This window comes from Paenibacillus oryziterrae, from assembly GCF_042610485.1.
Lineage (GTDB): Bacteria > Bacillota > Bacilli > Paenibacillales > Paenibacillaceae > Paenibacillus_AQ.
Window position 1 is genome coordinate 1 of the sequence record NZ_JBGJZO010000021.1, and the last position, 57,671, is coordinate 57,671.

Annotated in this window: 54 protein-coding genes (1 of these 54 running past the window's edge); 16 read left to right on the top strand and 38 right to left on the bottom strand. The window is 48.9% G+C overall.

The window, feature by feature from the left end:
• Positions 1–149: 149 nt before the first annotated feature.
• A complete protein-coding gene (locus ACAN55_RS18500) occupies positions 150–1,538 on the bottom strand; it encodes a polysaccharide deacetylase family protein (protein WP_379136122.1) in 1,389 nt (462 codons plus the stop codon).
• A gap of 214 nt (positions 1,539–1,752) precedes the next feature.
• Between ACAN55_RS18500 and ACAN55_RS18505 the strand changes: the two genes are divergently transcribed.
• Positions 1,753–2,907, top strand: a complete 1,155-nt coding sequence (locus ACAN55_RS18505; RefSeq protein ID WP_379136125.1) for an AI-2E family transporter — start codon at positions 1,753–1,755, stop codon at positions 2,905–2,907.
• On the opposite strand, the gene ACAN55_RS18510 is transcribed toward ACAN55_RS18505, so the two are convergent.
• From ACAN55_RS18510 to ACAN55_RS18525, 4 genes are all read right to left on the bottom strand, one after another.
• Complete coding sequence (locus ACAN55_RS18510; protein WP_379136128.1) at positions 2,904–4,703, bottom strand: peptidoglycan D,D-transpeptidase FtsI family protein; 1,800 nt, start codon at positions 4,701–4,703, stop codon at positions 2,904–2,906. The two genes, ACAN55_RS18505 and ACAN55_RS18510, sit on opposite strands and share 4 nt — an antisense overlap.
• A gap of 98 nt (positions 4,704–4,801) precedes the next feature.
• Positions 4,802–6,730 (bottom strand): methyl-accepting chemotaxis protein, encoded by a 1,929-nt coding sequence (locus ACAN55_RS18515; RefSeq protein ID WP_379136131.1) that lies wholly within the window; start codon positions 6,728–6,730, stop codon positions 4,802–4,804.
• 142 nt (positions 6,731–6,872) lie between these two features.
• Entirely contained in the window at positions 6,873–7,829 is a 957-nt protein-coding gene (locus tag ACAN55_RS18520; RefSeq protein ID WP_379136134.1) for an acetylxylan esterase, read from the bottom strand.
• 60 nt (positions 7,830–7,889) lie between these two features.
• The gene (locus ACAN55_RS18525; protein WP_379136136.1) at positions 7,890–8,912 is read right to left on the bottom strand and encodes a glycoside hydrolase family 130 protein; all 1,023 of its coding nucleotides are present in this window, start codon (positions 8,910–8,912) and stop codon (positions 7,890–7,892) included.
• 314 nt (positions 8,913–9,226) lie between these two features.
• On the opposite strand from ACAN55_RS18525, the gene ACAN55_RS18530 reads away from it, so the two are divergent.
• Genes ACAN55_RS18530 through ACAN55_RS18540 form a run of 3 tightly spaced genes read left to right on the top strand, consistent with a single transcriptional unit; the run spans position 9,227 to position 12,590 of the window.
• Positions 9,227–10,207 carry a glycoside hydrolase family 113 gene (locus tag ACAN55_RS18530; protein WP_379136139.1) on the top strand — a complete coding sequence of 327 codons (981 nt, stop codon included), beginning with the start codon at positions 9,227–9,229 and terminating at the stop codon, positions 10,205–10,207.
• On the top strand, positions 10,204–11,421 hold the full coding sequence (locus ACAN55_RS18535) for an AGE family epimerase/isomerase (RefSeq protein WP_379136142.1): 1,218 nt from the start codon (positions 10,204–10,206) through the stop codon (positions 11,419–11,421). The genes ACAN55_RS18530 and ACAN55_RS18535 overlap by 4 nt, the downstream gene beginning before the upstream one ends.
• Positions 11,418–12,590: a glycoside hydrolase family 130 protein gene (locus ACAN55_RS18540; RefSeq protein WP_379136145.1), complete on the top strand. Its 1,173-nt coding sequence runs from the start codon at positions 11,418–11,420 to the stop codon at positions 12,588–12,590. Before ACAN55_RS18535 ends, ACAN55_RS18540 begins: the two co-directional genes overlap by 4 nt.
• Positions 12,591–13,127: 537 nt before the next feature.
• On the opposite strand, the gene ACAN55_RS18545 is transcribed toward ACAN55_RS18540, so the two are convergent.
• The 12 genes from ACAN55_RS18545 to ACAN55_RS18600 all read right to left on the bottom strand — a co-directional run bounded on the left by ACAN55_RS18545 (position 13,128) and on the right by ACAN55_RS18600 (position 27,337).
• Positions 13,128–14,954 carry an APC family permease gene (locus ACAN55_RS18545; protein WP_379136148.1) on the bottom strand — a complete coding sequence of 609 codons (1,827 nt, stop codon included), beginning with the start codon at positions 14,952–14,954 and terminating at the stop codon, positions 13,128–13,130.
• Between the two features lie 90 nt (positions 14,955–15,044).
• Positions 15,045–16,109, bottom strand: a complete 1,065-nt coding sequence (locus ACAN55_RS18550; protein ID WP_379136150.1) for a LacI family DNA-binding transcriptional regulator — start codon at positions 16,107–16,109, stop codon at positions 15,045–15,047.
• 168 nt (positions 16,110–16,277) lie between these two features.
• Positions 16,278–18,500, bottom strand: a complete 2,223-nt coding sequence (locus ACAN55_RS18555; RefSeq protein ID WP_379136153.1) for a methyl-accepting chemotaxis protein — start codon at positions 18,498–18,500, stop codon at positions 16,278–16,280.
• A 208-nt stretch (positions 18,501–18,708) separates the two neighbouring features.
• The gene (locus ACAN55_RS18560) at positions 18,709–20,037 is read right to left on the bottom strand and encodes a peptidase U32 family protein (protein ID WP_379136157.1); all 1,329 of its coding nucleotides are present in this window, start codon (positions 20,035–20,037) and stop codon (positions 18,709–18,711) included.
• Between the two features lie 72 nt (positions 20,038–20,109).
• Positions 20,110–21,042, bottom strand: coding sequence for a peptidase U32 family protein (locus ACAN55_RS18565; RefSeq protein ID WP_379136160.1), 933 nt, complete (start codon positions 21,040–21,042; stop codon positions 20,110–20,112).
• Positions 21,043–21,066: 24 nt separating this feature from the next.
• A complete protein-coding gene (gene mltG / locus ACAN55_RS18570; protein ID WP_379136163.1) occupies positions 21,067–22,116 on the bottom strand; it encodes an endolytic transglycosylase MltG in 1,050 nt (349 codons plus the stop codon).
• Between the two features lie 224 nt (positions 22,117–22,340).
• On the bottom strand, positions 22,341–22,643 hold the full coding sequence (locus ACAN55_RS18575) for a DUF1292 domain-containing protein (protein ID WP_379136165.1): 303 nt from the start codon (positions 22,641–22,643) through the stop codon (positions 22,341–22,343).
• Positions 22,636–22,944, bottom strand: a complete 309-nt coding sequence (locus ACAN55_RS18580; RefSeq protein ID WP_379136168.1) for a DUF1292 domain-containing protein — start codon at positions 22,942–22,944, stop codon at positions 22,636–22,638. Before ACAN55_RS18580 ends, ACAN55_RS18575 begins: the two co-directional genes overlap by 8 nt.
• Positions 22,945–22,956: 12 nt before the next feature.
• On the bottom strand, positions 22,957–23,373 hold the full coding sequence (gene ruvX, locus ACAN55_RS18585) for a Holliday junction resolvase RuvX (RefSeq protein ID WP_379136171.1): 417 nt from the start codon (positions 23,371–23,373) through the stop codon (positions 22,957–22,959).
• Positions 23,370–23,645 carry an IreB family regulatory phosphoprotein gene (locus tag ACAN55_RS18590; RefSeq protein WP_379136173.1) on the bottom strand — a complete coding sequence of 92 codons (276 nt, stop codon included), beginning with the start codon at positions 23,643–23,645 and terminating at the stop codon, positions 23,370–23,372. Before ACAN55_RS18590 ends, ruvX begins: the two co-directional genes overlap by 4 nt.
• Before the next feature lie 226 nt (positions 23,646–23,871).
• Complete coding sequence (alaS, locus tag ACAN55_RS18595; protein WP_379136176.1) at positions 23,872–26,502, bottom strand: alanine--tRNA ligase; 2,631 nt, start codon at positions 26,500–26,502, stop codon at positions 23,872–23,874.
• A gap of 421 nt (positions 26,503–26,923) precedes the next feature.
• Entirely contained in the window at positions 26,924–27,337 is a 414-nt protein-coding gene (locus tag ACAN55_RS18600; RefSeq protein ID WP_379136179.1) for a MerR family transcriptional regulator, read from the bottom strand.
• A gap of 94 nt (positions 27,338–27,431) precedes the next feature.
• On the opposite strand from ACAN55_RS18600, the gene ACAN55_RS18605 reads away from it, so the two are divergent.
• Positions 27,432–28,277 (top strand): SDR family oxidoreductase, encoded by an 846-nt coding sequence (locus ACAN55_RS18605; RefSeq protein WP_379136182.1) that lies wholly within the window; start codon positions 27,432–27,434, stop codon positions 28,275–28,277.
• Positions 28,278–28,545: 268 nt separating this feature from the next.
• The gene (locus tag ACAN55_RS18610; protein WP_379136185.1) at positions 28,546–28,719 is read left to right on the top strand and encodes a hypothetical protein; all 174 of its coding nucleotides are present in this window, start codon (positions 28,546–28,548) and stop codon (positions 28,717–28,719) included.
• 68 nt (positions 28,720–28,787) lie between these two features.
• Here the strand turns inward: ACAN55_RS18610 and ACAN55_RS18615 are convergent, their stop codons facing one another.
• The 3 genes from ACAN55_RS18615 to ACAN55_RS18625 all read right to left on the bottom strand — a co-directional run bounded on the left by ACAN55_RS18615 (position 28,788) and on the right by ACAN55_RS18625 (position 32,118).
• On the bottom strand, positions 28,788–29,663 hold the full coding sequence (locus ACAN55_RS18615; RefSeq protein WP_379136188.1) for a serine/threonine protein kinase: 876 nt from the start codon (positions 29,661–29,663) through the stop codon (positions 28,788–28,790).
• Between the two features lie 203 nt (positions 29,664–29,866).
• Positions 29,867–31,114 (bottom strand): RICIN domain-containing protein, encoded by a 1,248-nt coding sequence (locus ACAN55_RS18620; protein WP_379136191.1) that lies wholly within the window; start codon positions 31,112–31,114, stop codon positions 29,867–29,869.
• 485 nt (positions 31,115–31,599) lie between these two features.
• The gene (locus ACAN55_RS18625) at positions 31,600–32,118 is read right to left on the bottom strand and encodes a MarR family winged helix-turn-helix transcriptional regulator (protein WP_379136194.1); all 519 of its coding nucleotides are present in this window, start codon (positions 32,116–32,118) and stop codon (positions 31,600–31,602) included.
• 211 nt (positions 32,119–32,329) lie between these two features.
• Between ACAN55_RS18625 and ACAN55_RS18630 the strand changes: the two genes are divergently transcribed.
• A complete protein-coding gene (locus tag ACAN55_RS18630) occupies positions 32,330–33,973 on the top strand; it encodes an MDR family MFS transporter (RefSeq protein ID WP_379136197.1) in 1,644 nt (547 codons plus the stop codon).
• 79 nt (positions 33,974–34,052) lie between these two features.
• Here the strand turns inward: ACAN55_RS18630 and ACAN55_RS18635 are convergent, their stop codons facing one another.
• Together ACAN55_RS18635 and ACAN55_RS18640 are read right to left on the bottom strand one after the other, a co-directional pair.
• Positions 34,053–34,520: a MarR family winged helix-turn-helix transcriptional regulator gene (locus ACAN55_RS18635; protein ID WP_379136200.1), complete on the bottom strand. Its 468-nt coding sequence runs from the start codon at positions 34,518–34,520 to the stop codon at positions 34,053–34,055.
• Between the two features lie 94 nt (positions 34,521–34,614).
• Positions 34,615–35,214 (bottom strand): TetR/AcrR family transcriptional regulator, encoded by a 600-nt coding sequence (locus ACAN55_RS18640; RefSeq protein WP_379136204.1) that lies wholly within the window; start codon positions 35,212–35,214, stop codon positions 34,615–34,617.
• A gap of 371 nt (positions 35,215–35,585) precedes the next feature.
• Between ACAN55_RS18640 and ACAN55_RS18645 the strand changes: the two genes are divergently transcribed.
• From ACAN55_RS18645 to ACAN55_RS18680, 8 genes are all read left to right on the top strand, one after another.
• Positions 35,586–36,473, top strand: coding sequence for an ABC transporter ATP-binding protein (locus tag ACAN55_RS18645; RefSeq protein WP_379136206.1), 888 nt, complete (start codon positions 35,586–35,588; stop codon positions 36,471–36,473).
• The gene (locus ACAN55_RS18650; RefSeq protein WP_379136210.1) at positions 36,470–37,282 is read left to right on the top strand and encodes an ABC transporter permease subunit; all 813 of its coding nucleotides are present in this window, start codon (positions 36,470–36,472) and stop codon (positions 37,280–37,282) included. The genes ACAN55_RS18645 and ACAN55_RS18650 overlap by 4 nt, the downstream gene beginning before the upstream one ends.
• A 233-nt stretch (positions 37,283–37,515) precedes the next feature.
• Positions 37,516–38,043, top strand: a complete 528-nt coding sequence (locus ACAN55_RS18655) for a hypothetical protein (protein WP_379136212.1) — start codon at positions 37,516–37,518, stop codon at positions 38,041–38,043.
• A 133-nt stretch (positions 38,044–38,176) separates the two neighbouring features.
• Positions 38,177–39,802 carry a spore germination protein gene (locus tag ACAN55_RS18660; RefSeq protein ID WP_379136215.1) on the top strand — a complete coding sequence of 542 codons (1,626 nt, stop codon included), beginning with the start codon at positions 38,177–38,179 and terminating at the stop codon, positions 39,800–39,802.
• A 12-nt stretch (positions 39,803–39,814) separates the two neighbouring features.
• Positions 39,815–41,047, top strand: a complete 1,233-nt coding sequence (locus tag ACAN55_RS18665) for a Ger(x)C family spore germination protein (RefSeq protein WP_379136218.1) — start codon at positions 39,815–39,817, stop codon at positions 41,045–41,047.
• Positions 41,048–41,093: 46 nt separating this feature from the next.
• On the top strand, positions 41,094–42,194 hold the full coding sequence (locus ACAN55_RS18670; protein WP_379136221.1) for a GerAB/ArcD/ProY family transporter: 1,101 nt from the start codon (positions 41,094–41,096) through the stop codon (positions 42,192–42,194).
• Between the two features lies 1 nt (position 42,195).
• Positions 42,196–42,423, top strand: a complete 228-nt coding sequence (locus tag ACAN55_RS18675; RefSeq protein WP_379136224.1) for a hypothetical protein — start codon at positions 42,196–42,198, stop codon at positions 42,421–42,423.
• A gap of 366 nt (positions 42,424–42,789) precedes the next feature.
• Positions 42,790–42,951: an asparagine synthase gene (locus ACAN55_RS18680; protein WP_379136226.1), complete on the top strand. Its 162-nt coding sequence runs from the start codon at positions 42,790–42,792 to the stop codon at positions 42,949–42,951.
• A 133-nt stretch (positions 42,952–43,084) separates the two neighbouring features.
• Here ACAN55_RS18680 and ACAN55_RS18685 read toward each other — a convergent pair whose 3' ends face one another.
• The 15 genes from ACAN55_RS18685 to spoVAC form a co-directional block, all read right to left on the bottom strand.
• On the bottom strand, positions 43,085–43,855 hold the full coding sequence (locus tag ACAN55_RS18685; protein WP_379136229.1) for a class I SAM-dependent DNA methyltransferase: 771 nt from the start codon (positions 43,853–43,855) through the stop codon (positions 43,085–43,087).
• A gap of 65 nt (positions 43,856–43,920) precedes the next feature.
• The gene (locus tag ACAN55_RS18690) at positions 43,921–44,838 is read right to left on the bottom strand and encodes a CvfB family protein (RefSeq protein ID WP_379136326.1); all 918 of its coding nucleotides are present in this window, start codon (positions 44,836–44,838) and stop codon (positions 43,921–43,923) included.
• On the bottom strand, positions 44,835–45,182 hold the full coding sequence (gene rsfS / locus ACAN55_RS18695; protein WP_379136233.1) for a ribosome silencing factor: 348 nt from the start codon (positions 45,180–45,182) through the stop codon (positions 44,835–44,837). The genes ACAN55_RS18690 and rsfS overlap by 4 nt, the downstream gene beginning before the upstream one ends.
• Positions 45,179–45,757, bottom strand: coding sequence for a bis(5'-nucleosyl)-tetraphosphatase (symmetrical) YqeK (gene yqeK / locus ACAN55_RS18700; protein WP_379136329.1), 579 nt, complete (start codon positions 45,755–45,757; stop codon positions 45,179–45,181). Before yqeK ends, rsfS begins: the two co-directional genes overlap by 4 nt.
• On the bottom strand, positions 45,729–46,331 hold the full coding sequence (locus tag ACAN55_RS18705) for a nicotinate-nucleotide adenylyltransferase (protein ID WP_379136236.1): 603 nt from the start codon (positions 46,329–46,331) through the stop codon (positions 45,729–45,731). Before ACAN55_RS18705 ends, yqeK begins: the two co-directional genes overlap by 29 nt.
• A gap of 12 nt (positions 46,332–46,343) precedes the next feature.
• Positions 46,344–46,637, bottom strand: coding sequence for a ribosome assembly RNA-binding protein YhbY (yhbY, locus tag ACAN55_RS18710; RefSeq protein ID WP_379136238.1), 294 nt, complete (start codon positions 46,635–46,637; stop codon positions 46,344–46,346).
• A 56-nt stretch (positions 46,638–46,693) separates the two neighbouring features.
• Complete coding sequence (aroE, locus tag ACAN55_RS18715) at positions 46,694–47,572, bottom strand: shikimate dehydrogenase (protein WP_379136241.1); 879 nt, start codon at positions 47,570–47,572, stop codon at positions 46,694–46,696.
• Positions 47,573–47,588: 16 nt separating this feature from the next.
• Positions 47,589–48,716 (bottom strand): ribosome biogenesis GTPase YqeH, encoded by a 1,128-nt coding sequence (gene yqeH / locus ACAN55_RS18720; RefSeq protein WP_379136244.1) that lies wholly within the window; start codon positions 48,714–48,716, stop codon positions 47,589–47,591.
• 2 nt (positions 48,717–48,718) lie between these two features.
• A complete protein-coding gene (locus tag ACAN55_RS18725; RefSeq protein WP_379136246.1) occupies positions 48,719–49,246 on the bottom strand; it encodes a YqeG family HAD IIIA-type phosphatase in 528 nt (175 codons plus the stop codon).
• A gap of 63 nt (positions 49,247–49,309) precedes the next feature.
• A complete protein-coding gene (locus ACAN55_RS18730; protein ID WP_379136248.1) occupies positions 49,310–51,547 on the bottom strand; it encodes a DUF4129 domain-containing transglutaminase family protein in 2,238 nt (745 codons plus the stop codon).
• Positions 51,544–52,791, bottom strand: a complete 1,248-nt coding sequence (locus ACAN55_RS18735) for a DUF58 domain-containing protein (protein ID WP_379136251.1) — start codon at positions 52,789–52,791, stop codon at positions 51,544–51,546. The genes ACAN55_RS18730 and ACAN55_RS18735 overlap by 4 nt, the downstream gene beginning before the upstream one ends.
• A gap of 2 nt (positions 52,792–52,793) precedes the next feature.
• Positions 52,794–53,750 carry an AAA family ATPase gene (locus ACAN55_RS18740; RefSeq protein WP_379136254.1) on the bottom strand — a complete coding sequence of 319 codons (957 nt, stop codon included), beginning with the start codon at positions 53,748–53,750 and terminating at the stop codon, positions 52,794–52,796.
• Between the two features lie 210 nt (positions 53,751–53,960).
• Positions 53,961–54,311, bottom strand: a complete 351-nt coding sequence (gene spoVAE, locus ACAN55_RS18745) for a stage V sporulation protein AE (protein ID WP_379136257.1) — start codon at positions 54,309–54,311, stop codon at positions 53,961–53,963.
• A complete protein-coding gene (gene spoVAD, locus ACAN55_RS18750) occupies positions 54,308–55,342 on the bottom strand; it encodes a stage V sporulation protein AD (RefSeq protein WP_379136260.1) in 1,035 nt (344 codons plus the stop codon). The genes spoVAE and spoVAD overlap by 4 nt, the downstream gene beginning before the upstream one ends.
• Before the next feature lie 3 nt (positions 55,343–55,345).
• Positions 55,346–55,843, bottom strand: a complete 498-nt coding sequence (gene spoVAC / locus ACAN55_RS18755; protein WP_379136263.1) for a stage V sporulation protein AC — start codon at positions 55,841–55,843, stop codon at positions 55,346–55,348.
• A 447-nt stretch (positions 55,844–56,290) separates the two neighbouring features.
• Here spoVAC and ACAN55_RS18760 point away from each other — a divergent pair, with 447 nt between their 5' ends.
• Positions 56,291–57,364 (top strand): M42 family metallopeptidase, encoded by a 1,074-nt coding sequence (locus ACAN55_RS18760; protein ID WP_379136266.1) that lies wholly within the window; start codon positions 56,291–56,293, stop codon positions 57,362–57,364.
• 174 nt (positions 57,365–57,538) lie between these two features.
• Here the strand turns inward: ACAN55_RS18760 and ACAN55_RS18765 are convergent, their stop codons facing one another.
• Positions 57,539–57,671, bottom strand: partial view of a mannitol-1-phosphate 5-dehydrogenase gene (locus ACAN55_RS18765; RefSeq protein WP_379136268.1) — the end only. It continues 1,016 nt past the right edge of the window; the window shows 133 of its 1,149 coding nt (coding positions 1,017–1,149); the start codon falls outside the window, past its right edge — the gene reads right to left on this strand; it ends in the stop codon at positions 57,539–57,541.

The window sequence follows — 57,671 nt, forward strand, 5'->3', positions numbered from 1 at the left end:
AAACTTCTTTTGTTCCATAAAAATGCTCCCCATACAGTAACAGGCTTTTATTATTTCACCTGTCTACTATATGGGGAGCATATCAGAACGATGATAGGGACAGCCCTTTTTAGTATAGATATGACAATAATAATTTCAGAATACAGAAGTTATTGCACAACCGTTGCCTTGGGCAACTCCGATTGTTCGGATGCTCCGTTTCTGGATAATTCCTCTTCACGGAGTTCGCGCTTCTTCAACTCCTGCGGCACTGTCTCTGCAGCTAGTTCAAGCAGCTGCGGCAGCGGCAGGACCATCATCTTCGGCACCAGCATTTCGCTTCTTACTTTCAGACGCGACCCGCCAGTAGGGTGGATTACACTCATTAATACGCTGAGATAGAACTTGGTTGACCGTGCGAACAATCCGTCCGGCAGATCCAGCACTGCGAAACCAAATTTCTCCGGTCCACGGTTCAGCATGCTGACACCATAGAGGGCTTTGGCCTCCATGAGCCTCTCATCGCCAGCCACCTTCTCCGCCAGGATCGGAAGATCCTGCTGCATCCGGCGTATCAAACGAATTGCCAGTTGCGCTGATGAACGGGAATGGAGACCGAACTCAAAGAGCTGACGGTTATCAAAATGCAGCTCGATTACTTGATCACCTTTGTTCAGCACAGTACCTCCATCCATTGGAACCGGCTGACCCTGATAACTTCGCAGGCGGTAATGGAGGAACGGATGTGATGGCGAGACGGTCTTCAAACGGAATATAAATTGGAAGACCTGCTCCCATGCCAGCCATAGTCCAACGATAAGCCGTTTAGTGAAAGAAAGCTTGCGCAGCGGTGAATTCTCCACCTGCTTGATCATTTCATCTACCCGGATGCTTCTCAGCCCTCTGCTCTCCGCTTCCTGAAGCGTTCGCTCAAGCGCAACCAGCATATGCCCCGGTGCATCAGGATCCGCGCCGAAGGTAGTTCCGCAATCATGGAGCAACATAACTTCTCCGGGATTTAAACGGGAGAGCATCTTCTCGGTGAGACGATCAGAGCCCAACTTCTCACGCCAGTCACCAAACATTGCCGACCAGAGAACAATCTTCACCTGACGCCGTTTGGAGAAATCAAACAGGTTGACGATCCCCCAAGGCGGCCGGTAATACGTGCTTCTCTCTCCGGTAATGTCGTAAATAATATCATCGGTACGCTGGATCTGCCTGCGCACAGTGGCCGGGCGCATCACCCAGTTACTCTTGTGAACATAATTATGAATACCGATCAGATGTCCTTCTTCATATATCCGGCGGATCAAGTCAGGGTGACGTTCGGCATTCGCCCCGACAACAAAAAAGGTTGCTTTAGCATTGTATTGCTTCAATAGGTCAAGCAGGCGCGGCGTATACCGCGGGTCTGGTCCATCATCAAACGTTAGGGCAAATTCCCCGGTTCCGATTCCTTTGCGGAAAACACGGTAACCAAAAATCCGGCTGATGATGCCAGGAATAAAAGCATAGAAGGATGAGATGTAGAACAGCCAGAGCAGCAAAGTCTCCATGTGTATTCCCCGCTTTTCCAGAAGTGACTTTGGCTCGCCTTTCGTCTGCAAGCAGATCTTGTATTACGGCCAAGTAAGGTAAAGTCCCAAAAAACATACCCTCCTATTTTAGCACAATCCACAAAGAAAAAGACGATTTTCAATTAAAATCGTGTACAATGTACACAAGTGATAGAAGTCTTTCCACTAACCCGAAAAGGAGTCGTTCCATTCTATGCTGCCTTTGTATAAGAAATATTGGCGTACCTTTTTTGACATTGGACTCATCGTCCTGACCGTGTATTTAGTTATGCTGGTATTCAGCAAACTTTATAGCCTCGCTGCCCCGGTATTTCTATCCTTTTTCGTATTTATGCTGATCGAGCCGCTGGCCCGCTTTTTGAACCGTAAAGGACTAGCCAAACCGTTCGCTTCAGCGATTTCGGTGCTGCTGTTCTTGGTGCTACTGCTTGGAATTTTATTCGGTGCCGGTCTCTTGATTGTTTCTCAGATTATCCGCTTCCAAAACGATCTCCCTTATTATACAAGTATCGCCCAGCAGAGCTTTGCAGATTTCACTTCGTTTTTGCAAAATAAATTGGATACTCTCCCACCGGATCTGGCCGTCAAGATCAATGAATATTTCAGAACCGCTACCGATATCCTATCGCGCTGGCTGGTCGTCTTCTTTAATTATATGGTTGTTCTTCTGGGCTCTTTCTCTTCCTTTATGGCAAATTTCGGGATCGCCATTATTCTGGCATTCTTTCTCAGTATGGAGATTAAGGACTGGCGGAAAATTGCCCATGACAAAATGCCAAAGACCCTAAAGACCGCCTTCAGCTTCTTGCAGGGCAATGTCTTTAAGGCCATCGGTTCTTATTTAAAAGCTCAGCTTATTCTAATCTCCATCACCTTTGTCATTGTACTTGTCGGTCTCTTTATCCTGGGAAGCGGCAACGAGATTACAATGGCCCTGATATGCGCCGTCTTCGATATCCTGCCGCTGCTCGGGGTCACAACTATCTTGATTCCATGGATCATTTATCTTTTCATTGTCGGCAATACTACACTTGCCATCGGACTGATCGTTCTGCTCGCTGTCGTTCTTGTCGTACGCCAGCTGCTGGAGCCGAAGATCACAGGAAATTCGATTGGTGTGTCTTCCGCTTTCCTGATGCTTTCCTTCGTGATCTTGTCCACTTCAGCTTTTGGGGTTGCCGGACTTATCCTCTCGCCGATTCTGCTCATCCTGATTAAGGAGCTCATCCAGCAGGGGTATCTACAGCGCTGGATTTTCCTGCCGAAGGAAGAGTTTATCGTCTCCCCGTTTGCGGCAAGCCCGTCTACTCCGCCGGAAGAGAGTGAAGAACCGGAAGCCGAGATCTAACCAGCTTCAGATGTAGCTAGATAATTCATAACCTGACCGAACAGCTTCGTTGCGGTGTGACTGCTTCCAGGTGCAGCATTCTTCACAAGAACCGCCGCTGCATACTGAGGTTGTTCTACAGGCCCATAACCAATAAACCATTGATTGTTGCGCGGCGCACCCTTAAACAAGGTCTGCGCGGTGCCCGATTTGCCAGCAAGGTTCCAGACTGCTTTCTGCAGTTGATTACCTGTTCCTTCAGTTACAACTTGACGCATCCATGACAACAGTATTTCCGAGGTAGCCGGTGAAATTCGCCCGCCCACCGCAGGAGCTACGTGTCGGGGAAGCTTCAGCAGTTTCTGTCCATTGGCAAAGTTAACCTGCTGCAAAATTCTCGGTGCGGTGACTTCACCGCCATGCAGCAGCGTCACCACCAGGTTGGCGGCCTGAAGCGGAGAGATCCGCACATCACGTTGCCCGATCGCTGTCTGAACCCTGGTCCCGCTATCATCCGTAAGCAGCGTGGCAAAGATCGTCCCTGCTTGTTCTCCGGAAAGCGGTTGGAGCACATCCATACCCAAGGTATGGTCTGCTTGCCAGCCTATCTCATGGCCTAGCCCAAGCTCATACGCTGCAGACTGGAGCTGCGCACCCGTCAAACGTTCCGCTAAAGAAGCAAATACGGTATTACAGGACACGGCAAACCCTTCAGCAAGATTCAGGGAACCGTGTCCTTTTTCTTGATGGCAGGTAAGACCGTATTTATCAACCTTGCCCTTACAGTAGAACAATTCATTTGGAGCGGTTACTCCTCCTTCCAACGCAGCCGCAGCCGTAACAATTTTGAAGATCGAACCCGGCTCGGTCGCCTTCAGTGCCCGGTTGTTCCACTCCCCTCCCTGGGGTGAGATCTCCTCAGCGTTATAAAAAGGGAGCGACACCATAGCTACAATATCACCGGAGTGTGCATCCAGTACCACAACAGCCCCTTCTTTAACCCCCGCTTTAATGGCCAGATTCTCAATTCCATCCTGCTTTTTTTTATCTATCGTGGTGTATAATGCAAGCGGATAATAGGGGTTAGCCGGCGTCCGCACCCTAATTTCGCTTCCCGGAAGACGTATACCCTGTGCATCGACATGTGCATAGGCTTCAGTATGACCTACACCGTGCAGCAGCGGCTCCAGTGTCTTCTCCAGTCCTGCTGTTCCGCTTAGCGGAATCCGTACATCTGAGTTTGACTGGGCCGTTGACTCCGATAAATAGCCCAGCCACTGCTTACCGGACAGCGAGTTCTCGTATCTTCTGGCAAATGGTAGTACCTTTAGACCGTCAATATCCAAAGAACTAACTAAATGGGCCTGAGACGGTGTAAGAGCAAGCGGACCTTTGTGATCAGGAGAAGGCCATAGTAGCGGCTCTTTCAGCGAACCCAGCTTGTCCCGAAGTTCCCCGTAGTCGGTTTCGAGTATCCCAGCAAGACGCCGAAGTGCGGATTCCGCTTGTTCTGTTATTCCCTTCACCTCAGGCCCAACCCGTCTCCTTTCTTCTTGCGGAAAAAAAACGGCTATCCAAATCGTCTCTCCAGCGAGCGCCCTGCCGCTCCGGTCATATAAACGCCCGCGTCCGCTGTCAAGGATCGTTTCACGTTCACTTTGCACCTCAGACATCTGAGCTAAAGTATACTTACGGCCCGGGACAGGCTGATCCTTCATCAGTAGCTGAATCCAACCTAAACGCAAGATAAGTACTCCAAGTGCTGCTAACATAAGAATTAGGCTGATCGTTAGGCGTTTACTGACTTTGTGACTCAAGGCGCTTCCTCCTGATCGGTTCAAAGATATTCTTTATTCCTATTATGCCCAAAAAAAGGAGCCACCCTCCAGGGCGGCTCCGATCTATATCTATATCGTTAAACAGTGAACTTGGATAATCTCTCTTTCAGGTTCAAGGAGGCGCTCTCCAGTTTAGCAGACAACGCGACAAGATGCTCACTTACATTCTGCTGCTCACCACTGAGTGAAGCAACTTCTTGCGAAGCCGCCGAGGATTCTTCAGCAACGGCACTTACATTGCCCATGGTTTCAGAAAGTACGCTCTGTGTCTGGCTCAGACTGTTTATGGAAGCTGTAACCGACTCGATCCGGTTAATGAATTGATCCATCTGCTCTTGTACAGTTACAAAGATCTCACCGGTATTCCGAACGGATGATACCTGTTCCTTGAACAAAGGTGTGACCTGGGACAAGGCCGCAACGGTCTCATTCATATCCGCCATAATCCTATCCGTAATTTCCGCGACAACAGCTATGGAGTTTTTGGACTGCTCAGCGAGTCCTCGAATTTCTCCTGCAACCACCATAAAGCCCAGACCGGCCTCCCCTGCACGCGCTGCTTCAATCGTAGCATTGAGGGATAGAACATTCGTCTGCTGGGTGATATTCTGCATGACATCCAGAACCTTCATCACCGAAGAAGCGGTTTCTTTCAGTTCGTTCACTTTCACTACCAGCGCTTCTGTCATTTCACCGGTCAGAGTCGTCTGCTGCTGCAAATGCTCCAAGCGTGCGACTCCTTCCTGACTGTACTGGCCGACACTTTGTGCAGCCTGATCCATTTCACGGTTCGCGGAAATGACATCCTCCATCTGCTCCAAAATGTGGCCTGAAAGTTCGTTCCCACGGTCAGCTTCGAGCGCCAGACTTCCCGCACCGCCTGCGATTTCTTCGGTGGCAGCGGCAATATCAGCTGCTGAGATGGCAGTCTTCCCTGAGGCTTTACCAAGCGCATCGGCAGTTTCAAGAACTTCCTGAGCCGTTTCACTCGTATGATTAACCAACTCGGTAATCCGTTCCATCATGGTATTAAAGGAATCGGATAACTGACCGATTTCATCTTTAGAGGTGACCTTTGTCCGTACGGCAAGATTACCTTCGGCACCTTCAAACATTAAATCTTTCAATTTCGATAGTGGCCGGGCAACCATACGCATCATATAAATGCCGACCAGAATTGCAATGACAACAGCACCTGCTACCATCCAGTAAGTCGTAGAAAGAATACGGCTGGCATCTTTAACCAGATTTCCCGCGGGAACAACTCCGAGCACCTTCCAGCTGGAGCTCGCCAGCGTTCCGTATACGGCCAGAATGGATTGCCCCTTCTCATCCTCTGTTGGCAAAGATCCTGATGCCGCTTTCAAACCACTGAACAAGGTACCGCCCAGTCGCAAGTAAGTGTCAGCCTTGTCGAGGGAAGAAGCAATGAGCTCGTCCTTCGCGGTCAGGAGCTGAACATACGAGTCATCTCCAAGACTCACCTTTTTAAGCTGGTCAGCGATAGCGGAGCTTTTTATGTCACTCACTGCAATAAATGCTACGCTGCCGTCCTCACTTCCGATCGCTTTAGCCAAATGAAATACGCCTGCCGCTCCTTGGCTTTGCGAGTTCGTGATCCAGAGACTCTTCGGCTTACTCTGAAGTTCTTTGAACCAGGCAGCCGATTTCGCGTTTTTCAGAAATGCTGCATCTTCCGTTCCTGCAACAGCCGTCTCCATAGATCCAGCCAGCGGAAACAGGTATACTGCTTGCACATCTTTGCTGTGCGACATCCAGATGTTCAATTCAGCGGTAATACGGTCCATATCGGCTTGTTCCAGGGCGTTGTCAATTTCCCAGTTGTAAAACAGCTGCTTCAGATTATCCTCGAACCGCAAAAGCATGACATCCAGCTTATCCGCTGTTTGAATAATCGTCTGCTGATTCGCCTTTAATGCATTGTTCTCAACTGTTTGTTTAGCAACCGAATAAGAAATATACCCCAGACTTAGTACCAATACCATTGTGGCTATAAAAAACACAAGAAAAAGCCGCACCCCAACTGATTTCGAAGGATGCAGCCGGAAAAGGATTCCGCCTTTTCGCTTTGTTGACTTCACCAACCTAATCACCTGCCAAATTCCAATTATCAATAGCTTGTATTTATTATAAAGTCATGAATGTCTGCAGCGCCTGATCGGCAATATAAGGCAGATATTCGTGACCATATTCATAATAAACGATAAGCTCCTTAACAGCTGTGATTTTGTTGTATGCAGCGAATTGTGTCGAAGGTGGGCAAATAATATCTGTAAGACCAATAACCAATAGTACCTTAGACCTAATTCTATCGGATAAGTTTTGTATATCAATGTAACCAAGACGGTTGAAAATTTCACCTTCACGTAAGTGGTGCGGATCGAACAATCGGAAATAATAATGAAGCTCTTCATACGCAGAGGCTGTAATATCCATTTCCCAAGCCCGTTTATAATCGGAGAGGAACGGATAGGCCGGGATGGCAATTTGGATTCTCGGCTCAAGTGCAGCACAGGCTACGGTTAAAGCACCTCCCTGAGAGAAACCGATCGCCCCGATGCGCTCCGGATCAATTCCTTCCATTGACATCAGGATCCGTGCGGTTTGGACTGTATCCAGAAAGACATTCCGGTAATACAGACGGTCAGGGTCTGGATCATCGATTCCACGGATAATATGACCACGGATAGTCGTTCCTTTAACGGTTAGATTATCTTCTGACAGCCCGCCTTGTCCCCGGCAATCCATCGCAAGAACGCTTATGCCGTGGGCTGCATACATTGCCTTCTCCGACCAGTCACCGCTGTCGCTGGAGTATCCATGGAACATCACAACCCCGCTTCCCCGCGGATTCTGCTTAGGTCTTGCATACTTGCAATGGATTCTTGCGCCTCCGACACCTGTAAAATACAGATGAAAGCAATCAGCCAGCGGAGTTTGAAACTCCGCTGGCACCAGTTCATACTCAAGCGACTGCTGCGCTAATTCGTCAAGAGCCCGCTCCCAATATTGTTCGAAGTCGTCCGGCTTGGGGCTGCTCCCCATATACTTTTTCAGTTCAGGTAAAGACATGTCGTTAATCAAATTTCTGCTCCTCCCCGTTTCCGTGCACCCCGGTCTTTTTTCCTAGATTAGGAATCCATATTAGATTCTTCCCAACCCGGCATCGTCCGCAACTTCCTCATGTGTATTTATTACGAAAGTGACAATTTCTTGAACAGTTGTATAAGCAACACCAACATAGGTATCGGCAGCCCCATAATAGATGGCGATTTTGCCGGATTCCGCATCATGCAGTGCAGCACACGGAAAGACGACGTTGCTCACAAAACCTCTTTCCTCATACCACTCCTCAGGAGTGAGTACAAAATATTTGGAACGGTACTTCACCTTAGAAGGTTCATCACGGTCCAGAATCACGGCACCCATGCTGTAAACCAATCCATTGCATGTTTCTGTCACGCCGTGGTAAAACATGAGCCAGCCTTCAGTGGTTTCCAGAGGAGCAGGCCCGCCGCCGATCTTGGTGCTCTGCCACCAGCCTTGACCGCCCTTGGTCATCACATGACGGTGCTTGCCCCAATAGACGAAATCCGGACTTTCGCTGAGGAATACATCGCCAAACGGCGTATGGCCACTGTCACTTGGACGGGACAGCATAACGAAATTACCGTTAATCTTCTTCGGAAACAGCACCCCATTTCGGTTAAAGGGCAGAAACGGATTCTCTAGACTGGTGAATGTTTTAAAATCCTCTGTTTTGGCAGCCCCAATGGCAGCTCCATAGAAATCCGTGCACCAGATGATATAGTAGGAATCCTCCACCTTCACCAGCCGTGGATCATAAGCATAACGGGGCTGATACGGATTACCAGCCTCGTCTCTAAATACGATAGGCTGTTCATCGATTTGCCATTCAAGACCGTCAGCACTGTATCCCATCCGCAGATGAGGACGGGTCGTTTGATCTTCCACCCGAAACACGCCTAAAAAGCTTCCCTCGAATATGGCAACAGCACTGTTGAATATACGTGCTACACCCTTGGCTGGATTTCTTTTGATCACAGGATTATTGCTATGTCTCCAAACCGGACTTGAATGTCCTTCCGGCTTCTCCTCCCAAGGAATATTAGGCAGATGATCTCCGATAAGCTTGATTTCTTTCATCTTAAAACCCCTCCGATTGTTATTTATTCCATTGAATTTAACCTAACAAATATAATTAAATACACTAATAATAACGCTTACAAAATAATTATAAACGGGGGTTCTATATAAAACGATGGTCTCAATTGTCATTTATAGTCCTGTGTTTAGATGTTTATCAGATCTATATCCTAAGTGTGTTTTCGTCTTGTAATCCCTTTCAAAAGAAGTTATAAATAAATTATCGTTATTATGTCGTTTGTATTTAATAATAACTAAAATAACAAATTGATTATTCTAATTCCCGAATCATCTTACCCAACAGGAGGTTAAGCATGACACTGCAACCTGATGAATTTATCGGAGGCGTTACCTGGGGATTCCCTGGGGTACGCGGAACGTGGAACAACGAAGAAGCCGAGCGATCTATGGAACTTATGGCATCCACGACAGAAGCCAATTGGACGGCAATTGCACTAAGTGCGCTTCAGGCCTCTCCCCAGGCTACGAAAATACCTTATTGGCAGCACCCCACCGTCAGCGACGATGAGGTCAAATGGGCTATCGCCAAAGCCAAATCACTGAACCTGAAGGTTTGCTTGAAACCGATCGTCAATTGTGCCGACGGCACCTGGCGGGCGCATATTAATTTTTTTGATAAGGATGTCCCTTGCGAACCTAAATGGTCAGAGTGGTTCAGCGCCTACACTGATTTTATCCTGCACTATGCCGTCCTTGCCGAAGCAACCGGCTGCGAGATGTTCTGCATTGGTTGTGAGCTAGTCCAAACCGACCGTCGTGCAGACGAATGGCGCACTTTGATTGCAGCGGTCCGTAAAGTCTACTCAGGGATTCTCACCTACAATTGTGACAAATACCAAGAGGACAATGTTACCTGGTGGGATGCTCTCGATGTTATCTCTTCCAGCGGCTATTACCCTGCTGCTGATTGGGAGGCCCAGCTTGACCGGATCGAACAGGTTGTTAAAGCCTATAACAAACCTTTCTTCTTCATGGAGGCCGGTTGCCCGAGCCGCACTGGCAGTGCGGACATACCGAATGATTGGACGCTCCAGGGGGAGCCCAGCGAAGAAGAGCAATCCCGCTTTTACCAGGCGATGTTTAACCACACCAAAATCCGGTCATGGGTGCAGGGCTTCATGCTCTGGGATTGGCCGGCCCGTCTGTATCCTATTGAGGAAGCTCCTACGAACGATGACTACTGTATGTACGGCAAGCAATCATCAGCAATTATTAGTGCGTATTACACATCACAAGGTAAGCATTTTTCCAAGAGAGCAGGCGAACAGAAATGAACCATCCGTCCGGGGTATGGCTGTCACAGATAGAGCATGAACTGAAGGACAATATTCTCAGCTTTTGGCTGAGATATGCTAAAGACGAGGAGTTCGGCGGTTTTATAGGAGAGATCAGCTCATCTATGGAGGTTATTGCCGACGCCGAGAAAAGTCTGGTGCTGAACGCCCGTATTTTATGGACTTTTTCAACGGCTTACCGTTTCTATAGGGATCCGGAATATTTGGCTATGGCAGAGCGTGCTTATACTTATCTGCAAGAGCATTTCATGGACAAGAAATATGACGGAATGTTCTGGATGGTGGATGCCGCCGGTAATCCTACTCAGGATAAAAAGCAGGTGTACGGCCAAGCTTTTGTAATCTATGCCTTGGCGGAATTTCACCGTGCTTCCGGTTCACTTGAACCACTTGAGTTAGCCATCCGGCTGTTCCAACTGCTCGAGAAATACAGCTATGATTCCATATATGGAGGTTATATCGAAGCCCTATCGCGGGAATGGGAGATGACGGAGAACTTATCTCTAAGCAGTAAAGATATGAACGAGAAGAAATCGATGAATACCCACCTGCATGTGCTTGAAGCCTACACCGGTCTTTATCGGGTATGGAAATCCGCTGAGCTCCGAACCAAGCTGACTGAACTGATTGATATCATGCTGAAGCATATTGTTGACGATGCCGGAGCACACTTCCATCTTTTTCTCGACGAGGCTTGGAAGGTTAAATCTGAAGTGATCTCTTACGGGCATGATATCGAAGGCAGCTGGCTTCTCTATGAAGCGGCAGAAGTGCTGGGTGATCCGGAACTGCTTAGCCGGGTTCAAAAGGTCGCGGTTACGATGGCGGAAGCTGTGCTTGCAGAAGGGATCGACCGGGACGGCGGGATTTGGAACGAGGCGGATAACGGTCAGCTTGTAAATAAGGATAAAGACTGGTGGCCGCAGGCGGAAGCTGTTGTCGGTTTCTATAATGCTTATCAATTGACCGGCGATACCAAATTCAAAGATGCCGCAGCCACAGCCTGGGCCTTTATCTGCCAGTATATTGTGGACCATGTACACGGGGAATGGCATTGGGGTGTGGATGAGAACCTCAAACCGTTGACCGGCTCACCTAAACTAAGCGCCTGGAAATGCCCTTATCATAACAGCAGGGCCTGCTTTGAAATGATCGAACGGCTTACACCAAACACAAAGGAGCACTTATCATGACTTCATTATTCGAGGAACGCAAAACACAGTTAACCGATCGCTACGAAGCGCTGATCGGACGCCGCAATGAGAAACTGCCTTTAGGAAACGGTATTTATGACAGGTACCGCAACCCGCTGCTGACGGCTGAGCATGCCCCGCTAATTTGGAGGTATGACTTTAACCCGCAGACCAACCCCTACTTCGCGGAAAGAATCGGAGTCAATGGGATTTTCAATCCGGGAGCGATTGAGCTGAATGGGAAGTTCTACATCGTTGCCCGTGTAGAAGGGGTTGACCGCAAATCCTTTTTCGCCGTTGCGGAGAGTGATAGTGGTGTAGACGGCTTCCGTTTCTGGGATCACCCCGTGGTAATGCCCGAGACCGAAGAACTCGACATCAATGTGTATGACATGCGACTGGTGCAGCATGAAGACGGCTGGATTTACGGTTTATTCTGCACCGAACGCCAAGACCCGGATGCCCCACATGGCGATCTGTCCAGTGCTGTTGCCCAATGCGGAATTGCCCGAACGAAGGACCTGAAATCATGGGAGCGCCTGGCTGATCTGAAGACAGGTTCTGCCCAGCAAAGGAATGTTGTGCTCCATCCTGAGTTCGTGGACGGTAAATATGCTTTCTATACCCGCCCGCAGGATGGTTTCATCGATGCAGGCTCCGGTGGCGGCATCGGCTGGGGATTATCGGATACCATCGAGAACGCTACCATCAGCAGTGAGACAATTATGGACGAACGCCATTATCACACCATTAAGGAAGTGAAGAACGGGCAAGGACCAGCCCCGGTCAAAACTCCAAAAGGCTGGCTCCACATCGCCCATGGTGTGCGGAATACAGCAGCGGGTCTGCGTTATGTGCTGTACGCTTTCCTATCCGATCTGCAAGAGCCTAACCGGGTGACCCATGCCCCGGGCGGTCATTTCATCGCTCCAGAAGGCGAAGAGCGCGTCGGCGATGTATCCAACGTTGTCTTCTGCAATGGCATCATCGCCCGTGACAACGGTGATATCTATGTGTACTACGCATCCTCCGACACCCGCATTCATGTCGCTACCACAACGGTGGATCAAATGCTTGATTATGTCATGAACACGCCTGCCGACCCCCTCCGTTCGTACGCTTGCGTCCAGCAGCGGATCGAGTTAATTGAGCGGAACTTGCAGCTGTAGTGACACTGCTCCAGCTTCGAGGCCGGACCATTGCCTGCAGCATGCCTGCGGGCGCTCCGCGAACGGACCGTTGCTTCAATCGCTGTTGTCTCCGGATTATCTAATTAACCTTAGCGGTTATAATCCGGTGACAAAGGCGACCGCTGCCGCTTTTACGCAATCGGTCCGTCCTCTCCGCTGATCTTCCTCACTACGAACTGCAAAAAAAAGAAAAAGAAAAGCAGAAAGTCTCTCTGAACCTGAGACTTTCTGCTTTTTGGTTTATTTCTGCATGCCTCGTTATATTACGAGGCAGTGCCATTGCTCCCTTTTTATGCCATATAAGGTTAAATAGTAAACTCCCACGCTGAATGCAGCGGAGGGGACGGAATGATTGCGGAAAAGCGATAGCGTTCGTCTTGGTCTTCGGATGTATACCTTATAATAAATTCAAAACATCCGAAGACCACAACGATTGAAGCAACATTCCGTTCACGGAGCGCCCGCAAGCATTGCACACTTGGTTTTTCACGGAGCACTCCAACATCACTTCAGAGTTTACTTTTTCAGATGATATGGCACCGTCGTGATAATTACGTTTCTGCGGTACAGGAGATGGGCCCGAATGAGCAGACTGGACTGGTTGTGCAGAATGTTGTGCCAGCCTTTTTTCGGAATGAACTGCGGGATAATGATGGTAACTTGATAATTGGACTCACTCGCCTTGTACTGGACCGTATCAATGAATTTCAACAGCGGCTGAATGATGCTCCGGTAAGGGGAATGTAGGGTAACGAGCCTTACATCGGGCTGCCATTTTTTCCACTTCTCCTCGAAAGCCAATTCTTCATCCCGCTCAAAAGGAATATGAACGGCGATGACCTGGTACGCAGCAAGCGATTTGGCATAATTCAAGGAACTCTCCACCACATGGGTAATACCGGCAACAGGGACAATGATCACATTCCCTTCAATTGGAATTGCAGGTTCACAGGTAGTAATCCTAAGCTGGTCGGCCACATCATTGTAATGCTTCTTGATCCGCAGAAAAATAAGCAGAATTAATGGAACAAATATCAAGACAGGCCATACCTGCGTGAATTTGGTCAAGAAGAACATCGTCGTAACAACAAAGCTAATCACAGCACCGGTGGTGTTGATAATAAATTTAGCGAGCCACCCCTTCGGTCTTTGCCGGTACCACTTCAGTAACATCCCCGTCTGGGAGAGGGTAAAAGGAATAAATACACCCACCGCATAAAGCGGAATCAGATGTTCCGTCCGGCCTTTAAAGACAACGATCAGCAGTATGGAGAGCAGGCCTAGACTAATGATCCCGTTGGAATATCCCAGACGGTCACCACGAATCGCAAACATGCGGGGAATGAACTTATCCTTGGCAAGGTTAACCGCAAGCAGCGGAAAAGCGGAGTACCCGGTATTAGCAGCCAGAATCAGGATCAAGGCGGTTGTCCCCTGTATGAAGAAATACATAAAGTTACGCCCGAATATGCCTTCGGCAATATCGGATACGACGGTAACTTCTTCACGCGGGGCAATTCCGTAGTAATACGCCAGAAATACAATCCCCGAAAATAATAGCGCTAAAAGTGTCCCCATGGCCACCAATGTTTTGGCCGCATTATTAGGAGCAGGAGCTTTAAAGTTGGGAATAGCGTTCGAAATAGCTTCAACACCAGTCAAGGCCGAACTTCCCGAGGCGAATGCCCTCAGCAGCAGAAAAAGGCTCACACCTGCAATCGACGTTCCGACTGGCGTATGTAATTCCGGCTGTACCTGCCCCGTCAATATATGATAAAGACCCGTCAGGATTAGAATGAACAGTGCAAGAACAAATAAATAGACCGGGTATGCAAGAACAGAAGCTGATTCCGTTACTCCCCTCAGGTTCAGAGTGGTAATCAGTATCACAAAAATAATGGCAATCATCACATTGTGTGAATGAAGGCTCGGGAACGCAGAAGTAATGGCATCCGTTCCTGCGGATACACTAACAGCAACTGTCAAAATGTAATCTACCAACAATGATCCTCCCGCAACAAGTCCGGGATATATCCCCAAATTCTCCTTGGAAACCACATACGCCCCTCCACCATGCGGATAAGCGAATATGATTTGTCTGTAGGATAAGATCAGTGCTGCCAACAAGACCAGTACTCCGACAGCAATCGGGATCGAATACCAGAAAGCCGCTGCACCCACAGTGAACAGAACGATCAATATTTGCTCGGGGCCATAAGCTACTGAAGATAAAGCATCTGATGATAAAATAGCAAGGGCTTTGGTTTTATTTAGCTTCTGCTCGCCCAGCTCATTGGATTTAAGTGGACGTCCGATTAAAAAACGTTTAATGGATGCAAGCATTATGATATTCACCGCCACTTTTTTATTATAGATTACCCCTCTCAGTTCAGGAATAATCTGACCAATATCACAACCAGCTATGGAATTCAGTTAATCCTGCATGGCAGCCGTGGAGTCCCGGTGCACGATATCTGCGGCGATGAGAATTTTCTCCAGTGGAGCCGCCCGATTCGCAATACGCGATAAAAGCTTCTCTACAGCCACACGTCCCAGTGCTTCCTTAGGCACATGAACTGTCGTAAGTGGAGGAATTCCGCGTGTAGAGTCCTCAATATTATCAAATCCGGTTACAGAAATATCCCCTGGGATTTGTATCCCTTCTTCTTTAAGAACATCACTTACAATAAGGGCTACAGAATCATTAGCGCAGACTAGCGCGGTCGGCACCGTCCTGGATTTTTTTCGTTTGGACACCCAGCCTTTGAACTCTTCTCTAAAAGAATTATCCTCTATCCCCTCAAGAAACAGCATGGCATCATCTTCAACAGGCGCCTTCAGCCCATTTTCTTCAAGTGCACTGCGGAATCCGATCCAGCGGTCACGGAAACTGCGTGAGTATTTAATATTACCGATAAAATGAAGCTGGGAATGCCCGCTGCCCATCAAGTGCTGGGTTAATCGGAACATCGAATCCACATTATTGGCAAATACCGTATCACTGGGAATCAGTTGGTCTTCGTGGTCAATCAGTACCATGGGCAGCCCGATCCTGTGAACTTCAAGCAGAAGCGAGGTTGAGATCTGACCTACGCCAACAAGACCCAGAATCCCGTTTGGGTTCAGGATATTAACAAAATTATCTGCCCGATGCTCGGATATAATGACCATGCCAAGACCTTCCTGATCCAGAGCAAAGGCAATCCCATCCACAATCTTTCCCCAATATAAGGAGTCCTGTGTCTGAGCGCGTATATTCGGCATAAGTACAAGTACGGATTGCTTCTTCCGGTCACTGCCTTCCGGTCCCTGTTTGTGTTTAATATTATGAACGTATGCATTTTTTTGTGTAAAATACCCCAGCTGTGACGCCGCCTGTATTACCCGTTCCCGGGTGGTCTCATTAACGCCATCCTTGCCAGCCAATGCCTTGGAAACCACGAATTTGGACACTCCTAGATAATCGGCAATTACCTGCATTGTAATCTTCTTTGCCATGTCCTCAAAACTCCTATTCGATCATTCTGTTTGATTTAAACAACTAATAAACAATAACAAATTCCTAACAAAATGATTATACGTGGTTCATCTCCGCCGCACAATACAAAAGCCGCCACTTCACATGGAAGCAGCGGCTATTTGAAATGTTATTAAAATCGATAATCCCTATTCGATCCTGAACTGGGATAACTTTTCCTTCAACTGTCCTGAAACACTTTCAAGCTTGCCTGAGAGCAATACGAGTTGATCGCTGACATTTTGTTGTTCGCTGCTCAAGGAAGCTACTTCCTGCGAGGTCGCTGATGATTCTTCAGCTACAGCACTTACATTGCCCATGGCTTCTGATAAGACACCCTGGGAGTGGTTTAGACTGTTAATAGACTCCGTTACGGATTCAAGGCTGCTGATGAACTCGTTCATCTGTCCCTGTACAGATACGAAAATATCACTTGTATTCTGAACTGAACTCATCTGCTCTTTAAAGAGCGGCGCCACTTCAGAAAGAACCGCAACAGTCTCATTCATTTCATGGATAATCTTATCGATAATACCCGCTACCAGAGCGATGGAATCCTTAGATTGTTCAGCAAGTTGGCGCACCTCACCGGCTACTACCATAAAGCCACGTCCGGCTTCACCTGCACGCGCCGCTTCAATCGTAGCATTGAGAGACAAAATATTCGTCTGCTGTGTAATACTCTTCATGACATCGAGCACCTTGATAATGGAGAACACGGTGTCTTTCAAATTGTTAACCCGCTCCACAAGGGCGCCGGTCCTTTCACCTGTTTGGCTGGTTTTGGCGAGAAGAACTTTTAGCTGCTCTGCGCCCAGTTCACTAGCTTCGCCAACTCCTCTTGCAGCTACATCCATTTCTCTATTAGCTTGTACAACCATTCCCATTTGCGAAGAAATCATCTCCGTCAGGTCACTGCCCTTTTCGGCTTCGAGTGCAAGACTTCCCGCCCCTTCAGCAATTTCCTCCGTAGCGGCTGCGATTTCTTTTGCAGAAACTGCGGTCTTCCGTGATGCTTCTCCAAGTTCTCCAGCGGTCTCAAGCACCTCGCGGGCTGTCTCGTTGGTTTGACTGACCAAATCAGTAATCCGCTCCATCATGATATTAAAAGAGGCCGACAACTGTCCAATTTCATCCCGAGAAACATGATCCGTACGAACACTGAGATCTCCTTTGGCTCCTTCAACCATCAGATTCTTCAATCGGGACAAAGGGCGGGCAATCATGCGTACCATTAGCATCCCGAGCAGAATAGCAACCAATGTAGCTGCTGCCGTTGCTAGGTAGGTTGTTACAAGGATTGGCTTCGCTTCCTTAACCAGCTCACTAGTGGGCACAATACCTGCCAGCTTCCAATCCGCTTTAACCAAAGGATTATTCACAATCAGAAGTTCCTCACCGCTCGCATTTTTGGTGTCGAAACTTTCATTATTGGACTTGCTCGCTTTAATTGAACTGTATCCTGACATCTGTCCATCATCTTCCATAACACTGGATGCTACTACGATTCCAGCTGCATCGACAACCTGAATCCGGGAGCCTTCACCGAGCTTCACGCTTTTGAACGCTTCCTCGAGCATGTTATTCTTCAGCTCAAGAAGAACAATATACCCTGTATTCTCCCCAAGATTCTTCAGTGAGCGAACCATAGCAATATTGCTTCCGCCTTTACCCTCAATGGAGGTAGAGAACCAATAATTCTGGGAACCCTTCTCTTCACCTGAGTAATAAGGCTTGTAATCTGTTGTATTCTTTACAACCTGCTTGTACCAGGCTTGTTCCCGTATGCCTTCTAATGTAAGCCCGGAAGTTCCGCTCATAATAATGTCCAGATCCGGATTCTCCGGAATCAGCGAAATACTTACAATATTGGAATCCGAAGTCGTCTGGCTCGACAGCTTCTTACTAATAATATCTGTAGCGACAAATTGGTCATAATAAGTCTTGGCCGCTTTCAGCTCTGACAAGTTCGTTTGAATTTGCGGATCAAAGAAGATTTGAAGCGTCAGACCTTCATATTGCTTCAGAATAATATCGAGCTTCTCTGAAGTCTGGATAATCGTCTGACGGTTCGCTTCAGCTACGTTATTTTTAATCGTATTTTTCGCTTTCGTATACGACAATACACCAAGCGCAAGCACAACTATAATAATGCTGCACAACACGAGCAGGAATATCTTAACTCCCACAGATTTAATCGGATTAACATTCTTAACCTGCCTTGCTGAACCATGCATGATGTTTTTGAAGTTAAAGCCCGGCTTCATTATTTTCTCACCATCCGCCACAGCTAGAGTAACTTGACCTTTTGTACCCGCTTTCAATTTTCTCTCTTTTCGATTGACCCTCTTGTTCTTCTGGGGAATTCCCATCTTTCGCTCACCTACCAGTTGGATTAAGTGTTCCGTATGTAAACGCATTCTATCTACTATATCGGTATTTTACCACAAATCTTTTAGTATAATTTACTATTTTTAATTCTATTGTCCTATTACTTCCTGTTTTGTCACAAAAAAAATGCGAAACTATTCTCTTGACAAAGAACAGTTTCGCACGTTGTGCAAATTTTAGGACCCGTGATTATTTTCTTTTACGCATCATATCAAAATAAGCTACAGGTTGATCCACTTTCATACGGACCGTCTGCATGGGATGACGTGCTGCATCAAGAATATTTCCTGCGGTATCCCACAGCTCGCCTACAGACTGTTTAAAGAATGTGTTGTCCGGGCCAAAGAATTCTACCTCTTGTCCCGGCTTGAAATGATTACGCTGCTGAATCAAAGCCGTGCCGCTCTCCGGATCATACTCCAAGACCAATCCGGCGAAATCATATGGGGCTGCTTTTTCTTCAGGCTCATAAATGTGATCCTCATGATCCGGTGTATCATAAAAGAATCCGGTATTCAGCGGCCGGTTGGCGGCTTTGTTAAGCTCATCCAGCCATTCAGGCTTCATCACATAGTTCTCCGGATCGGCCATATAGCTGTCAATCGCCTTCCGGTAGGCGTTAACTACGGTGGCTACATAGTGAATCGACTTCATCCGGCCTTCAATCTTGAAGCTGTCAATGCCCACTTCAATGAGATCCGGGATGCTCTCCAGCATGCACAAATCCTTTGAGCCCATACTGAACGGATTATCTTCTGGCAAATGGAGCGGTACCTGATTCACACCAGGCTCCAATCGTTCCGGAGAAGTTTGCTGTTCCGCATCTTCCTCCGATACCCACGTTCCATCCGGACGATCATCCTGGAACAGGTCATACTTCCAGCGGCAGGACTGGCAGCAGCCTCCACGATTAGAATCACGATCCGTGAAATGATTAGACAGCACACAACGGCCGGAATAAGAGGAGCACATAGCACCATGAATAAACGATTCGATTTCAATGTCAACGTGTTTCTTAATTTCGGCAATTTCTTCAAGGCTGGTCTCCCGGCCCAAGACTACGCGCGGAAGCCCTTCTTCTTTCCAGAAGGATACAGCCTGCCAATTGAGCGTAGACTGCTGGGTGCTGAGGTGCACTTCCAACCCTGGTACGACACGACGGGCCGTTTCAACAATCGCCGGATCCGCCACGATAATCGCAGCGATGCCAACCTCATATAAATTGCGCAAGTATTCTTCAATACCTGCGATATCTTCATTGTGAGCGTAAATATTGGCAGCCACAAACACCTTGGCACCATATTTCTTGGCGAATTCAACACCTTCACGCATCTCTTCAAAGCTGAAGTTGTCTGCACCGGAACGCAGGCCATATTTCTGCCCGCCGATATATACCGCATCCGCACCATAATGTACGGCGAATTTCAATTTTTCCAAATTGCCCGCCGGAGCAAGGAGCTCCGGTTTGTCCAGGCGGTAACGTGAGCCCTTATATTGCGGCTTAGCCATGGTTTTCATTCCTTTTTCTCCCCTCCAAAAGTTACCCCACAAAGTGAGGTTAATCTTCGATGTTTATTCTAGCATCTTATTTTAAAATACCTGTTCTTTATAGAAAAATCCGAAAGTGAGCTCTCTTTCCGGGTCCTGCAACCGGCGGATAGGCTCCAGCCATTCTTCCCGGAAAGCATAAGCAGATGGATCATTATAATACAAGTCAATGGCATGACGGTAGGCTTGTACCACAGCCACGTTATAGGCAACTGGCTTCAGCAGGCCTTCAATCTTAAAGCTCTCCACACCTGCTTCCATGAGTACATGAAGATCTTCAAGGATGCAGATATCATCAGAGCTCATAATATGCGTTCCGTTCACATCTTCGTAGATCGGGAATTTCTCGTTTTTACGTTCAGCCTCAATCAGGAACAGACCGCGTTCCTTGCCAAGGCTCCCACCATCCAACGGACGTCCCTGATGAGCCATGTAGCTCTCCACCAGCTTCCGCTTGGAATGATAAATATTGGTCATCCCATGCACCTGAACCTGTGCCTCTACTAGAAGCTCCGGCCTCATACCAGTCATTTCTTCCATATTGAGCTCCCGGGCAAGCACTACCCGTGAAGCTCCTTTTCTGCCCCAATAATTCGCCGTAGCATAATTGGTTGAGGTCATTTCTGCATTCCAGTGCAGCTGCATTCCAGGTGCTTCACTCTTAACGGTCATCAGTACGGCAGGATCACCGAACTCAACCCCGTCCACACCAAGCTCAGCTATAGCTCTTACATAGGGTGGAAGCTCCTCCAGCAGCCGGTTAGGCATCAGTCCACCCAGCCCCGCATAGACTTTGCTGCCCTTACCATGTGCCATAGACACGACCGCAGCGGTATCTTCCAGCGAGAAATTCCCGGCCAGTCTCATGCCAAAGCGGTCGTCTCCGATCAATAGTGCATCTGCACCGGCATCCAGCAGCGCTGCTGCTTCTTCCAGGGAAGCGGCCGTCACCAGCAGTTCCGGTTTCTTATTCATGATGTTCCTCCTGTACTATCTTAATTATTTAGCGCCTTGTTTGCTTTTTTGAATATTGGCTAAATGTTCTTTGTAAGTCTTGGCGAACAGATGGCCTTGGCTGCCGTCCTTTTTCGTCACATAGAAGAAATAATCCGATTTCTTAGGAGAGAGTGCCGCTTCAATAGCAGCAATACCGGGATTGCAGATTGGCCCCGGAGGCAGACCCTCAGTCTTATACGTATTATACGGGCTGACCACTTCCAGATCTTTATTGAGCAGACGGTCCTTTTGCTTATCCAGCAAATATTGAACGGTAGCATCAATCTCAAGCTTTTGGCCTTTTTCCAAGCGGTTATAGATAACACCCGCAACGAGCGGACGTTCACTGTCCACAACAACCTCACGCTCGACGAGCGAAGCTACAGTAAGCAGTTCATGCAGAGTTAAGCCGCGTTCTTTCAGCTTTTGCTGCCAATCCGGTATAGCGTCCAGCTTCTTCTGCAGCTGCTCCAGCATCACTTCCACTACTTCCGCAGGAGTGCTTTCTTTCACAACCTCATAGGTCTCCGGGAATAAATAACCTTCAAGCCGGTGCCGGAGCTCCTGATCCTTAGGGATTCCCAGAATCTCACTTTCTTTAAGACCTTCGCCAGAATCAACCAGCTTCAAAAATAGTGATGAGTCCACGTTCCAAGCCTCTGCCAGCTTCACCACAACCTGCTGTGCAGTAAATCCTTCGGGTACGGTAAAGGTAACCATTTCTTTCTTAACCACATCGCCGGCATTCAGCCGGGAAATCAGATTATCATAGGTGTCGCCGGGTTTGGCGTTGTAGGTTCCTGCTTTGAACTGGGCGCCTTCCTTTGTCCACTTTAAGTACCCCTTAAAAAATAAACTGTTACGAATGATACCGTTGTTCTCCAGCAGGTCGGCAATTTCAGAGCTTCCCATGCCTTTCTCAATCGTGAATGTAACGGCTGGACCTGCAGGTTCAACCGGCTGCATTCCTTTCCATACATACCATGCTCCTCCCCCGGCTGCCAGTGCCAGCAGCAGAATCAGAACAAGCAGAGTGCGGATTACGGATTTCAAGTAATGTCTCCTCACTTTCCCGACTATAAATATAAAATTGTATTCTTTTAAATTCAACATTTATTTTTTGGGCGACTCCCTGAACGCAAGAAGAAACGGCTGCACTGTCCCCATTGCGACGGTGCCCGTTTCTCGTAAAATATAAGGACTTCCCGTATATATGCATAAGAGAGCGCGGAATTCTCCGCCCTCCCTCACGCAGCACATACAAAGTTCATTCACCGCTACAGGTCTTCATCTGAGAAGGTCAATTCGTCAAACAGCTCCGAAACGTCTTCCCATTCCTCATCATCCACAATGGTCTCAAGCTCCGGTAATCCGCTAGGTGATACAACAATGCGCAGAATTTCCGGTTCCCCTACTCCGGGACCTTGCAGAACTGCATAGGCTCGGCCTGATACTTCAAACTCGGCAACAATATTGTAAATGGAAGCTTTGCCGGATTCATCCTCCAGCTCTACCGCTTCACCATAAGCTTCTTTTAGTCTGGAAGTCCATACCGCTTGATCGGCGGAAAAATCAGTCATCCCCGGATCCTCCATCCAGCTCGTCTACCAGCGTGTTGAAGGTCTCTTCGACAATCGCCCATTCTTCGTCGTCCTCAATCATGAACAGCTGAAGGTCGTCCCCTTCCTCTTCATAACGGAAAGCATAAACCTCGTCACTTTCATCATCTTCGGAATCGAGTGGAACAACCATCATGTACTTGGCGTCTGAACCATCAACTTCGAACTTCATGATGACTTCGAATTCCTCTTCGTTACCTTCCTCGTCGGGAATATAAATAATTTCCGGTTCTTCCTCTTGGCCAATTTGCTCGTTTGTCATATGAAACACCCCTCACCTTTTACTGTTGGCATCCAAAAAATTTTGCAGTATCAGGGCTGCGGCCATTTTGTCCACAATCCCTTTGCGTTTCTTCCGGCTGACGTCCCCTTCAATTAGTACCCGCTCAGCGGATACTGTTGTCAGGCGCTCATCCCAAAGGTGTACGGGCAATCCTAGCTGCTCCCGCAGCTTCTCGGCGAACTCGATGCAAATCTCACCACGAGGGCCTACTGAACCGTTCATATTCTTTGGAAGCCCAAGTACTATCTCTCCAATTTCGTGCTGATTCACCAGCTCGCGGATGCGTTCAAACTCATTGCCGTTTCCGCGGCGCTCGATGGTCTCCAAAGCTTGTGCAGTCCAGCCAAAAATATCACTGGTCGCTACACCGATTCTGCGGTCACCGTAATCTAAACCGAGTTTCTTCATTTGGTAGTATCCACCCGATTATTGGCCAAATAGAAGCGGACCAATTCTTCGATCAGTTCATCACGTTCTTTTCTCCGGACCAAACTTCTCGCATTGTTATGGCGCGGAATATAAGCCGGATCTCCAGAAATAAGATATCCTACAATCTGATTGATCGGATTGTACTCTTTCTCCACCAGTGCATCGTATACAGAAAGTATAATTTCCCGGGGAGAAGCTTCCTTTTCGTCGCCCTTCACATTGAATTTAACTGTTTTGTCCATGGAGTCCATTTGTGACACCTTCCTTCTGCAGAACCGCCGGCTAAGGCAGCTTCGCAAAGTTGCTGCAATATAGCTATACTTACAGCTTTATTACTGCCCTCATCATAACATATTCACGACCTGACGAGGAAATCCTGCCCGAAAATAGCGCTTTTTTTGGCATTTAATCTACAAAAATAGTGAAAAACATTCATTTTCGGGCAGGAATACCGTTATTTTTAACAAAATTAGCAATTTAACCTTGTGCTGCTACAAGTTCCTCAGCCTTGCGTAGAGCTTCTTCCAGCTTAGTAACATCCTTACCGCCGGCTTGCGCCATGTCCGGACGTCCACCACCGCCGCCTCCGCAGACCGCTGCGATTTCTTTCACTAGTTTGCCGGCATGGAATCCTTTTTTTACCAGTTCCTGAGGTACGGCTACGATAAAGTTGACTTTATCCTCCATGACCGCCCCAAGCACAACCACCGCATCCGGAAGCTTAGATTTCAATTCATCGGCTGTGGTACGCAGCGCGTCCATATTAGTAGCTTGTACTGAAACCGCAAGCAGCTGTGTGCCGCCGCCTACTGTAATGACCTGTCCAGTGAGCTCAGCAGCGAATGTTGCGCTCAGCTTGGATTGCAGGGATTCATTCTCACGGGATAGCTCACGCACTTGAGCATGAATCGCTTCGATCCGTTTCGGAACATCATTCAGAGACGACTTGAGCAGCCCTGCGGACTGCTTCAACAGATCAAGTTGCCCTTCAGTGAACTCGAAAGCGTACCGGCCGGTTACCGCTTCAATCCGGCGTACACCGGAGCCAATGCCACTTTCGCTGACCAGCTTAAAGATACCGATTTGTGAAGTATTAGATACATGGCAGCCTCCGCACAGCTCTAAGCTATAATCGCCAACTTGAACTACACGGACAATATTGCCGTATTTCTCACCGAAGAGCGCCATAGCACCCATTGCTTTGGCTTCTTCAATGCCTTTATTCTCAATAACTACATCCAGCCCGCGCCAGATTTGCTCATTCACCCGGCGTTCGATAACAGTAAGCTCTTCAGGCGTAATCGCCCCGAAGTGAGAGAAGTCAAAGCGGAGGCGTGCGCCTTCTACCAGCGACCCTGCCTGATTCACATGACCGCCCAGAACTTCCTTGAGCGCTTTGTGCAGGAGATGAGTGGCTGTATGGTTTTTCACAATATCCTCACGCTGTTCACGGTTAACTTCTGCCCGGATTGTATCTCCCGTACGCAGCTCACCCGATTCAACAGTTACCAGATGTACATGTTGACCGTGCGGAGCCTTGAACAGACCATTCACCTTCGCCGAAACAGAGCCGCCTGTCAACACGCCAGTGTCGCTGACTTGCCCGCCGCTTTCGGCGTAGAAAGGCGTTGCTTCCAGGATAACTTGGCATTCGGTTCCTTCACCGGCAGTAGTAACAAGCTCTCCGCCTACTAGGATAGCGGCGATTTTCGTTTCTTTTATGGAGTCATTATAACCAACAAATTCACTTTTAACCGTAAGTTCGGACAATGCGCCACCTTGTACCTTCATGCTGCCGTTATCGACACGGGCAGCTCTTGCACGGTCACGCTGTTCCTGCATCGCTGCATCAAAACCTGCTCGGTCCACAGTCAGTCCCTGCTCAGCAGCATAGTCTTCTGTCAGGTCAAACGGGAAGCCGTAGGTGTCGTACAACTTGAAGGCATCCGCTCCGGCAATAGCACCGAGTCCGTCTTCCTTCGCTTTATTGCTGACTTCAGCGAGAATAGCAAGCCCGTCGGAAAGCGTTTCGTGGAAGCGCTCCTCCTCCAAACGGATAATTTTAGCGATATATTCACGATTCTCAACCACAGTCGGGTAATAGACACCCATTACTTCACCGACTACTTCAGTCAATTCATGCAGGAACGGACGGTCAAGACCCAGGTTTTTACCGTAACGAACAGCACGGCGGAGCAGACGGCGGATGATATATCCGCGTCCTTCATTAGAAGGAAGAACTCCATCGCCTACAGCGAATGTAACGGTACGGATATGATCGGCGATAACCTTCAGCGCAATATCCGCCTCGAGATTGTCTTTGTATTGTACACCGGCAAGCTTCGCAGTCTTCTGGATAATCGGCTGGAACAGATCGGTATCGAAGTTGGAATCCACATCCTGAAGAATGGAAGCAAAACGTTCCAGACCGGCTCCGGTATCAATGTTCTTGTTAGGAAGCGGCGTGTAGCTGCCATCCTTATTGTGGTTAAATTGCGAGAATACCAGGTTCCAGACTTCCAGGAAACGCTCGTTCTCTCCGGCAGGATTACATTCAGGATCAGACAAATCACCGTAAGCATCACCGCGGTCATAGAAGATCTCCGAGCAAGGACCGCAAGGGCCTTCGCCGATATCCCAGAAGTTCTCTTCTTTCAGCTTGTAGATACGCTCTGCGGGAATTCCGATTTTTTCATTCCACAGTTTGAACGCTTCTTCGTCCTCAAAATGCACCGTTACCGACAGGCGGTCCGGATCGAAGCCGATCCATTCTTTGCCGGTAAGGAATTCCCAGGCCCATGTAATAGCTTCCTCTTTGAAGTAATCTCCGATAGAGAAATTACCCAGCATCTCAAAAAATGTATGGTGGCGGCGCGTCTTGCCGACGTTCTCGATATCATTGGTACGAATGCATTTCTGCGAGTTCGTCAGGCGAGGGTTCTCAGGAACCTCACGGCCGTCAAAATACGCCTTCAGCGGCGCCATACCTGCGTTGATCCACAAGAGCGACGGGTCGTTATGCGGAACGAGGGACGCGCTTGGCTCAATTTTGTGGCCTTTGCTTTCGAAGAATTGCAGCCATTTGGAACGGATTTCACTTGCTTTCATTGTACACAGCTCCTGTCTAATAGTTGAATTTTCTCACAGAAAAACAAAAAAACGCCCCTGAATAATTCAGGGACGATTAGATCGCGGTACCACCCTGGTTATCGCCTTGGCCGGGATTTCCGGACCACGTTGCTTAGCGATCGCCTTGTCGCGGCTATTAACGGGAGCCCCCGGCGAGGTTGTCTCGCACTCCGAAATCAGCTTTCCACCGCTCTGCCCTGCAGGTTCTTTCAGCCAGTGCAGCCTGGGGCTGCATAGGAACCTGTTCTCTGGTCAAGACAATCGTCCGGTGTACTTCATTTCATCAACGTTTTATGCGCTTTGCATTTTAACATTTCAAGTATAGCCAGTGCCCCTATTCCTGTCAATCTTGAGGCCTTAAATTGGAGGATTTTAGGTCATATAAATGAACACAGGTTCTTTAATCAGATGATCGTGCATGCCAAGTATTAAACATCTCTTGAGCTTTTTGCGGATCATTCATGAGCAGCGTCCGATACTCCAGCATCCAGTTAAGAGTGTCCAGCATTAGGTCGTATTCTTGCTTCTTGCGTTCGATCTCCTTTTTCTTGCTGATAATCCAATCTATGATCTGCTGGTTGGTGCGCGCATTGGTGTCGTGGTCCTGCAGAGCTTCCTTCAGTTCGGCCAGCGAACAGCCTATGGACTGGAATTTCTTGATGAGCTTCAACCGCTCGATAGCCTCTTCCGAATAGTTGCGGTAGTTATTGCTTTCCCGGCGGACATGCCGGTTGTCCAGCAAGCCTTCCTTTTCATAAAAGCGGATCGTATGGATGGTGAGCCCCATTTTGTCCGCGAGTTCCTGAATTTTCATAATGATTTCTCCTTTAGACATCTTGCCCTAGAGTTCACTTCATAGTTTATGCTGAAACTATTCAAGCAGTCAATTACTGAAGGAGGTAGTTATTATGCATGTTTTTGTTACAGGAGCAACAGGATATATCGGTTCAGCGGTCGTCCGGGAACTGATCGGCGCAGGGCATACGGTGACGGGGCTTTGCCGTTCTGAAGAAAGAGCCGCGGGATTACAGGCGGCGGGAGCCGAAGTGCTATACGGCACGCTGGACGATCTCGATACACTGCGCAGCGGGGCCGCTGCTGCGGACGGCGTGGTTCATCTGGCATTCACCAATGACTTCTCCGACTTTGAAGGTGCGCTAGCCCTGGATTTGAGGGCAGTTGAAGCCATTGGGGCAGTGCTTGAAGGCTCCGGGAAGCCGTTCATTACCACGGCTCACGCAAACGGAACTACCGTGGACCAAGCAGTACTAGCAATGGCAGAGCGGGGTGTTCGGACAGCTATCGTCTCGCTTGCACCGTCCGTGCATGGGGAAGGCGATAAAGGTTTTGTACCGATGATGATCGACATCGCGCGGGCGAAAGGCTTCGCCGCCTACATTGGCGACGGAACAAACCGCTGGCCGGCAGTTCACCGCCTGGATGCAGCGGTTCTGTACCGTCTGGCGCTGGAATCCGCCCCTGCGGGCTCACGGCTGCTTGGTGCAGGGGATGAGGGCATTCCGCTCCACGAGATCGCTGCGGTCATCGGGCGGCAGTTGAACGTGCCAGCAATCAGCATAACCCCTGAAGAAGCTGCGGCCCTTTTCGGCTTTCTTGGAGCCATCGCGGCATTCGACATCACAAGCTTGTACAACACCTCGCAGGCGAGTCTGGCAACACGGGAGCTACTGGGGTGGAACCCGGTGCAGCCCGGATTGATCGACGATCTCGAAGCAGGGCATTATTTTAAATAAAAAAGGAGGGGGTACCATCAGCTCTTAAGTGGCTGTTTAGGACAATCCCTTCTTAATAATTAGGTCAACCAGAGATGACTGGTTGGCCTTTTTTAATAACGCAAAAGTGCTAAATTCTGAAACCCGTTGGCTTTTGAATCGTATGTATTGTCAAGAAAGTTAAAATTTTAATCAATGATGCAGTTCGTATAACATTCTATTACGGAGGCGATACGCATGCTTAGAAAATTGCTTGGCAAGGTTATGCATTCCCTGGAGCATTCCAAACATGGCGGACACCATAAATATTCCAGCAGTGCCCGAAAAGGTCATTACACCCGTAATTCAAGCAGTGCAGGACACCATGGCCGAAGGTACTCCTCATCCGGGCATGGACATCACGGAGGCAGTTATGGACATGGTCATTACAAGAATCGGCATGGCAGCTCCAGCTAATCGGTGACATGAATCCATATTAAAGAGCCATTCCATTTGGGGGATGGCTCTTTTCAGTATGATGACGGGGCAATATCAGTTTGGACTGCCAGGCAATCCTTTAAATGCCGCCCTTAGCTCCGTGATAAAAGCTTCGGTGTCGGCATACGTCTCATCCAGGCCCAGCAGCCTCCTGAGCATCTTACGCATTGGAATGGATAAGGATAACTCTTCTTCCCAGGTCCGTTCCTGAACTCCATGATCCGGATGGAAACTGGAGTACAGCATGTATAACATCAGATGAGCGATATCACTTAAGTCTGATTGGATGAACGGCGGTACTCGCGGCGGGGGCATTGAGCTTAACGCTCCATCCTCCCACAACCGTCCTTGCCCGCCGCCGATAGGGCGTGCCAGACCGAAATCGATAACGACAATCTCCTGTTCCTGCACAATGACATTAGGAATGCGCAGATCCAGATGCACAAATCCCCGCTCATGGATATGGGATACCCGATCCATAAGCATTAGCGTCCAGTGGAGGCATTCCCGCTCCCCGATCACACGCTGCTCCTCGAAGATCAGATCCTCCAGCGTCTTGCCATCGACATAATCGGTAACCAGCCAACTTCCCTCTTTGCTTTCTCCATAATCCCTTAGTCTTTGAATAAAAGGGTGATCCAGAAGGGACAGTACCTCTTTCTCCCGCTCCAATAGAATCTTTCCCGGTTGTTTCTTGCTGGGTTTAGCCAGCTTCACAACCACTTCACAATCCGCTAGCTTATCTCTGCATAGAGAAGCTATACCATAGCTGCCTATGCCGAGAACTTGCAGAACCTGATACCGTTCACCAATCATCGATCCGGGCTGTGGCGGATAGTCTCGCCAGGCTGTGATGAAATTACGCCATCTCTCCAACTGGTCAACCCCTTCCAAAGATTTGGAGAATAGACAACGAAAAAGTGACCCCATCACTATTTGCCCCTTTTCCCCCGTCTATACTCTGAATGGCCTGCAGGCAGTGAACACATGTTAGTAACTGGAGCATAACCGGCCCACGCAAAATAAACAAGCAAGCTCATATATATGGAGCTTGCCTGTTTGCTTTTACATTAAATTGGCGATCTGCCTGCCGTCTCCTATACACTGCGCCCCGTCACAACGGCATTATTGAACTATTGAACTCTGGTGAACAGCCACTTTTGAGCATCTGATCCGTTATCCGTGTACTGCTGTACGGCTGCTCCGTCCGCAGTGGAAGCACTGGCTACGTCCATTACCAAGCCGCTCGCTTTGTTGACCAGCTTGTAATAGCCGCCTCCGGCGTCGACAATGCTCCACCGCTGGGCGTTGGTTCCATTGTCATCCCATTGCTGAAGCCTTAAGCCGACGGTAGCGGCGCTATTCGGCACATCCAGGCATTTTCCACTGTGAATCGCAGTTAATTTGTAGTACCCATCGCCCATATTGTCAATCCGGAATTGCTGGTTACTAGCTGTATAATTGGTCCACTGCTGCATTTGGGCTCCATTTGCCGTGGACACATCCACAACATCCAGCACTTTACCACTGACCTTTGAGCTTAAAGTATAGATCCCGCCGCTAACGATGGGGGACACGGTAGTTGAAGCCTGGTACACCCGTACATAGTCAACCAGCATTTGCGCCGGGAACTGTGTCGAGCCGTCAGGACTTCCAGGCCAGTTGCCGCCTACAGCCAGATTCAGCAGCAGGAAGAACGATTTTTGGAATTCCTCTGTGTTGCCGGTTCCGTTCTGGATCAGGATTTCATTAAACTGTACTCCGTCCACAAACCAGCGGATATAATTGGCGTCCCACTCTACGCTGTAGGTATGGAACTGGGAGAAATCAAGATTTCCTGACACTCTGCCAAATTCGGCATGGCCGTTCGCATCCCAGTGTACCGTACCGTTAATGGAAGCATTATTGTTAACCCGTTCCATGATGTCGATCTCGCCGCATTTAGGCCATCCCACATTAGGCGTATTAATATTGTCACCGAGCATCCAGAATGCCGGCCACAGCCCCTGCCCAGAAGGCAGCTTGATTCTGGCTTCCATTTTGCCATAGGTGAAGCTCTTGAGTCCTTGAGTCTTAATCCGGGCAGAAGTATAATTCATGCCGCCATAGGATTCCTTCAGTGCCGTAATGGCGAGATTTCCTCCCGTGACTTGAAGATTCTGCGTGCGGTTGGTGTAATATTGCAGCTCGTTGTTACCCCAGCCGCTGCTGCCGGTGCCGATCTCTGCTGTCCAGTTGGACGTGTTCAGTGAGGTGCCGTTGAATTCGTCGCTCCACACCAGATTCCAGCTTGTTGCTGCATTAGAGGTCATGGCAGGTACCAAAGAGATCAAGAGTGTGAACAGCATGAGCAAGCTTAACACTTTAACTCTTTTCAACATCATTATTCCCTCCGTTATGATCATTCTTATTTCAATGCACGGCGCGCACGCACATTTGAAATCTCCTGAACCGACATTCTCCACGGCTTGTCCATTTTCAATACTGCTTTATGTAAAAGAAATCCCTAAATGGTAGCGCTATCATTTGTTATATTCCCATTATAAACCGGTTTCGTTCTGATTTTCCACCTAAATTTTGTCTATTTTACAAAATAGTATTATTATCCTATATTTCTCCACCTCGTACCCTATTTCGCCAGCAGAATGATCAGCACGTACGGCGGGCAGCTACGCCAACAGCGGCCGGAAATCCCCGGCTCCTATTGTACCGGTCTCTATTCAGTATAAATTTGCTCCCGGGGGGGGTTATATACCAATTCGTAAGCATGGATAACAAAGATGCAACTTTCAGTTCACACCGGAACGGCAAAAAAGCCGTACCAGTACATGTCTGGTACGGCTACAAACATTTCTGCAAAGTCCGGCTATAGCGACTCCATCGCCGGAAACTCCTCCATTGAAAGTTGAGACATCAGCTTGGGACGGACTTCGTTCACAGCATTTTGAAAGCGGTCACATAAATGAATCAGCTGATCGATTTCCTCTCTGCCTACCCGCTCAATAATTTCGTTCAGAATTCCCAAATAACGTGTCATCAGCGTTTCAAATACCTTGTCCCCTTTTCCGGTAAGCCGGATATAGATCACACGCCGGTCCGAGCGGGACATCTCACGCAGGATATAACCTTTTTCCTCGAGCGAACTGATCATTTGAGAGGCAGTGGGCCTGCTAATCTGCAGCAGATCACTTAGTTTAGAAATCATAATGCCCGGGCAAGACTCCGCATTCTCTGTTTGTTCCTTCTTCATCATAGCTTGGATCACGAACATCATCACGAACTCACCATGAGGAACCGAATCCAGATTCTGTGCACGTGATGTTAGTCGTTTAATATTTTCAAGTGCTATAAGCAGCTTCTTCTCTTGGCTATACTGTGCATCCATTGGAGCACCTCCATTTTATTTAGATTACCTACCTATTTAATAAAAATCAAGAGGTAAACTGATGTTGTACCAGCCATTCCAATAAATTTAACAGTTGTAGTCTGCCTGAATACTGTGTATGATACATAAAAGATAGTTTGGCTACCTAAATATAAACCTAAGCTTTCCAAACTATAAAAACAGACAGCATACAAAGGAGAGGAACTGCACAGTGGAGCATCTTTCACACAAGAAAAAGGTCACCATTATGATTGCTTTAATGGCGGCCATGTTTTTTGCAGCCATTAACCAGACGATTGTCGGTACCGCAATGCCGCGAATTATCGCCATTCTCGGAGGTATTGAGCATTATACCTGGGTCATCACCATTTATATGCTTACCTCCACGATCGCTACTGTTCTGGTAGGGAAATTATCCGATATTTACGGAAGAAAGCCATTCCTGCTTGCAGGGATTGTTATTTTTATCATTGGCGCATTTCTGTCCGGATTATCGAACACCATCTATCAAATGATCATTTACCGCGGTATTCAAGGGCTCGGAGGCGGTATTCTGATGTCTGCGACCGTAACGGCCGTAGGGGATTTATTCGCTCCGCGGGAAAGGGCCAAATGGACAGGAATTATGATGGCCGTGTTCGGCTTCTCCAGCGTCATCGGCCCTACCCTTGGCGGATTCATGGTCGATCATATGGACTGGAGATGGATATTCTGGCTCTTCCTTCCGCTGGGTTTTGTCGCATTTGCAATGATCTGGAGAATGTTCCCCAAAACCACCCGGTCGGCCTCCGAATCCATCGACTATCTGGGTTCGATCTTCCTGTCGCTGACTATTGTTGCACTGCTCCTCGGCTTCTCTTGGGGGGGAAGCAAATTTGATTGGGGTTCACCCGAGATTCTCAGTCTGTTCGGCGCGTCCATTGCCGGGACCATTATACTCATCCTGATTGAACGCAAAGCGAAAAGTCCGGTGCTGCCGCTATCGCTGTTCAAAAATTCAGTAGTAACACTCTCCATGATTATCGGCTTCCTAATGAACGCCGGCATGATGGGTGCAATGATCTACCTCCCGTTCTTCGTGCAGGGTGTAGAAGGTGTCTCGCCTACCAATTCCGGTTTTATCAACATGCCAATGTCACTGATGATGGTGGTGCTGAGCACAATGGCCGGACGCTGGATCTCGAAGTCGGGTAAATACAAGCGTTATGCGCTGATTGGGATGCCGTTTATGGTTGGAGCTATGGTCCTGATGGCTTTTATGAACAGCATTCCGCTGGCGGTTGCCAGTATGGTTATCTTCGGTATCGGCCTAGGCCTGGCCATGCCGGTATTCACGCTGACCGTGCAGAATGCAGTTGCTCCTTCCATGCTTGGGGTTGCCACTGCCACAAATACCCTGTTCCGTAATTTAGGCGGTACAATCGGGATCGCCTTCATGGGTACAATCATGAACACCACTCTGACGAACAAGCTGGAATCTGCGGTCGCTTCCGGACAAGGTCCCGATCTGTCGGCACTTCCGGCCGAATCCGCACAGCAGCTGTCCGCATTCATGAACCCGCAAATGCTGCTGGATCAGCCTAAACTTAAGGAGCTTCATGCTACGCTGCCAGAGCAGATCCAGCCGCTGTTCAATCAGCTCATCGAGATGCTGCGTTCGGCCCTAAGTGATTCATTGACCGTCGTCTTCCTGAGCGGCACCGCCTTGCTTGTTATCGCGTCACTCCTCGTTATCTTCATTAAAGAAATTCCATTACGTAGTACAGAAGCTAAAACCGAAGTTAAGACTGAGGATAAGAGTCAGGCTCCCAAGTTAGGTAAGCCTGTTGCTGTAAGTGCAATTGACGCGCAATAACTGATAATATTCAATCTACGCAAAAAGTCCCGTCAGCATCAGATATGCTGCGGGACTTTTTCGTGTCAGCCAGGCTGTCTTAAAAGTCGCTCTGCTGGTTGTTAATATCGTCAAAATAGGCATACACACCGTTCAGCAGCTGCATCAGCGTATCGCTCTGCTCCTTGCCTAGGTAATCAATCATCCCTTTGAAGGTTTCGCGGATTTTGGCAGCGGCCATATCTGCCAGGTGATTTCCCTTATCGGTAAGTGTAATTTCGCTGATTCTCCGGTCCTGGGTATCCGTAGTCCGCACAGCGTAACCCTGTGCAATCAGGCTGTTGACCATTTGTGTCACCGTAGGAGAGGTCACTTTCAGCAGCTTACTAATCTCGGATACGGTCTGGCCTTTTTTACCTTCACGCTCAATTCCCGTCTTGATGGTAATCAGTACCCGGATTTCACTAGGCTTCAGCCCCCACATCGTAGTCTTCCGCCAATTCATCTTGCCAAACTGCTGGAAAGCCTCGATCAAAGCATCCATATTCTCATATTTGCCTTCACTCATGCTCGCACCTCATACTCTATATAATCCTAACCCTAAGCCTGTCCGTCAATAACCGAACACTGCCTAACAATATTCCTTAGTCTGAACTGCCGGACTAGTCCTGCTCCCGGCCGCATATTCCGTAGTAGAATAAATGCACAACTTCCTCTAGGAATCCGTTCGTATCCTCTTGTCCGCGGGCTGTTTCCAGCAACTCCGAAGCGCTACGCATATACATCTGCATGAAGAACAGCACCGATTTCACAGATACCCTCTCCGAAATCTCACCGCTGGCTTTGCCGTCCTCCACCATTGTTACGATTAGCGGAATTACATTATTCTCATAATGATGCTCTACATAACGTAATGTCTCAGGATCATCAACCATCAGTTCCTTGACCGTGCCCACCGGCAGGATGGAGTATGCTTCTTTCTCCTTAATCAGAGTATACTCGATAATCTCCTTCAGCGATGGTTTGCCGGCCGCGAATTCCTCATAGTCGCGGACAGAATTTTCGACAAAACCCTTGAAAGTCTCGCGCAGCAGCGCTTCCTTACTGCCGAAGTAGTTATAAATGGTCACTTGCGAGACGCCTGCAGCTTTGGCGATGTCAGCCACCCGCATTTTTTTCGGCTCCCAGGTCCCGAGCATCTCTAGCGTGGTATTCATGATTTTCTCTTTGATCAGAGCTGCTCTCTTCTCGAAGCCGTTCATATGGATTCACCCTATCCGGAATTTATGTACAGCTGAACTTGGTGCCATTTGGGATTAATCGGTCGTAGTTCCAGTGAATATTTGGACTTTCGGCCGCTGTTATGTTTGGATTTCCTGATTATATTCCGCTGCGAGCGGTAGAAATCCAAACATAAAGGCGGACGCTAACGCTCCTTCAGTTCCAAAATTCCCTTCCTCCACTCACATTAATCCATTATCATCTAGTTCAGCACATGAAAGTTTGCATTTCATGAAATAATACAACGAAAATATTTCATAATTATGTTGACTTGGGTCATACTCAGGTCTATTATAACATATGAAATATCAGCTTAATAATATTTCATTATTTTGGCCGGGGGGTCAGCAGTATGCTGAGGGTTGAAGGCTTAACGAAACGTTTTTCAAATGGCAAAGGGATTGAAGATGTAACTTTCACGGTGAATAAAGGGGAGGTCTTCGGGTTTCTGGGGCCGAACGGCGCTGGTAAATCAACCACCATCCGACATATTATGGGCTTCATAAAGCCCGACAAGGGCTCGGCAAGTATCCTGGGAATGGATGTCTGGAAAGCTCAGGGTACAGTGCAGAAACATATCGGTTATCTGCCGGGAGAAATCGCTTTTATTGATGAAATGACTGGAGCAGGCTTTCTGGATTTCATGCTGGCGATGCAAGGCGTTAAGGATACCTCCAAACGGGATAGCCTGATTCGCCGCCTCCAGTTCGATGTAGCCACACCGATCCGCAAAATGTCAAAGGGCATGAAGCAGAAGGTCGGCATTGTCGCCGCATTTATGCACAGTCCCGAGGTTATTATCCTCGATGAGTCAACCTCCGGGTTGGACCCGCTGATGCAGAAGGTGTTCATTGAACTCGTGCTAGAGGAGAAAGCTGCCGGAACGACCTTCCTGATGTCCTCGCACAGCTTCCCCGAGATTGAACGAACCTGTGACCGCGCCGCCATCATCAAGGACGGTAAGCTCGTTACGGTTAAAAATATTCATGAACTGCAGTCGATGCAGCGTAAATTGTTCGAGATTGTGTTCCAGCAGGAAGGGGACGCTGCCAGCTTCGCCGCTTCCGGCCTTCAGGTTGAGGCCCGTGAAGGGAACAAAGTCCGGGTCGCCGTGCAGGGCAATTACAATGAGTTCACCCGGGAGACGGGTAAATACAACATCCGTAGCATCGACGTGTTCACGCAGAACCTGGAGGATATTTTCATGAACTATTATGACCGTGAGGAGGGTTCCAAATGAACCTGACACTATATAAACAAATGCTTAAAGTGAACTTGAAAGGCATTATGAATTATGCAGTCGGTTCCGCTTTCTACATTCTGTTCATGATCTGGCTCTACCCGGGTATCGGCAAAAATACAGACGCCATCAATGATCTTCTGTCCGCCATGCCGGAGGGGGTCAACAACGCGTTCGGACTAACCAACGGGTTCGCCAACTTTGAAGCTTTTATCTCCGGTGAATATTACGGACTCATTCTGGTATTGATTCTGGCGATTGTCTGTGTTCAAATGTCCACACAACTGATGGCGAAACTGGTTGACCGGGGCTCGATGGCTTATCTTCTCGCTACGCCCACCACCCGCAGAAAAATTGCCACTACCCAGGCTCTGGTGTTAGCCACCGCACTGTTCATCATTATGGCGGTAACAACGGCAACCGGTTTTGCGGGTAATGCGATCTTTCTTCACGGGGATTATGAATTCAACAGCAGCCTGTTCATGCAGCTGAATACCGTGGCATTCCTGTTATTCTTCGCCATCGGGGCAATATCTTTTCTGGTCTCCTGTGTATCGAATGACGAGAAACGAGCGCTCGGAATTTCCGGCGCCTTGACCTTTGGTTTTTTCACTTTGGATCTGCTCGGTAAAATAAGTGAACAGCTGGACGTGCTACGCTACTTTACGCTCTTCACACTGTATCGTCCGGGTGATATCGTCGGCGGAACTGCCAATGTGCTACAGTCCTGCGTCGTGCTCCTGCTGATCGGACTCGCCGCCTTCCTCGTAGGCATCCAGATGTTCAGACGACGCGATCTTCCGCTTTAAATCCGGAAATGTGTGCGTTGTACGGCATAGGAACATGGACCGCACCAAACTGTTCAGAAAGCTGACGATCTCCCGGGTCTCCTCCAGTGGTAAATCCCTAAATTATACCTGAAAATAAATGCAACCTTCCTGCCTTATTTTCGTTTATAGAGATACAAGAGCCGTTTGAGAGCTACCCCGCAGGGTAATTATTCTTATACTGTGCTTCTTATTGCCAAGGGGGAGATCGCTTTATGTTCATGAAAAAATATGTGTTTGCTTTACCTTTCGCGGTCCTGCTGTCCCTTTCCCTGATCACTACGGCAAGCACAGTTGGCACACAGGTTGATGCCGAAGCCGGCGAAGCCAGCCAGAACCTTACCGTCTATATCCAGTCGCTTCATACAGATAACAAAGGTCTATCTATAACCACTGATGAAATCGAGTGGTATGAAGGTGAAAGCGCAGCGATCATATTTGCTGAGCGGGAGCCTGAAGCAGCCGCAGAACTCGGCGGTCCTCCCGATGATTATTATATTGTGAACGATAGCGATTTACTGACAACCTATCCGGTAGCGGACGACGCAACAGTGACTATGCAGATGTTCGACCATACCGGACAGATGGAGGATCTGGATATTCAGTGGAATGAGAGCTTACCACTGCAGCAATTTAGCGAAGAATTTGGCAAGACAGACATCATTGATCTGAGCGGGTTCCCATACCATATCACAATCAAGAATGGTGTTATTACCTCAATCGTGCAGCAATATATTCCTTAAGCCTGAATCGTTATCTTTAAAGCCAATGCACCCCCCGGGACATGATTCCGGAGGGTGTATTTTTGCGTTTTCTCCGTATATTTTCCAGCCCACATGCACACGATATGAGGCATAAACATAGGGGGAGATTCCGTTGCCGACCAATTGGATCAAAAGTGTCTTCAAATCCGAACCACGATACAGCCGGGATACTGCACTCCTTAGACAGCAAGCTAACGATCAGCCTATACACATCTCCTTGCCTCATACGTTATCCCTGCTGAACTCGAAGCTCGGGCATAGCCCTGACTTTGTCATCCGTGATTTCACTGAACATCCTGCGGATCCCAGTCTGTTAGCCGTTTGCTATATCGAAGGTCTAGTTGAGCAAAGTCTGCTGGCAGATCTGATAGAGGCCATCGTAATAGAAATAGCACCTCTATGTTCCCGCATCATGGATTCTGACACCCAGGCCGCAGCTGCTGTGCTTAAGAGAACACTCCCGCTTGGCAATATCCGGGTTATTTACTCCGAAGGGCAGCTGATTCAAGCGATCCTTGCCGGAAATGCCGTAATTGTGCTAGAGGGTACTCCATCTGCCCTTGCCGTTGGCATAGCAGGAGGGCAGCGCCGCGGGGTGGAGGAACCTACCTCCCAGACTGTAATCCGTGGGCCCAAGGAAGGTTTTAATGAGGAGATCTCCACTAATCTCACACTGCTCAGACGAAAACTACGGACGCCCGAACTTAAGTTCGAGAGTCATATTATCGGGCAGTATACACAGACCAAAGTTGTTCTGGCTTACATTGAAGGACTCGCCAACCGGGAAGTTATTAATGAAATCAATATGCGCCTTCAATCCATCGACACAGACAGTATCCTTGAAAGCGGCTATATCGAAGAATTCATTCAGGATGCAGCTTTTTCCCCTTTCCCTACCATCTTAAACACGGAACGCCCGGATACTGCAGCGGGATGCCTATTGGAGGGACAAATCGCCATTTTTATTGACGGGACACCTTTTGTTTTGATTGCACCAGTTACTTTCTTTAATTTCCTTCAATCGAGTGAGGATTACTACCAGCGATATGATATCTCCAGCTTCCTGCGGGCTATCCGTCTCCTGTCCTTTATGGTCGCTTTGCTGCTTCCATCCCTGTTTATTGCGATAACGACCTTTCAACAAGAGATGTTGCCGACGACTCTGTTAATCTCGCTGGCGGCACAGCGGGAAGGAACGCCCTTTCCGGCTTTGCTCGAAGCGTTGATTATGGAATTAATCTTTGAGGTTATCCGCGAAGCCGGCGTTCGTATGCCCCGTGTTATTGGTCCGGCGATATCTATTGTTGGTGCTCTCGTTATCGGCCAAGCCGCTGTACAAGCTGGACTGGTCTCCGCCGCCATGGTTATCGTAGTATCTTTTACAGCGATATCGAATTTTGTGATTCCATCCTTTAATATGGCCTCTACCGTAAGGCTGCTTCGCTTTTTCCTGATGCTGCTGGCAGGGACGCTCGGATTATTCGGAATCCTGGTTGGAACCATCCCTATCTTGTTTCATGTCGTCTCGCTGAAGTCCTTCGGTGTACCCTATTTCACCCCTTATGCGCCGTTCACGAAGTCAGCCCTGAAAGATACGATTCTCCGTGTACCCTGGTGGTCCATGAAGACCAGACCTAAAGAAAAAACAGGGTCCAATATTAACAGGCAGGCCCCTCATCAGTATCCCGTAGATTCAGCAGATAAAAGGAGCCCAAACAATCAAGCCAACCGCAAATAAGGAGAGGACACCGTGCGCCGACTATGGGTTATTTCTGTTTTTGTTCTGGCATGCCTAGTACTATCAGGCTGCGGGAGCCGGATTGAGCTGAATGATCTCGGAATTCTGGCAGCTACAGGTGTGGATGGGGTCAAAGGGGATTGGACAATAACCTACCAGGTGATTATCCCCTCTGCAATTTCCGCAGGCAGTAGTGTATCTCCCGGTGGAGGCTCCTCTCAGGCGGCAGTCCATACGTTCTCTACCCATGGCACAACGATCAGAGAAGCTATAGACACCAGCAACCTGGAGAATCCGCGTAAGCTGTATTTCGCCCATAATAATGTGCTCATTATCGGTAAAAAGGCGGCCGAAGCTGGCATCGAGGAAGTGCTCGACACTTATTTCCGAAGCACGGATGCGCGGGAGACCGTCAACGTATTAATTGCTGACGGGGAGGCACGGAATCTCTTAAAGATGCTTGTCCCCCCCGAGAAAATTCCAGGGCAGGCGCTAAAGAAAATTCTGAAGATGGACAATAGTCTAGGCGCTTATTATCCTTCAATATCGGTGTATGAATTAACTCTAAAAACGATTTCCGACAGCGGGGCTGTAGGCGTTCCTGAAGTGTCGCTAGCCGGCTCGGATGGCACCTCGCCGAAATCCATTGATATTTTCAAACAAACGTCCCCGAGGCTTAAGTTAAAATTGTCCGGCCTAAGCGTATTCCATCACGCCCGTCGAGTTGCTTCTCTGAACCGGCGGGAGAGCCTCGGTATCTCCTGGCTGACGAATCATGTGAAGAGCAGCACGCTCTCTTTTAAAGACGAGAATTCAGATTCGGGTGATACAGCCTTATCAACTTTCCGAGTCGACAAGACCAAAGTTACAGTAACGCCGGTGAAGGGTCCCCTGCATTTTACCCTGAACGTGAAAGCCAAAGTTGCAGGCGAACTCATCGGTTCAACCTCCGGGGAGGATATCTCAAAGAGCAGAAGCGTTGCTCACATGCAGAAACAAGTGGAAAAGATCGTCGAGGCGCAAATCATGCAGGGCTGGACCGCGGTGCAAAGGCTGGATATCGATCTGGTTGGAATCGCTGATAAAGTTCACCGGAAATACCCGCACTATTGGAAGCAGAATAAAGACATATGGCCCGAGGAACTGTCCAGAATGGAGATCAACCTAGATGTTAAGGCTGTAATCCGGCGTCCCGGACTCTTTCAGAAGTCGCTAAGCAAATTGCTGATGACTGAAACGGAATAACCGAAAATCTATGAATTCCAATGCATAAAAGGAGTGCTTTTTACTAATGAGCCAAAGTACAAGCAGAGTGTCTGAACTGATCGTCTGCCTTGCTCTATTCGAGGTTGGAAGCACCACCTTGTTTATGATGGGAGCGGAGGCCAAGCAGGATGCCTGGTTAGCGATGCTCCTGGGGTCATCCATCGGCCTGCTCCTGCTCTTATTGCATCTAGCGATTCACCAGCTCGATCCACGACTTGATTTGTTCCGCCTATTCCGCCGCTATATGGGCAAATATCTCGGTACATTGATGAACCTGTTATTTATTGGCTATTTCACCTATGAGACTTCACGGAATTTGCGTGATTTAGCCGAGGTAACGGTAATGACTCTGCTGAACAAGACATCACTATGGATTATTCTGTTAGCAGCCATAATGGTTATATCTAACAACGTACGGCACGGTCCCGAAGTCTTTTTCCTGATCTGTGTAGTGCTTTTACCCGTAATCGTAGTGAGTTATATGATCATTGGCATCTTTATTCCGGCTACCGGCCTCCTGCACTTTGAATTCATGTTTCCGATTTTGGAAAATGGATGGAGTCCCGTGATCCAGGCGGCTGTCCCTGAAATCGTATCTTTTCCGTTTGGGCAGACGGTTGTATTTCTTGTCTTTTACCCGCTCGCCTTAAAAGGTAGGGGCTTGTCCAGAGCTGTTATTATTTCGTATGTGTTAACGGCGTTGCTGCTGACTGCTTTTAATCAGTTGAATATCCTTGTTCTGGGGCCCACACTCGCAGCAAACAGCACTTTGCCGCTTCTGGAAACGGTGCAGTTAATTCAAGTAGCAGAAGTATTGGAACGGATGGATGCCTTGTTTATCCTTGTGCTTTTTCTTGGAGTCGGGATCAAAATGACTACCTTTTTCAACGGTGCCGTGATTGGACTTGAGCGAATAACCGGCATCAGCGCGAAAAAATGGATCCTTCCCGTTGGAGCGATCATCTTTGCCCTTTCCTTCCTGGCACCTAATTATACCCGGCATATCGAAGTCGGCCGCAACGTAGTGGTCAATTATTGGTGGCCCGTCTTTCAGGGGGCTCTGCCCTTGCTGCTGTTAGTGGTGATGATCATCTCAAAGCGGAAGAAGAAATCTGTACCCGCATAAAATGAACAAGCTGCTGCTCATTAACGACGAAGGCACCTTCATCGACGGCTGCCGCATCTCGGATGTGACGATTTGCGATATCGGCCTACACCAGCAATCGGATATCAAGTTTAAAATCGCCGTTTCCGAAACCGGTAACTCCGGCGGCTTGACGATCTATGAGCGCAATTTTGGTAATTATGATCATGATCTGGTGGCACGGGTGTTGTTTGATGTGGTGAACAATTAAAAGCTGGCTATCCTATTTCTCTTTAGCCAATTTCGTCAGACGCTATTAAAGCAACTACAGTTGAGAGGCGCTACGTGAACGCACTGTTGCTACATCGCTGTGGTCTTCGGATATATTGAATGATTCTCAGAGGTATATATCCGAAGACAGCGTATGCTTTCGATTTGAACCGCGAACAGTGGTTTTAGTCAAGAAATCGGGAGACAACAGCGGCCGGAAGTCCAAACATTCACCGTAGTTACGCCCCGCCCAAATGGTATAATCTTTAGTTCATTACTCCTGAGCAAAGTAGCTCTGCTGCATAAACAACCTTCGGTGGACGCACACTAATGTTGTCTCCCAAACCACCGAGAAGGAGTGTTTCGAATGCGTGAAGGTCTGATACCTACCGTTCTTGGAACCGTTGTTTCTGCTTCAGGCGCCGCTTTTCTTGGAAGAAGCAAGTATAAGATGGTCGCAACAGGCGTGCTCGGATTCGGTCTTGCCCATATCGTCCTGGGGGCTATCGACCTGATTGAGCATCGGTAATGAGTTGGAGGATGCCGCTGGACGCGATTAACGTGTCTGGCGGTTTTTTGTAGGGTTAGCTGGATTCCGACCGTTAACATACAAAAGCGACCCGACCTGTTCATCAGGCTGGACCGCTTATGGTTAGGATTGCTTATTTGACCGCTACGTAGAAGAGCCGCTGGGCGTCATCGCCTGCTTCCACCCACTCGAAATCGGCATAGACGTTAACTTGACTAAATCCAGTGTTGCGTAGCTCTGCAGTGAGCCACTCCGGATCATAGGCACGCTGAATATGCGTCTCTTCGAAACGGCGGTACAGATCACTGCGGCCGTCCTCGCGGGCGAATATCGATAGATGATGCTCAATCTCACGGCGTGGGACATCCAGCTCGCATGTCCAGATATAGGACACTTCATCTTCATCCAGAATAAAAGGCTGCTCCTCTTCATACCGGATCAGGGTATTCGGATGATGTACGTCGAACAGGAAGGTTCCTCCTGTCTTCAATCCTGCGAAAGTACGGGCAAAAACAGCCTGAATTTCGCTCTCCTCCAGCAGATAATTTAGACAGTCACAGAACGAAATCACGGAATCTACCGGTTCAGGCAGCTCCCAGTCCTTCATATTCTGCCGGATCCAGCGAACACTGCCTTCCCGCAAAAAACGACGTGCCAGCGGATGCTCCTCCATCTTGCGTTGCGCGACGGCAAGCATGTCCGATGACAAATCGATGCCGTTCATATGGTAACCCGCACTGGCTAAAGGAATGGTTATACTGCCTGTTCCGCAGCCCAGCTCCGCTACAGTTACCGGCTTTCCAAGCTTTTTCCACGCCGCTTCAGCAAATGCAAGCCAGTCCGGATAAGGCATATCGGCCATGAGCTGGTCATAAACATAGGCGAATTTCCCGTATGAAGACACTAGGTACACCGCTCTTTCTCAGTAAAGTGGCCCCACATCGTGGAGCCTTAGCTTTGACACATATTCTATTCTGAAACCTCATTATTGTCAGATGACTCATCGTTCTGTTTGTTGGCAAGATAAGTCCAGTTCTCTTTTTGAGTTACAAGCCCTTCTTTCATCAGCTTGCCTAGGGCCCGTTTGAAGGCCGATTTGCTGATGCCAAAACGTTGCTTGATGATGTCCGCCGGTGTTTCATCCGAATACGGCATCGCTCCACCCGGGCGGGTGTTCAGGAATTCCAGCAGGTTCGCTGAGTCGATATCCCGTCCCACTTCCTTGCGTTGAGTCATGGACAGATTCACCCGTCCGTCTTCACGGATATGTGAGATCCGGGCTTCGAATTGTTCTCCCAGACGTAGCAGACGGCTGCGTTCAGAAGAGTGTACCATGCCAATCACACCGAAACCAAGTACGCCTCCATCGACCAGTACAAAAGTACCCATCTGCAGCGGCTTATATACCCGTGCTGTTACGGTCTGCCCTTTCCATGTGGAAGGAGCGGCAAAGGCATGCTCCATAAGCTCATATTCTCCTGCAAGTTTGGCACGAAGACGTCCCTGCTTGTCATGCTCCATGATGACATATACACAGTCGCCGACTTGCGGTTGCAGCTCTTTAAGCTCCGGCAGTTCGCGGATAGGCAGGAGCAACTGGCGCCCAAGCCCCATCTCCAGGAAACAACCCAGACGCGGATGAATATCCGCCACTTCGAGCAGCGCCATTTCACCCAGCGTTAAATACGGTTTTTTCATAGTAGCCGCGAGACGATCCTCGGTATCAAAGAACAGAAAGACCTCAACCGAGTCACCCGGTTTGATTTTACTTTCAAGCTCTGTATAGTGAAGCATTACATCCTGATCGCCTGCAGTCAGAAAATAACCGTACGGCGATACTTCCCGTGCTACCTTCAGTGTAACTACTGTTCCGGCAATCAGACTCATATCGTCGTCACAACCTTGGCATCTGACCACAGACGCTCAATATTGTAATATTCGCGTTCATCGCGGTGGAAAATGTGAACAACAACATCCCCCAGATCCAATAGCACCCAACGTGCTGAATCCATGCCTTCAATCCCGCGGATCACGCCGCCTGCCTCATGAACGACTTTGCGGACCTCGGTCGCAATCGCCTGTACCTGAACATCGGAATTACCATGGCAGATTACAAAATAATCGCTGATCGGCGAAATCGTCCGCAAATCTAATGCTACTACATTGACTGCCTTCTTATCTTCGAGAGCCTTAACGGTAAGCCCTAACAATTTCTCTGAATTTAATTTCATTCTTTTTCCTCCAATATTCGAACTAAATCATTCCGTGCCAGCACGGTTAATGGAAACACTACCCGGCGTTTCTCCAGCAGCAGGCTGATGGTGGAATCCAAACCAGCTACCAGCCCTTCCTCAAGACTGGACTTCGACAACTTGCGTATCCGGTCCACTCCCGGGAAATCCCGGCCAGGCTCAATATAATCGGCAAGACATACGATCTTCTCCAGAAGTCCCATGCCTTCCCTTCCCGAAGTGTGATAACGGATGGCATCCAGCACTTCCTGGTCCTGAATACCATAATCGGTCGCGGCTACATAAGCCCCAACTTCCGCATGCCACAGCTGCTTATCGTGAAGCAGCAATTCCTGTGACAAGCCGTTATCCTCGATAATTGCGCGCATTTTGTCTACGGGCCAGTATTTAGCCACATCATGCAAAATGGCAGCTTTCTCAGCCCGCTGCGGGTCTGCGCCATAACGCTCTGCCAGCTTGACAGCAGATTCCATAACGCCTAATGTATGCTTCCAGCGCTTGTCAGGCATTTGTGCACAGACGCTCTCAATCAGCGCTTCGCGGCTGTACTCCATACAATCCACTCCTTTGAAGATGTTCATACACAGGCTCCGGAACCATATACCGGATCGATCTGCCTTCTGCAGCCCATTGCCGGATCATCGTCGACGAAATATCGATTAGCGGCATATCAGCAAGCATGACCTTGGCTGCAATATGGACCGGAAGCACATCCAGATCTAAAGGAGTCCCCGGACGACCCACACCGATAAACGTAAGCCGCTGAACGAGTTCATCAATACCGTGCCATTTCGGCAGGTACTGAACCATATCCGCTCCAATGATGAAATACAGCTCGATCTGCGGGAATTCTTCCTGCAGCCTTTTTACCGTCTCGATGGTATAGGACACCCCGCCCCGGGCAACTTCCCAGTCCAGCGTCCGGAAACAAGCATGGTCCTTCACCGTTTCCCGTACCATTGCCAGTCTGTCTTTCCCCGATACTCCAGCCTCATGTTTGTGCGGTGGAATATGTGAGGGCATAAACCAGACTTCATCCAGGCTGTAACTATCCCTGGCTGCTTCCGCTGCCAGCATATGCCCGATGTGAAGCGGATCAAAGGTACCTCCCATAATGCCAACTTTCAAGAGGACACCTCCCTAGCGCGGCAGTTCAATCGTCTTGTTGTCTTTGGATTCCTTGTAGAGCACAATCGTCTTACCGATAACCTGTACCAGCTCGGCGCCGGATAGTTCTGCAAGCTCCGCACCGATGAGCTTTGGATCATCAATATTGTTATTCAGTACGTTGATCTTCATCAGCTCGCGCTTCTCGATGGCTTCCTCGATATGACGGATGAGATTCTCATTGACGCCGCCTTTGCCGACCTGAAATACCGGGTCAAGATGGTGTGCCATGGAACGCAGATGACGTTTTTGTTTTCCTGTTAACATAAATGAATTAACTCCTTAATTAAATATATTATTACCCTAATACTGCTTATATAAATTTATTTCTGTTGCGGACTGCCGAGAGCCTGCAGCATGGTCTGCCACATGACTTCTACAGGTGCAGGCCGTCCCGTCCAGTACTCCAGCGCATAAGCGCCCTGGTATACGAACATGCCAAGTCCGCCATGGATCCGGCATCCCAGCTCCTGACTGTCCTGAAGCAGGCGGGTTTGAAACGGGTTGTAGATCAGATCGCTGATGACCATACTGCTATGGAACAGCGCGGTATTCACCGGTGTCTCGTCCATATGGGGATACATTCCGACCGAAGTCGTATTAATCACCACATCCATCCCGCCAAGCAGCTCAGGCAATTGATCCATGGAGGCGCCGGTAATATTGCCTTTGCCTTGCAGATCCGTTGCCAGCTCCATTGCCCTGTCCACCGAACGATTGGCGATTACCACCGAAGCCGGGTTCTCCTGCAGCAGTGCTGCAGCAATCCCCCGTGCAGCTCCTCCGGCTCCAAGAATGACAATCCTCGTACCGGCAAGCTCCGCAATGACTTCAGTTTTGAGCGAGCGCACATAACCGATTCCATCCGTATTATAGCCAATTAGCCGCCCGTTCTCGTTGACTATGGTGTTCACAGCACCGATATCCTTTGCCGTTGCATCCACTTCATCGAGATATTCCATGACTGCCACTTTATGCGGAATCGTCACATTGAGACCGCGGAACCCAAGCGTACGAATCGCCTGAATCGCTTCACCCAAAAACTCCGGTTTGATATGAAGCGGAACATATGCCCCGGAAATCCCTAAGGCCCGAAGAGCCTCCATATGCATCAGCGGAGATTTGGACTGCGCAATGGGATCTCCCATAACGCCCAGCAGGATATCCCCATTCTCAGGGGACCAGATTACAGATGCAGGCACTTCGCAGCCCTCCCCGTTAGATCAGCGAAGGCCGGGTAAGCACCTTGACGCCTTTTGGTACATGCACGGCCACAACTGCGCCTTCAGAAGAATTCACTTTAATCCAGCCGAGGCCGGAAATGAAAATGTCACTGTTGTTACCCCGATTAATCCGGATTTCATGACGCTGCAAGGCTGGTAACTTGTCCACGTCCTCTTTTCCCGGAGGAGACAGCAGTTCGCCACGGTGATCCGCATACAGCGAATCCGCACGTTCCAGCTTCGTCCGGTGAATCTTGAGCGAGCCGCTGATAAAGCATGTGAACGACTGATGCTCTCCTTGAATGAAATCGAATCTTCCCAGACCGCCGAAGAAGAGACTTTGACCGGCATTTAACTGGTACACTACAGGTTTCAAAGCATTCTCTGGCATAACCGCTCCAAGATCCCGGCGCTCAACCAGCTCACTGTACCGCCACGGGTACACAATTCCTGGGGTATCAATAATGTAATGGCCGTCATCCAGCGGAATTTTAACAGAATCCAGCGTAGTTCCCGGATATCGGGAAGTTGTAAGTTCCTGCTCCAGATCACTGTAATCCGAGATTAAACGGTTAATTAGTGTAGACTTTCCTACATTGGTTGCCCCAACGACATAGACATCGCGCTGGCCGCGAAGTGAAGTAACCGCTTCGAGCAGCCGGTCAAAACCTTGATTACGTTTGGCACTGCACAGCACGATTTCTGCTGTCTTTAAGCCATGTTCCTTGCACCGCTGCTGAACCCAGTTCCGTAGCTTGTTCCAGTTGGTCACCTTAGGCAGCAGGTCGCATTTGTTAACCGCAAGAATGACAGGGTTATTGCCAATGAACCGTTGAAGACCCGAAATCAGACTGCCCTCAAAGTCGAATAGATCGACGATATGGATAACCAGCGCATTTTTCTCGCCGATCCCTCCAAGCAGACGAAGGAATTCATCTTGGTTCACAGAGACGGATGATGCTTCATTGTAATTCTTAATCCGGAAACAACGCTGACAGATGACAGGCTCCCGTTCAAAAGCGACCTCGGGGATAAAACCTGGAATTTCTTTATTCACCGTCTGCAGCTTAATCCCGCAGCCGCTGCATTTCTCAGGGCGCTGTACTTCATGCTCTTGACTCATTTCTATTTGTCCTCCTCTTGCTCAAGCCACAATCCTTGTTTACGAAGTCTGGTCAAAGCGATCCGCTCGACCCCGCGGTTAATTCTTGTACCCATTCCTTCATCCTTAGCGGAGATAGGGAGCACCAGTACCGTATGAAGGCCCATCCGGTTGCCTCCCCATACATCTGTGAGCATTTGATCGCCGACAACGATCGCCTGCTCCGAGCGCAACTCCATAAGTTTTAGCGCTTTGCGGAACGGCGCATTGATGGGCTTGCGTGCCTGATGCACAAACTGAATATTCAGAGGAGTGGCAAACCGTGACACCCGCTCCATATTATTATTGGATACAATGATCAGTTTGAAGCCGCACTGCTTCACCTTTTCGAACCAAATCAGCAGTTCTGGAGTGGCAAGCGGTGCTTTGGCACCGACGAGTGTATTATCCAGGTCGGTAATAATGCCTCGGTACCCTTTGGCGTACAGATCCTCCAGAGGAATATCAAAAACGGTATTCACACGGAGTTTAGGAACTAACATTTCAAACAATACGTTCACCTCGATTATATACAAGAAACTAGTTCACACTCTTTGCCATAGATCTGTTTGTCATTATTTGCGGGATCTAAGGCTTTTACGAAGCCGCAAAGCTTCAGTATACACGTAATGCCAATCTTTGTCTGCTATAACCTCAGGGCTATATTGCGCTTTTTCGAACAATTCCAGTAATATTGTAAGATTATTTGAGATAAGTGGCTGTTTTTGCTTCCAGCGCCCCGCGGATTCTCGCAGAGTCTCATGACTTTCTCTGGTAAAACCCTTACGGCGCATGTATCGAACCCACCGTTCAGTTTCAGCAGCTACTTTTTGCACCGGAGTTAACCGACGCCCATTTCGCAGCTGCTTGATCAGGAAGCGGAAACTCATTCGCCGCTGCCATAAGAGGTAACCACCCCAAGCCAGCAACATAAACCCCGCAGCCCATATCATCCATTTACCTAGATGGAAACCTTCTTGTGAAGCATCCGTATTCGTTGCTGCTTCCTCTGCAAGTGCATTGTCCTCTTCCTCTTCTACAGGGTCCTTGGCTAAATCGGTTTCATCCTGTGTCAGTAAGGGAACATTAAAACCGGGTGTTGCCTCAACCGGTACCCAGCCGTACTCCCCGAAATATACCTCAGCCCAGGAATGGGCATCCGCATTGGTAATCGTATAATTATTGTTAACCTGCCGGCCCTGCTGCATCAAGATGTTATCCGGCAACTCTGCCTGTTCCCCGGGTGCATATCCCTTTACCCAACGGGCAGGAATATTCAGAGAACGGGCCATAGTAACGAGTGCGGTTGAGTAATAATCACAATATCCTTCCCTGATCTCAAAAAGAAAACTATCGACAAAGTCCGAACTTTTGCCTTTCGAGACATCCGGAGTATTGGTATAGGGAAAGCTCTGTTGTAGGTATTGTTGCAAAAGCGCCGTTTTTTCATACGGAGTCTGAGCGGAAGCGGTAATCTCCTCGGCCAGCTGCTTCACGCGTTCCGGGAAGTCATCCGGCAGTTGAAGAAATTGCTCTTCCAGTTCCCCGCCAGTGTACAGTTCCTGAAATGTCTTCGCCGACAGTTCCTGAACCGGTATGACAGGCACTTCAGAGGTAAGAACATAGTTCTGCGGGTAGGTGCGGTCCCGCTCATCTACATCCCACAGAAGCTCGCTGTCCCGGTCTCTCCAGAACAATCCGGCGCTGCTTGCCTCACCGTTGATCGTATCCACTTGTGAGATGGAATATCCGCCAAAGATCACAGGATAGTCATTATTGCTCAGCAGTTTGACCGTCTGCTTCAGTGTCTGAGTCTCCACCTTGGAAGATGAGCCATTAACCAGAGGGTCACCTACTCCCACCGGAGCAATCGGACCGCGATTGAAGCGGTCATTATCCGTCCAGCCGCTTCCGGAATACTCTGTTCTCGTCTCGCCGCGCATGTAGGTGCGCAGGTCAGAGGTCACTGTCATTACGGGGGTATAATCAAAATTGAAACCGCCGCCTAAATTATCGTCATTTAAACTATATCCCGAAGAGGTGCTACGCGCAGAAGCGCCGCTGCCGGTACCCGTCCCAGATTTAGTCAATTTGGTTCCCGAAGAATGACCAGTTCCCCGCCAATCGACCCATGCTGTATATGGATCAGTCAAACTTGGCTTAACTTTAGGCATGTTCACACCGGTTATAATTATAAGAGAGAAGATAATGGCTATATTTACAGCTATTTTGGAAGGATAGTCCAGCATATAGGACCAGCCTCTGGGATAACGCTGCTGAAAACTTCGCAAATGCTGGGTAACTAGCCAGCCCATTCCGGCAAATACGGTCCAGGCTACCTCCTGCCATAAGATAGAAGGTGTGAAAGAGTCCAGCGCGGCAAAGGCCACAATATTCACACCGATAAACAATAGTACACGTCCCTTGGTTGATACCCACCAGAATGACAACAGCAGTAAAGCCCAGGCTCCCAGTGCGAACCATATATAAGGAGTCATATGCAGTGCAATATCTGTTGCCCTTTGCCGGGTTGTGGCCAATGGATCTGGAATGTACAATCCATAATGCATAATGGTGCGGTATACAAGATAAAGGACAGCCAGACCTTCAATCAGCAATCTGTAGATAAAATTTATAGGCAGCAGGATTTCGATAACGGTAGCGGCTATCAATACAAGCAGAACAGCAGCTGATGTTTCTTGCAGCCAGAGGGGTTCAGTGTACGAGAGCCACTGCAGTGCAATAATCATAATCCACAGCAGCTTTACCGGATGATGCCAGGATGATTTCAGTAAGGCCCACCATTGCTTCATTTATGTTCCCCTCCCAATATGGCCGGGAGCTCTTGAAGCGAAGTCACTTTGTATCCAGTGATCCCGCGTGCCGCCAAAGTATTCATCCATTCGTTGCTGCGGAAAGATCCGGAGGAATTAAGCACATGCAGATGCGAAGGAGTCATTCCCCGGCTTTCTGCCCAGCGCAGAGCGTCCAGAACAGGTTGACCGCTTTGCGGGCTGATCAGTACGAAATAGGATCCCTTAGGGAACAACCGTTGTCCCTTATCCAGTCTGGAGATCAGTGATCCCCTTCCTTCTCCGTTAATGTCGATCAGATACTGAATCATCTTCTGACGTTCCGCCCCGCTTTCCGCCGGAGAGAACATCTTCGTGTTCTTGTCGAGACAGCACAGGCCTATACCGATTCTTTCACGAATTCCATATCCCAAAAGCGACGCGGCCGTTGATACAGCCAACTCAAAAGTGTCGGAGGAAGCATAAGCACTACCCGTGCCATCCAGCACGATCATAGTCTTGGGAATGGATTCATGTTCGAATTCCTTAGACTTCCAGGCCCCTGTCTTCGCTGTCGCATTCCAGTGAATCCGCGTTAGCCGATCGCCGTATACATAGTCACGCACGCCATTAATTTGCGTGGTTTCGCGGCGTGACTGCACCTTCGATACCTGCGGACCGGCAAGTCGCGCATTGCGTTCGTAGAGTTGCCAACGAGGAATGAACACCGCACGAGGCATAACACGAAATTGTCCTTTTGCCAGAAAAGACCCTTTATATTGAGTCAGGCCAAAGATATCCTCACTTATCACATCTGTATCCGCAAAAGTATAACTGCCGCGCTCCAAAGCCGGAGTCTGAAACCGTAACTCTCCTTGCCCGCGAAAGTTCGGAACCACACTTTCTTCAAAAATCCATGATTCACCGTTATGCCGCTTCAATATCTCACGCACCACCACATAGGGCAGCGGCAGAAATCCGGGGATGGTAAGTGACAACTGGACCCGAATATGCCCTCCCGCATATAGCAGCTCAGGTTTATCCTGCTCTGCATACAGCCTTCGAGTGCCTTTTGAAAGCCGGACACCGCCCAAACCTCCAATAACTAAATAAACAATAAGCAATGAAACCATAATAAAGAGCATGAACGAAGTCTTGCCGCCCTGAAATAGTACATACAGCAGGGTGACACCCCATACTGCCAGAATCCCAGCAAGTTTAGCCGGCTGAATAACAGCTGCCACCGCAGACAAGTAACGTCCCATGGCTATTGCCTCATGGCAACAGGAACACGGATGTTTTGGAGCAGTTTCTGAAGCAGCGAATCTACACTCACATTATCCAGTCGCGACTCTGGGCGGAGCAGAATACGGTGGCCAAGCGCGAACGGTGTTAGAATCTTAACATCATCAGGCAGCACATAATCCCGCCCTTGTAGATAGGCAAATGCTTTGCAGGCCATCATAAATGATAAAGCGGCCCGGGGACTCGCGCCCAAGAGAACAAGCGGATGCTCACGGGTCTGCCGGACGATGTCCAGCAAATAGTTCATTACAGGATCACTTATATATACCTCGCGGATTTCTTTCTGGATGTCAGCAATCCGTCCCATGTCAGTAACCGCCTTCAGCCGGTCAATGGGCTGTCCCTCCTGATGGCTGAGCAGCAATGCTTTTTCTGTCGCCGCATCAGGATATCCTAGGGTAATCCTTAGCATGAAACGGTCAAGCTGAGCCTCCGGCAACGTATACGTCCCTTCGAAATCGATCGGGTTCTGAGTGGCGCAGAGCATGAACGGATGCGGCAGTGGATACGTCTCCCCATCTACCGTGACATTCCGCTCTTCCATAACCTCAAGCAGAGCCGATTGGGTCTTCGTTGTTGCCCGGTTAATCTCGTCCGCCAGCAGAATATTAGTCATTACCGGGCCCGGACGAAAGTGAAATTTCTCATCACGGGGATGATAGACCGATACTCCGGTAATGTCACTCGGCAGAATGTCTGGATTACATTGAATCCGCCGGTATTCACCGGACATCGATCTGGACAGTGCACGAACAAGCTGGGTTTTACCGGTTCCCGGCACATCCTCAATCAGGACATGCCCGCCAGCCAGCAGTGCGGTTAGCAATAATTGAATTTCAAAGGATTTTCCGAGAATGCAGGACTCCAAATTGGATCTCACCGCATCTACGATTTGCATTGATTCTTGACGTACGGGCATCTATAGTAAACCTCCTATGTCAGAATAAGCAGTATAGCATTTATTTTACATGATTTTGGGATACAAAGTACATGTTCAGCCCTTTCGAAAGTAAAAAATATACGTACATATATACGTATTTCAGTCAGCGGCTGGACATCCTTCGGAAGAAACGGCAAAAGGCAAGCCTCCAATTGATGGACGGCTTGCCTTTTGCCATATTTTATCCAGTTATCCTCGCGGACGCACAACTAAAGCTGCCAGAAAGGAGAAGACGATCGCCGAGGAAATCCCTGCGCTGGTGATGTCAAAAATCCCTGTAACCACTCCGACCCACCCATCCCGCTCCAGCTCTGTAAGTGCACCGTGAACGAGTGAATTACCGAAGCTTGTAATAGGTACTGAAGCTCCCGCACCGGCGAACTTGACCAGCGGATCGTAGAGTCCAAAGGCATCGGCGATCGCTCCGGCTACCACTAGCGTACTCATGGTATGAGCAGGTGTCAGCGCCAGTACATCGAACATAAGCTGTCCAATTACACAGATCGCTCCTCCGACCAGGAAAGCCCATAAATAAATCATTGTCCTTCACCTCCGCTCTCCAGGGCAACTGCGTGGGCAACGCATGGAATACTTTCTCCCTGTTGGTAAGAAAGCGGTGATAACAATGCTCCTGTGGCAACAACCAGCAGCTTGTTCAGCTCTCCCTTCTTCATCTTGTTCAGAAGATGTCCATAGGTTACCGTTGCCGAGCAGCCGCAGCCGCTTCCTCCAGCAATTACATACTTCTGCTTGTCCAGATCATAAATAAGCAAACCGCAGTCGTTGAAGGTCGTCTGCTCCATTGGAATGCCTTCCTTCGCAAGCAAGGTCTTGGCGATAGGCAGCCCCACGGAGGCAAGGTCACCGGTAACGATAAGGTCGTAGTATCCAGGAGATAGCCCCGTATCCCGAAAATGAGCGGTTATTGTATCTGCCGCAGCCGGTGCCATAGCAGCCCCCATATTGAAGGGATCGGTTAATCCTAAATCCATAATTCTTCCGATGGTTGCAGACACTACAAAGGGTCCTTTGCTGGTACCGTCATTCCGGCCTACAATCGCGCAACCAGAGCCTGTCACCGTATATTGGGCGGTTGGCGGCTTTTGGGAGCCGTATTCTGTAGGATAACGGAACTGTTTCTCCACCGTACAGTTATGGCTTGATGTTCCGGCGAGTACCAGCTTGCTGCCGCCGGAATCGACAATCATGGATGCGATCGTCAGACTCTCCATAGAAGTTGAACAAGCACCAAAGACACCAAGATATGGCACAGAAAGCTTTCTGGCGGCGAACGTGCTGCTGATAATTTGATTCATTAAGTCGCCGCCAACGAAGAATTCCAGCTGTTCCTTCTGGATTCCGGCATTGTTCATTGCAATCTGCGCAGCCTTCTCAAACAATGCGCGTTCTGCCTTCTCCCAGCTCTTCTCGCCCATCTTGAGCGAGTCATATATATAATCAAAATCCGACGCCAATGGACCTTCTCCTTCTTCGGGACCTACAACAGCGGAAGAACCAAGAATAACAGGGCGGGTTGTGAACTGCCAGGTCTGGCTGCCTAGTTGCTTCATCGTTTAGTGAGAACCTCCCAAGCCCAAAAAGGCGTAGACTACACCAACAAAGAAGGCTGCCACGGTTCCGAATACGATAACCGATCCGGCGAGCTTGAACATATTGGCGCCGACACCAAGCACAAGCCCTTCAGCCCGGTGCTCAAGAGCTGCTGAACACATACTGTTGGCAAAACCAGTAACCGGAACTGCGGAGCCTGCTCCAGCCCACTGCGCAATTTTATCGTAGACGCCAAAGCTGGTAAGTATGACAGAAATCAGAATCAGCATCGCAACGGTGGGGCTTGCAGCTTCCCGTGAAGTCATATCAAATATAGCCATGAAGGCTTCCTGAATGCCTTGTCCAACCACACAGATCAGACCACCGCTTAAAAAAGCGCGCACACAGTTTTTCAGCACAGGCCGGGCTGGTATGAACGGTTTGGACAATTTCTCATAATCCTGTGGAGTTAACGTATCAAGCTTCAACTTGACACCGGAACGTTTCGTTTTCGCGGGCAATAAGCACACCTCCTGTATTTTGGCGAAGGGAGCCGGGCTGACCCGATTTTTAAAGCGACCAGCCAAAGGCTCCTGTTTTTCACTTCGCTTAAAGGTTTTTCCTTATTGTTCGCGCTTTTGCGCCCCGTTATGTCATTCCCCATCAGGAAAAATAAAGCAGAATGATAATCAGGAGTACAAACAGCACCAAGATAAGCACTGTCTCCCTGTCCCGTCTTCTGATGCGGTAATACCTATTCCATCTACTCTTTGGAATGATGTGCCTCGCCCCTGTGATTCCCCTGCTGCCAGCGCCTGAATCATACATCCACCTCACAATCCTTTCCCTAACCCTTCAATAGAGCCACTACAGTAGTGTATTCGTGGGAATACCACCCGGTGTACGATAGACAAGTTGAGCGACAATGTTCATACTATAACTTAGTAACGAAAAGGAGCGATCAACGCATGAATCAGGAAACAATGGAAATGTTCAAAACACTAACGGAATTCCCGTCCGCTTCCGGCTTTGAACGTGAGCTGCGTGCTTATGTTAAGGAAGCAATGACTCCCTATACGGATGAATTTGTGCACGACCGGCTTGGAAGCTTGTTCGGTGTACTGCGCGGCGAAGATGACGGTCCAAAGATTATGGTGGCAGGTCATTTTGACGAAGTAGGCTTCATGGTTACCGGTATCACGGATAACGGGATGATCCGCTTTCAGCCCCTCGGCGGATGGCTGTCTTCAGCAGTATCCTCCCAGCGGCTTCAGATCATTACACCCAAGGGTCCATTGACCGGTGTAGTTGGTAGTACACCTATTCATTTGCTGAGTAATGAAGAGCGCAGCAAGTCCGTCGATATTGGCAAAATGTTCATTGATATCGGTGCGGACAGCCGCGAAGAAGCGCAAAGCTGCGGTGTGGCACCAGGCCAGCAAATCGTTCCCATCTGTCCATTCACCCCTCTTGCCAATCCCAAGAAAATCATGGCTAAGGCCTGGGATAACCGTTATGGTGTAGGCCTTGCGATTGAGCTGATGAAAGAACTGCATGGGAAAAAGCTGCCGAACACAGTATATGCTGGTGCAACTGTGCAGGAAGAAGTAGGTCTTCGCGGAGCGCGGACAGCAGCCAATCTGCTCACCCCTGACATTTTCTTTGGCCTTGATGCCAGCGCGGCTGCGGATATGACAGGCGATCGCCAGGCTTTTGGACAATTGGGCCAAGGAGCTCTGCTGCGTATCTTGGACCCTACGATGATTACCCACCGCGGTTTAATTGAGTACGTTCAGGACACTGCAGATACCCACCGGATCAAGTACCAGTACTTTGTATCTCAAGGAGGAACCGACGCCGGACAAGTGCATGTCAGCGGCATTGGCGTCCCTTCTGCGGTCATCGGTATCTGCTCCCGGTATATCCATACCGCTTCATCGATTATCCACAGCGACGACTACGCCGCAGCTAAAGAACTGCTGGTGAAACTGATAGAGGGGCTGGACCGGACAACGCTGCAGACGATCATTGAGCGCAGCTAAGACGATCTGCCGTTCTGGAACGATCTAGTCTTACAAAAAATGCTCCGTTCGCGGAGCGGTATACCAAGTACCAACGACATGCCTATACATAAACAGGGGTGTCCCAGCAGCCATGTACAACTGGCTTGCGGGACACCCCTGTTTCAATTCCGGCTTGTCAAAGCCGGGATTTCCTTACTTCTTCAGTTTGGCGTATTCAGCCATAACTGACTTGTGAATATCATGGTCGGCAGCAAGGCCGGTATATTTCGTTACGGTCGCTTCTACACCGATGTCTGTAATCGAAGCTTGCAGTTCTAACGCTTCA

Bases quoted from the DNA above. Each gene is read 5' to 3' on its own strand.
- ACAN55_RS18500 (WP_379136122.1), bottom strand. From the start codon at position 1,538: ATGGAGACTTTGCTGCTCTGGCTGTTCTACATCTCATCCTTCTATGCT.
- ACAN55_RS18505 (WP_379136125.1), top strand. From the start codon at position 1,753: ATGCTGCCTTTGTATAAGAAATATTGGCGTACCTTTTTTGACATTGGA.
- ACAN55_RS18515 (WP_379136131.1), bottom strand. From the start codon at position 6,730: ATGGTATTGGTACTAAGTCTGGGGTATATTTCTTATTCGGTTGCTAAA.
- ACAN55_RS18525 (WP_379136136.1), bottom strand. From the start codon at position 8,912: ATGAAAGAAATCAAGCTTATCGGAGATCATCTGCCTAATATTCCTTGG.
- ACAN55_RS18530 (WP_379136139.1), top strand. From the start codon at position 9,227: ATGACACTGCAACCTGATGAATTTATCGGAGGCGTTACCTGGGGATTC.
- ACAN55_RS18535 (WP_379136142.1), top strand. From the start codon at position 10,204: ATGAACCATCCGTCCGGGGTATGGCTGTCACAGATAGAGCATGAACTG.
- ACAN55_RS18540 (WP_379136145.1), top strand. From the start codon at position 11,418: ATGACTTCATTATTCGAGGAACGCAAAACACAGTTAACCGATCGCTAC.
- ACAN55_RS18545 (WP_379136148.1), bottom strand. From the start codon at position 14,954: ATGCTTGCATCCATTAAACGTTTTTTAATCGGACGTCCACTTAAATCC.
- ACAN55_RS18550 (WP_379136150.1), bottom strand. From the start codon at position 16,109: ATGGCAAAGAAGATTACAATGCAGGTAATTGCCGATTATCTAGGAGTG.
- ACAN55_RS18555 (WP_379136153.1), bottom strand. From the start codon at position 18,500: ATGGGAATTCCCCAGAAGAACAAGAGGGTCAATCGAAAAGAGAGAAAA.
- ACAN55_RS18560 (WP_379136157.1), bottom strand. From the start codon at position 20,037: ATGAAAACCATGGCTAAGCCGCAATATAAGGGCTCACGTTACCGCCTG.
- ACAN55_RS18565 (WP_379136160.1), bottom strand. From the start codon at position 21,042: ATGAATAAGAAACCGGAACTGCTGGTGACGGCCGCTTCCCTGGAAGAA.
- ACAN55_RS18575 (WP_379136165.1), bottom strand. From the start codon at position 22,643: ATGACTGATTTTTCCGCCGATCAAGCGGTATGGACTTCCAGACTAAAA.
- ACAN55_RS18580 (WP_379136168.1), bottom strand. From the start codon at position 22,944: ATGACAAACGAGCAAATTGGCCAAGAGGAAGAACCGGAAATTATTTAT.
- ruvX (WP_379136171.1), bottom strand. From the start codon at position 23,373: ATGAAGAAACTCGGTTTAGATTACGGTGACCGCAGAATCGGTGTAGCG.
- ACAN55_RS18590 (WP_379136173.1), bottom strand. From the start codon at position 23,645: ATGGACTCCATGGACAAAACAGTTAAATTCAATGTGAAGGGCGACGAA.
- alaS (WP_379136176.1), bottom strand. From the start codon at position 26,502: ATGAAAGCAAGTGAAATCCGTTCCAAATGGCTGCAATTCTTCGAAAGC.
- ACAN55_RS18600 (WP_379136179.1), bottom strand. From the start codon at position 27,337: ATGAAAATTCAGGAACTCGCGGACAAAATGGGGCTCACCATCCATACG.
- ACAN55_RS18605 (WP_379136182.1), top strand. From the start codon at position 27,432: ATGCATGTTTTTGTTACAGGAGCAACAGGATATATCGGTTCAGCGGTC.
- ACAN55_RS18610 (WP_379136185.1), top strand. From the start codon at position 28,546: ATGGCGGACACCATAAATATTCCAGCAGTGCCCGAAAAGGTCATTACA.
- ACAN55_RS18615 (WP_379136188.1), bottom strand. From the start codon at position 29,663: ATGGGGTCACTTTTTCGTTGTCTATTCTCCAAATCTTTGGAAGGGGTT.
- ACAN55_RS18620 (WP_379136191.1), bottom strand. From the start codon at position 31,114: ATGTTGAAAAGAGTTAAAGTGTTAAGCTTGCTCATGCTGTTCACACTC.
- ACAN55_RS18625 (WP_379136194.1), bottom strand. From the start codon at position 32,118: ATGGATGCACAGTATAGCCAAGAGAAGAAGCTGCTTATAGCACTTGAA.
- ACAN55_RS18635 (WP_379136200.1), bottom strand. From the start codon at position 34,520: ATGAGTGAAGGCAAATATGAGAATATGGATGCTTTGATCGAGGCTTTC.
- ACAN55_RS18640 (WP_379136204.1), bottom strand. From the start codon at position 35,214: ATGAACGGCTTCGAGAAGAGAGCAGCTCTGATCAAAGAGAAAATCATG.
- ACAN55_RS18645 (WP_379136206.1), top strand. From the start codon at position 35,586: ATGCTGAGGGTTGAAGGCTTAACGAAACGTTTTTCAAATGGCAAAGGG.
- ACAN55_RS18650 (WP_379136210.1), top strand. From the start codon at position 36,470: ATGAACCTGACACTATATAAACAAATGCTTAAAGTGAACTTGAAAGGC.
- ACAN55_RS18655 (WP_379136212.1), top strand. From the start codon at position 37,516: ATGTTCATGAAAAAATATGTGTTTGCTTTACCTTTCGCGGTCCTGCTG.
- ACAN55_RS18670 (WP_379136221.1), top strand. From the start codon at position 41,094: ATGAGCCAAAGTACAAGCAGAGTGTCTGAACTGATCGTCTGCCTTGCT.
- ACAN55_RS18675 (WP_379136224.1), top strand. From the start codon at position 42,196: ATGAACAAGCTGCTGCTCATTAACGACGAAGGCACCTTCATCGACGGC.
- ACAN55_RS18680 (WP_379136226.1), top strand. From the start codon at position 42,790: ATGCGTGAAGGTCTGATACCTACCGTTCTTGGAACCGTTGTTTCTGCT.
- ACAN55_RS18690 (WP_379136326.1), bottom strand. From the start codon at position 44,838: ATGAGTCTGATTGCCGGAACAGTAGTTACACTGAAGGTAGCACGGGAA.
- rsfS (WP_379136233.1), bottom strand. From the start codon at position 45,182: ATGAAATTAAATTCAGAGAAATTGTTAGGGCTTACCGTTAAGGCTCTC.
- yqeK (WP_379136329.1), bottom strand. From the start codon at position 45,757: ATGGAGTACAGCCGCGAAGCGCTGATTGAGAGCGTCTGTGCACAAATG.
- yhbY (WP_379136238.1), bottom strand. From the start codon at position 46,637: ATGTTAACAGGAAAACAAAAACGTCATCTGCGTTCCATGGCACACCAT.
- yqeH (WP_379136244.1), bottom strand. From the start codon at position 48,716: ATGAGTCAAGAGCATGAAGTACAGCGCCCTGAGAAATGCAGCGGCTGC.
- ACAN55_RS18730 (WP_379136248.1), bottom strand. From the start codon at position 51,547: ATGAAGCAATGGTGGGCCTTACTGAAATCATCCTGGCATCATCCGGTA.
- ACAN55_RS18735 (WP_379136251.1), bottom strand. From the start codon at position 52,791: ATGGGACGTTACTTGTCTGCGGTGGCAGCTGTTATTCAGCCGGCTAAA.
- ACAN55_RS18740 (WP_379136254.1), bottom strand. From the start codon at position 53,750: ATGCCCGTACGTCAAGAATCAATGCAAATCGTAGATGCGGTGAGATCC.
- spoVAE (WP_379136257.1), bottom strand. From the start codon at position 54,311: ATGATTTATTTATGGGCTTTCCTGGTCGGAGGAGCGATCTGTGTAATT.
- spoVAD (WP_379136260.1), bottom strand. From the start codon at position 55,342: ATGAAGCAACTAGGCAGCCAGACCTGGCAGTTCACAACCCGCCCTGTT.
- ACAN55_RS18760 (WP_379136266.1), top strand. From the start codon at position 56,291: ATGAATCAGGAAACAATGGAAATGTTCAAAACACTAACGGAATTCCCG.